Origin of the sequence: Streptomyces olindensis, from assembly GCF_040645895.1 — a bacterium.
In the GTDB taxonomy this organism is placed as follows: domain Bacteria; phylum Actinomycetota; class Actinomycetes; order Streptomycetales; family Streptomycetaceae; genus Streptomyces; species Streptomyces olindensis.
Genome location: NZ_JBEYZD010000008.1, coordinates 114030 through 170638, shown reverse-complemented (window position 1 = coordinate 170638; position 56609 = coordinate 114030). Strand labels below are relative to the sequence as shown.

Genomic DNA, 56609 nt, shown 5'->3' with positions numbered 1-56609 from the left:
CAGCAGCGGCTCGTGTCAGGGGCCCTCGTCGGTCGTGTCCAGGAGCGCCCCGGCGGGGAGGGACAGTCCGAGCGCACGGCCGCTCGGGTCCGCCGCCAGCGTCGGCAAGGGGTTCGGAAGTGTCGCCATGGGGGTGACTGTAGGGCCGGCCACTGACAGCGGACGACATCGAGCCGGCAGGGGACAGCCGTTGACCTAATTGCTCCCTACCGTCTCGCCATGACCACTTCCTGGGAGAAGACGGACCTGCTGGACGCGCTCGCGGAGCAGCGGGAGTTGCTGCTGATCACCGTGCGCGGAATCACCGACGAGCAGGCCGCGCGGCGCACGACCGTGAGCGAGCTGACCCTCGGCGGGATCGTGAAGCACCTCGCGCGAGGGGAGGAGGCGTGGACCCGGATCATGGTCGCGGCCGACGGCGAACTGCCCGACGGCATGCTGGACATGGAGCAGTACCGCATGGCCGGGGGCGACACGCTCCAAGGCCTCCTGGAGCGTTACGCGGCGGCCGCCCGGGCGACCGAGGACGCCGTGACCGGGCTGCCGGACCTCGATCGCGGCGTGCCCCTGCCGAGGACCCCCTGGTCACCGCCCGAGCCCGAGCACTGGTCGGCGCGCCGGATCCTGCTGCACCTGATCCGGGAGACCGCCCAGCACGCCGGGCACGCCGACATCGTCCGCGAGGCCCTGGACGGGGCGAACAGCACCGCCCAGCGCTGAACCGCCCGCGCCGGACGCGGGCATCGCTCCCGACGGCTGACCACGTCCGCCCCGGCCGTCCCCGTCAGCGGGAGCGCTCCGCCAGGGTCAGCAGCAGGTGCGCGGACTCCGGTCGCAGGAAGTCGGAGTGGGCGCCCGAGGGATGCAGCCGGGTGCGGCGGCTGCCGCGGTAGAGCCAGTCGGCGTCCACGTTCACCAGCCGGTGATCCAGCGTGGCCTGCTCGTAGACCTCGTCGGTCGGCAGCAGTTTGGTGGTGAACTGCGGAACCGGCGCCGCACCGGTGCCCGAGTGACCGATTCCGGGTGCCTTCTCGGCGCGCAGGTGCCAGAAGCCCGTGGCCCGGTCCCAGCGCGAGTGCGTCAGGACGAGGGGGCCGCGCAGCGGCGCGCCCGGATGGCCCGCGCGCGGGAACAACGCGCCGAAGTGCCGGACGAAGGCGTCGCGCGGGGCGGCCATCTGGAAGATCAGGGCGCTGTCCACGGTGAACGGGCGGCGGGGGTCGTGCGGTGTGCTCCAGCCGAGCACGGGAGGCCGCTCGGCGGCCCGCTGCACCGCCTCGCACAGGAACCGGCCGCCGAAGGAGTGCCCGACGAGGTGCAGGAACTGTCCGTTCTGGTTGGCCAGTACCGCCGGGCCCGTCGGGTCGGCGCGTTCGGCGTCCAGGTAGCCGAGCAGGTGGCCGAGGACGTACGGGGCGTGCCCGGTGCCCTCGGCGCTCATCGCGTGGGCACGGTCGCGGATCCTGCGGTACCCCCTGAGCGTCGGCGGGCTGGAGGACGGCCAGCGCACCACCACGCACCACGGGCGGTAGCCCGCCTTCAGCCCCGGATAGCGGCCGGGCGCCGCCTCGTACAGCTCCTGGGACTGCCGGACCAGGCGCAGGGCGGTCCGGGTGGCGCCGGCCGGCGCGGTCTGCCAGCCGTGCACGTACACGTGGATGTCCGTCGCCCAGCGGGGCACGGCCAGCCTCCGGGCCAGGTGCTCGGCGACGCGGTTCGCCGGCACGGGCGCGCCCCCGCCCGGCATCGTCAGCCTGCCCCGCTCGTCCAGGTCGATCTCGGCCGGCGCGGGCGACCGGGTGCCCGGGGCGGTCACGAGGCGAGCCTCAGCTTGCTGTCGATGCCGCAGTGCAGCGCGTAGGCCAGGGCGAGCGGGTTGCGGAACTCCGAGGCGAAGCGCCGCACCAGCAGCCGGCTTATCTCCCCCGCGGTGTAACGGCCGGTCAGGTACAGGTCGAGGAACGCGTACGCGTACTCCGTCGCGAAGTCCTGGGGCATGTCGATCTGAGGGGCGAGGACGCCGTCGGCACCCATGTCGATCAGCTCCTGCCCGAGGTGCTTGAGCCTGCCGGGGGCCGCCGCCCGTGCCGTGCCGCAGGCGTTCAGCAGCACGAACGGCTTGAACCTGGCGTGGGAGTCACGGCGGAAGCGGCGCCGTTTCCGGGACACCACCGGGCCGTCGATGTGTTCGTCGTCGGACAGCCGGATGGACAGGCCCGGGGTCGACGGGCCGCCGTGCACCATGCGGCCGTGGCACCAGAAGTACATGACGTCCTCGTTGAGCACGGGCGCCGCCAGCGCGTGCAGCAGGTCGCTGCCGTGGGAGCGGACGATCAGCCGCGAGCGCTCCTCCAGGAGCTTGTGCACCTCCCGGGCGCGGCCCACGAGGTCCAGGGCGTCGTCCTTGTTCAGGCTGGTCGTGGCCAGGTCCCGGTCGCCGAGCGGGGCGTGGTCCCAGGGATAGCCGGGAGTGGTCTGTTCGACCTGGTGCTGGTGCCCCAGGAAGGCCTCCCAGGGCGTGGCACACGTCGAGGGGTCCACGGCGAGCATGGGCCAGGGCAGATGCACCTCGGAGTCGAAGCTGACGCGCAGCGGTTCCTTGCCGCCGAGGGCGGTGAACAGGAACTCCCGGAAACGGCCGAGGTCGTAGCCGCTGCCGTGCAGCATCACGTCGAGCAGGTCGTAGCCCTCCTCGGCCAGCCGGGCCGTCACCGACTCGGCCCGGTCGGCGAGTTCGCTGAGGTCGGCGGCCTCCGCGAAGGGACGGCTGCCGACCCGCGTCCCGAGCTCGTCGCCCTCGCTCTGGTAGTACACCACCAGGTCGTGCCACCGGTTCCGCAGCCGGTCGGCCCGCTCCCGCAGGTCGTCGGGGGAGACCTCCAGCGGCGCCTCGTGCCAGCGCGGGGCGGGCAGGTCCGGGGCGCAGGCGAAGACGGTCAGCACCTTCTCGCTGGTGCGGTACAGCTTCACCCGCAGCTCCGCCGGGCGCTCCCCCTCCGGCGGACGCGGTGTGCTCCCGGGCTGCGGCGGTACCCCTGTGAAGCCGTGGGAGGGGTCCCGCACCACCTCCACGGCCATTTCCTGCGGCATCCGGGTCAGCCCTCCCTGGCACCCTGCACGTGGACAACGGTCTTCAGCTCCTGCAGCACGAACCCCGACGCGTGGTCGTACAGCGTGAAGCGGACGTCGTGGGCGCCCGGCTCGGAGGCCGTCAGGGTGAAGCGCGTGGGGGCACCGCCGGGGTCGTACTCGGCCGTGGCCGGGGCGACCGCGGCCGCCGTGGGGCAGCTGACGGCCACCATCAGCCGGGGCGGCGCGGTCGCCGCCGCACTCGCCGCCGCACTCTCCTCCCGCTCCAGCCGGACCTCGATCGTGACGGGACGGCCGGCGGTCACGTCGTCCGTGACCAGCGTCAGCCGGGCCCGCCAGGCCGGCCGTGCGGTGCGCAGCCGCCAGCGCAGCTCCGCCGTGTCGGGGTGGTCGGGGCCGAATGTCCGCTCCCAGCGCGCCAGCAGCTCCTCGTGGGACGGCGCCGAGTCCGGGTCGCCGGCCTCCAGACAGGCGAAGGCCAGCTCGGCGAGGCTCTCCAGCGTGTCCGGATGGTCCGGGCCGAACATCCGTGCGCGCCCGGCGTGCACGGCCTTCAGTACGGTCACCGCGGCGGTGGGGTCGCCTGCGTCGGAGAGGGCGTGGGCGAGTTGCGTCGCGAGGGTGGGGAGGAAGTCGCCGAAACGGACGGCGAACCTTTCGACGAGCACGCCCAGGCGGATGACCTCGTCGTCCTCCCTCTCCGCCGGTCCGCCGGTCGAGGCCGGTGCGCCTTCCCGCGCGGCTGCCTGGTGATGGACACGGACGACGTCGTCGACCGTTTCCGGATAGTCCAGTCGAGCCCGCAAGAGTGCCGTGCGGCGCAGCAGGTCCCGCAGCACCTCAAGCGCCTGCTCCGGCTCGTCCGCCTGTGCCAGTGCGTGCGCCAGCACCGGCAGCACGTCCAGGGTGCGCCGGTGGACCGGACCGAACAGCTCGGTGGCGTCGTCGACCAGGTTCCGTGCCCACTGCACAGCGTCGTCCGCCGGACCGGTGTCCGCCGTCAGCCACGCCAGGTTGCCGCGCACCCGGAACGTCGTCTCGTGTTCCTCGGGGAGGACCTCCTCGCACTGTTTCAGGAGTTCCTCGAAGACCGCGGCCGCGCGGTACGGATCGCCCGCCTCCCAGCAGGCGCGCCCCAGAAGATCGCGGCATCCGAGGGTCTCGGGGTGCTGCGGGCCCCGTATGCGGTTGCTGTCGTCCACCAGCGCCACGGCGTCCCGTACGCTCAGCACGCGCTGGCCGGCTCGGCGCCGTGCCGAGACCAGGTCTCGGCGCGCATCCAGGACCGCGCTGTGGTCGGGACCGTGTACTCGGGCGCAATCGTCCACGAGCGATGCCCGCAGCCGCAGCTCGTGAGCGACGTCACCCGCCTTGCTGTGCGCGGCGGCGAGGAAGGCGCGTGCGGTGAGCGTATTCGGGTGGTCCGGGCCGACGACCCGGGTGGAATCGGTGACCAGGCTCGCGGCGGTCGCGACGGCCCGGTCGGCGGTGGACGACCCCAGCCAGACCCAGGCGATGGAGCGCCGAAGGGCGAGGGTCTCGGGATGATCGGGACCGAGCAACCGCTCGTGGTCCCGCAGCAGTGCGTCCAGGTCCCGCAGCGCGCCCACCCGGTCCCCGGTGTACTCCCGCCAGCGGGCCAGCATGGTGCGGTCGTCGAAATCCCGCGGGCTGTCGGACCCATGGGCCCGAGCGAGATCGTTCACCAGGTCCTGGCCGAGCACGACCGCCCGTGCGTGATCGCCCTGCTCGTTGAAGGAGGCCGCCAGCAGGAACCTGGTTGTCAGCGTCTCGCCGTGGTCCGCTCCCTGTAAACGAGTCCGGTCTTCCACCAGCCCTTCGAACGCGACGATCGCCCGCCGATACGCCCCGGACGACATCCACGCGTACGCCAGCCACGTGTGTGCGTTCAGTGTGGTGACGTGGTCACGGCCTCGCACTCGAGCACAGTCGGCGACCAGCTGCTCGGCGAGGCGGGCGGCGTGGCAGTAGTCGCCCGACGCACAGTACGCACTGACCAGATCGAGGCGGACAGCGAGCACCTGCGGGTGGTCGACCCCGAGCAGACGCCTGCGCTCCTCGAGCACGAACTCCAGCGTGGCGAGCGACAACTGGTGCCGTCCGGCCGCCTTCTGCACCAGGCTCAGATCCCGCCGGGCGCGCAGCGTGCTTGGGTGAGCGGCACCCCTGATGCGGGTCCACGCCTCGACGGCTTCCTCGTACAGGGCGATGGCCCGGTCATGCCGCTCGGCGGCCGAGCAGGCGTCCGCCAGGTTCTCCAGCGTGAGCAGCGTGTCCGGGGCCTGGTCGCCGAGGAGCCGGTTGCGGTCGGCGAGCAGTTCGGTGAACCCCGCGATCGCGCCCTCGTGGTCGTCGGCGGCCAGCCGGGCCAGCGCCAGGCCGTTGCGGGCGTTCAGCGTCGCCTGTGCCTCTGCGCCCAGAACCCGGGCCCGGGCCTCGACCAGTTCCTCGTAGACCGAGATCGCGCGCTGAGGCTGTCCCGCCACACGGAAGGCCCAGGCGCGCCAGCTGCTGGTCTCCAGCGTGTCCGGGTGGTCCGCGCCCAGCACGCGGGCCCGGTCGGCCAGGAGCGCGTCGAGCACTTCGCCCGCCCGGCCGTACTCGCCGACCGAGTGGTAGGCAGCTCCCAGCCACAATCGCATGCCGAGCGTCAAGGGGTGATCGGGGCCGTAGACCCGCGCGTAGACCTCCACGAGCTCGCCGTACAGCTCCAGCGACCGCGCATGGCACTCCTCCTCGGTGAACACCTGGGCGAGGGAGTGGCGGATCGAGAGGACGCGCGGATGGTCCGGGTCCAGGAGCGGCTCCATGTCCCGGAGCAGCTGCTCAAGATCCGCGACCGCGCGCCGGTGGTCGCCCGTCCACTGACGGGTGCGGGCCAGGGCCTCGCGTGTGGCGAACACATCGGGGTGCTCGGGGCCGAGGACCCGGGTGCGGTCCCGCAGCAGCTCCTCGAACACCTCGATGGCGGCCGGGAGATCGGAGGCCTCCCGGAGGGCGAAGGCCAGATGGGCACGCGCGGTGAGGGTCGCCGGGTGATCACCGCCCTGTTCGCGGGTGCGGTCCGCGACGAGTGCCCGGCGCTCACGGACCGAGCGGCGGTGGTCCCCCATGAGCTGCCGGGTGAAGGCCAGCGCTTCCCGCGCGCGCAGCGTGTCCCGGTGGTAGGGACCCCGCACCCGCGCATAGTCGGCGATCACCGCCTCGTAATCCGCGACCGCCCGGACGTAGTCCGCCCGCTCTCGGTGAACCCCCGCGATGTCGTCACGGTAGTCGAGCGTCGCCGGATGGTCCGGCCCCTGGATCCGGGCGCTGTCCGCCGCCAGCGCCTCGAACTCCGGCAGGGCCGCGTCCGGCCCGTACGCCTCGGACAGCTCGTACGCCAGGTCCTTCCGGCTGCGCAGTGTGTCCGGGTGGTCCGGGCCCTGCACGCGCTCCCGGTCGGCGACCACCTCGCGGTACAGGGCCACCGCCCGCCGCGGATCACCCGCGGCGGAGTGCGCCGCGGCCAGCCAGCCACGGCTGGTGAGCGTGTCGGGGTGGTCGGGGCCGTGCTCCCGCCGCCGGTCCTCCACCGCCTGCTCGTAGAGGGCCAGCGCCGTGCGGTGGTCACCCGCCTCCCGGTACGCGTAGGCGAGGTTGGTGCGGCTGGCCAGCGTGTCCCGGTGCGCCTCGCCCAGCAGCCGCTCCCGGTCGGCGACGACCGCGGCGAACTCCTCGACAGCGGCCTGGAACCGGCCCGCGGTCTGCAGGGCGTAGGCCAGGTTGTTGCGGCTGCCGAGCGTGTCCGGGTGCTCCTCGCCCTGCGTCCGGCGACGGTCCGCGACCACGGCCGTGAGCTCCTCGACCGCCCGCATCACATCGCCCGCCTTGCGGTACGCGTACGCCAGCCGCTCCCGGGCGGCCAGGGTCTCCTGCGCGTCCGGGCCGCACCGCCGACGGCGGTCGAGGTACACGTTCTGGCACAGCCGGACCGCCCGCGCCGGATCGCCGGCCTTCGCATGCCACTCGGCCAGCCGGTCGCGATGGTCGAGCGTGGTGTCGTCGTCGACCCCGAACAGCGCCTCGCTGCCCTCGACGGCCCGCGTCATCAACGGGATCGCGAGCACGTGCTGCTCCCGCGCCGCCAGCTCGTCGGCGCCCCGCCGGTACATCAGAACCGCCTCGGCGCCCGGCTCCGCGGCCGGTCCCGTCTCCGCGAGCGCCTGGACGTGGACGAGCAGCCGTCGCACCGACTCGGCCGGGGCATCCGAGAGTTCCGCGGCCAGCGCCCGCTCGGCCGCGTCCCGCGCCCCGGGCACCTCCGGAGGGTCGGCGTGCCGCAGGGTCTGCTGGACCAGGCGGTGCAGCGCGAGGCCGTCGGGGCCGGACGTGATCAGGTGGTAGTCGCGCAGCGCGTCGAGCGCCTCCTCGATCTCGCGCTCGGGCCGGCCCAGGTGCCGCAGCACCCCGCGCGGCACCGCCTCCGGCGCGAACCAGGCCAGCGTGTACAGCAGCGGCACGGCCAGCGGGCGACGGGAGCGGATGGACTCCAGGCTGGTGCGCCAGATCTGGGCGATGGTGCGGCCCGAGCGGCCCGCCCCGTCGTTGAGCACCGCGTCGGGCACCCGGGCCAGCTTCGCCCGGTAGGCCGCGAAGCCGATGCCGGTCTCCCGGAGGTAGGCGCCCGCCTGCGTGAGAGCCAGCGGCAGGTGCCCGAGGTCCTCGGCGAGCCGGGCGGCCTGCGCGCGCTCGGCGGCGGAACGGTCCTCGCCCAGGCCGGCCGTCGCGCACAGCAGGTCGACGGCCTCCCCGTGGTCCAGCACGTCCAGGCTGACCAGGCGGGCCCCCTCGGGCCAGCCGGTGCGGCACCGGCTCGTGACCAACTGGTGGCCACGGTCGAGGAGCCGGCCCAGGAACGGGGTGAGGTGCTCGGGCCGCTCCACGTTGTCGTACACCAGCAGCCAGTCGGAGCGGTTCTCCAGCCAGGCCAGCGCCCACTCGGTGCGCTCCTTCGCGGTGGCCCGGCGGGCCCACTCCGGGTACAGCCGCAGGGCCAGCTCACCGAAGCCGGAGGCGATCCGCTCCTCGCTCTCGGCGGTGATCCACCACACGAGCCGGTACGTGGCGCTCCGGTGCGCGTAGTGCAGGGCCAGGGTGGTCTTGCCGATGCCGCCGAGACCGCTCAGCGCGGTCGTGGCCTTCTGGGTGACGACTCCACCGCCGGACAGCAGGGAGGTGCGTAACCGGTCCAGGTCGTCCGTGCGCCCGACGAAAGGGGCGGACGGCAGCGCGGGGAGGTTGTCCAGCCGGGCGGGCGGATCGATCGTCAGGGCGGCGGACTTGGCCGGCTCCGGCAGCACCGTCGTGTGCTCTTCGGTGTGCGGATTGCCGCCCGGCCGGAAACGGTCGCCGGCTTGCCCCGGCACGGCCAGACCACGCTCCGGGACGGCGGCCCCCGCAGCCCGCGACTCCTCAGAGATGATCATGACTCCCCCGTGTCGATCACCCGCACCAGACCGCGTCGTCCCGCCCGCGGTGCTGAAGGAATATGCAACTGTACGGGGACGAAACGGAGTTGTCACCGGGGTGCGGGGTGGCGGCGCGGTCCGCCGCCACCCCACACCGTCAGAGCCGCTCGGGCGTCCGGATCCCCAGCAGGGCCATGCCCTGGTGCAGGGTGCGGGCCGTGATGTCACAGAGGAACAGGCGGTTCTCCACCTGCTCCGGCGACTCGGCCTTCAGCACCGGGCACTTGTCGTAGAACGTCGTGTACAGCGACGCCAGCTGGTACAGGTACGCCGTCATCTTGTGCGGGGCGTACTCCGCCGCCGCCTCCGCCACCGTCGCCGCGAACGAGTCCACGTGCAGGCCCAGCGCGCGCTCCGCCGCGTGCAGCTCCAGCTCCGGATGCGCGACCGGGCGGGACTCGCCGGCCTTGCGCAGGATCGACCGGATACGGGCGTAGGCGTACTGCAGGTAGACGGACGTGTCGCCGTTCAGCGAGACCATCTGGTCCAGGTCGAACTTGTAGTCCCGGTTCGCCGACGTCGACAGGTCCGCGTACTTCACCGCGCCGATGCCCACCTGGGTGCCGCGCTCGGCGATCTCCTCCTCGGAGAGGTCCAGGGCCTTCTCCCGGACCACGGCCGACGCGCGGTCGATCGCCTCGTCGAGGAGGTCGACCAGACGGACCGTCTCGCCCTCACGGGTCTTGAACGGCTTGCCGTCCTTGCCGAGGACCGTGCCGAAGGCGAGCTGCACCGCGTGCACGTCCTCGTTCAGCCAGCCGGCGCGGCGGGCCGTCTCGAAGACCATCTTGAAGTGCAGCGACTGGCGGGCGTCCACCACGTACAGCAGCGTGTTCGCCTTCAGGTTGAAGACGCGGTCGCGGATCGCCGACAGGTCGGTCGCCGCGTAGCCGTAGCCGCCGTCCGACTTCTGCACGATCAGCGGCACCGGCTTGCCGTCCGGGCCCTTGATGTCGTCGAAGAACACGCACAGCGCGCCCTCCGAGCGGACCGCCACGCCCGACTCCTCCAGGAGGCGGCACGTCTCGGCCAGCATGTCGTTGTACCCGGACTCGCCGACGATGTCGGGGTCGCGGACCTCCATGTCCAGCTTCTCGAAGACGGAGAAGAAGTAGATCTTCGACTCGTCGACGAACTTCTGCCACATGGCGAGCGTCTGCGGGTCGCCCGCCTGGAGGTCGACCACCCGGCGCCGGGCCCGCGTCTTGAACTCCTCGTCGGAGTCGAAGACCTTGCGGGCGGCCTTGTAGAGGCGGTCCAGGTTCGACATCGCCTGCTCGCCGGAGGCCTGGAGGTCCTCGCCCTCCCGGTGGTCCAGCTCGTGCGGGTGCTCCTCCAGGTACTGGATGAGCATGCCGAACTGGGTGCCCCAGTCGCCGATGTGGTGGCGGCGGACCACCGACTCGCCCGTGAACTCCAGCAGTTGCACCACCGAGTCGCCGATCACCGCGGAGCGCAGGTGACCGACGTGCATCTCCTTCGCCACGTTCGGCTGGGCGTAGTCGACGACGGTGACGCCCGGCCGCTCGGCCGTGGGCACGCCGAGGCGGCCCGTGTCGTCCGCGTAGCGCGCGGCCAGGTTCTCCGTGATCGCCCGGTCGGTGACCGTGATGTTCAGGAAACCGGGCCCGGAGACCTCGACGTCCCGCAGCAGCTCACCCGACTCGACCCGGGAGACGACCTGCGTCGCCAGCTCCCGCGGGTTCGCCTTCTCCTTCTTCGCGAGGGCCAGGATCCCGTTGGCCTGGAAGTCGGCCCGGTCGCTTCGTCGCAGCAGCGGGTCCGCGGAGCCGGCCTGCGGCAGGGCCGCCGACAGGGCCGCCGCGAGGCGCTGGTGGACGGAGTCGCTGAGGGACGTGACCGAGGCCATAGGTAAGGGTGCCGTTCTCCTCGAGGGAATCGATAGACACGCCCAGTATCCCATGGGGGTAAAGCCGTTTTTCCGGGCGCGAGGGGGTCTGGGACAATGTTGCGGTCAGCCGTGCGACCGTACCGGCTGCCCGATGCAGAAAGAAGGACGTGCCGATCGTGGCTCAGAGCACCGAGACCACCGACTGGGTCTCCCGTTTCGCGGATGAGGTCATCGAGGAGTCGGAGCGCCGGGCCCCGGGCAAACCCGTCGTCGTCGCGTCCGGCCTCTCACCCTCCGGCCCCATCCACCTCGGGAACCTCCGCGAGGTCATGACCCCGCACCTGGTCGCCGACGAGATCCGCCGCCGGGGACACCAGGTGCGCCACCTGATCTCCTGGGACGACTACGACCGCTACCGCAAGGTGCCCAAGGGCATCGCCGGGGTCGACGAGGAGGCCTGGGCCGAGCACATCGGCAAGCCGCTGACGTCCGTCCCGGCACCCAAGGGCTCCGCGCACGCGAACTGGGCCGAGCACTTCAAGGCCGCGATGATCGAGTCGCTGGCCGAGCTGGGCGTGGAGTTCGACGGGATCAGCCAGACCGAGCAGTACACCTCCGGCGTGTACCGCGAGCAGATCCTGCACGCCATGAAGCACCGCGGCGACATCGACGCCATCCTCGACCAGTACCGCACCAAGAAGGCCCCGGCCAAGAAGCAGCAGGGCCAGAAGCCGGTCGACGAGGCCGAGCTGGAGGCCGCCGAGGGCTCCGGCGCGGCCGCGGAGGACGACGGCAGCTCCGGCTCCGCCGGCTACTTCCCGTACAAGCCGTACTGCGGCAACTGCGAGAAGGACCTCACCACCGTCACCTCCTACGACGACGACTCCACCGAGCTGACCTACGCCTGCACCGCGTGCGGCTTCTCCGAGACGGTCCGGCTGAACGAGTTCAACCGCGGCAAGCTGGTCTGGAAGGTCGACTGGCCGATGCGGTGGGCCTACGAGGGCGTGATCTTCGAGCCCTCCGGCGTCGACCACTCCTCGCCCGGCTCGTCGTTCCAGGTCGGCGGGCAGATCGTCGGCATCTTCGGCGGCAAGCAGCCCATCGGCCCGATGTACGCCTTCGTCGGCATCTCCGGCATGGCGAAGATGTCCTCCTCCAAGGGCGGCGTGCCCACCCCGGCCGACGCCCTGCAGATCATGGAGCCGCAGCTGCTGCGCTGGCTCTACGCCCGGCGCAGGCCCAACCAGTCCTTCAAGGTCGCCTTCGACCAGGAGATCCAGCGGCTCTACGACGAGTGGGACCGGCTCGACGCCAAGGTCGCCGACGGCAGCGCCCTGCCGGCCGACGCCGCCGCGCACTCCCGCGCGGTGCGCACGGCCGCCGGTGAGCTGCCGCGCACGGCCCGGCCGCTGCCCTACCGGACGCTGGCGTCCGTCGCGGACATCACCGCCGGGCACGAGGACCAGGCGCTGCGCATCCTCAGCGAGCTGGACCCGGAGCAGCCGCTGACCTCCCTCGACGAGGCCCGGCCCCGGTACGACAAGGCCGAGGCCTGGATCAACACGCACGTCCCCGCCGACCAGCGGACGATCGTGCGCGACGAGCCCGACGCCGAGCTGCTGAAGTCCCTCGACGAGCAGGGCCGCGAGTCGCTGCGGCTGCTGCTCGACGGGCTGGCCGAGCACTGGTCGCTCGACGGGCTGACCCACCTCGTCTACGGCGTGCCGAAGGTACAGGCCGGGTTCTCCGCCGACGCCACGCCGAAGGAGCTGCCGCCGGAGATCAAGACGGCCCAGCGGTCCTTCTTCGCGCTGCTGTACCACCTGCTGGTCGGGCGCGACACGGGGCCGCGGCTGCCCACGCTGCTGCTGGCGGTGGAGCAGGAGCGGGTCCGGCACCTGCTCGGGGAGTAAGCGGTGTCCGGGAAGGGGCCCTCGTTACCGGGGGCCCCTTCCCTTGTGCGGGTCAGGCGATGTGCTCGTCCGTCAGCTCCGCGTTGAGGCGGTTCGAGAAGCGGTTCACCATGCGCTTGGACTCGGCCTCGTCCAGGGCGACGCCGTACGTCGCCTCGACGTCGGCCATGAAGCCGCGCGGGGTGGGAGCTCCGTTCCCGCTCTTTATCGACTCGCGGAACACCTGGTAGTACGCCTCCTCGTCCGGCTCGGGGGCCGGCGGGGTGCCGCCGCCGTCACCCAGTTCCCGGGTGCGGTTCGGGCCCACCGGGATGGGGAAGCTGCCCGTGTCCTCCGGGGAGGGCTCCTCGTGCGGCTGGTCGAGGTACTGCTCGGCCTGCTGCTGCTCGGCGTACCACTGGGCGTACTGCTCGGGGTCGTACGCCGGGTCGTAGCCGCCCTGGTACTCGACCTCACGCGGGGCGTTGAACCAGGGGCTCTGGTCCGGCTCGGGCTCCGGTTGCCCGACGTCGTAGGCGCTCTCCAGCTCGGGGCGCTGTTCACCGGGAGGTGCCGCCCGCTGCGGGTCGGGCGCAGCCTCCGCGGTCCGACGGCCCGCCGTCACCTCGGCCTGCGGCGGAGGCGGCGGTATCAGCGCCGGCTCGATCCCCGCCGCCGCCAGCCCCGCCGGGGCCGTTTCCGCCAGGGGAACCCCGTAGCGCGCCAGCCGCAGCGGCATCAGGGACTCCACCGGGGCCTTCCGGCGCCAGGACCGTCCGAAGCGGGAGCGCAGCCGCGCCTGGTACACCAGACGTTCCTGCTCCAGCTTGATGACCTGGTCGTAGGAGCGCAGCTCCCAGAGCTTCATGCGGCGCCAGAGGAGGAACGTGGGCACGGGGGAGAGGAGCCAGCGGGTGAGGCGGACGCCCTCCATGTGCTTGTCGGCCGTGATGTCGGCGATCCGGCCGATCGCGTGGCGGGCCGCCTCGACCGCGACCACGAACAGGATCGGGATGACCGCGTGCATGCCGACGCCCAGCGGGTCCGGCCAGGCCGCCGCGCCGTTGAAGGCGATCGTCGCCGCCGTCAGCAGCCACGCCGTCTGGCGCAGCAGCGGGAACGGGATCCGGATCCAGGTGAGGAGCAGGTCCAGGGCCAGCAGGACGCAGATGCCCGCGTCGATGCCGATCGGGAAGACGTAGGAGAAGTTCCCGAAGCCCTTCTTCAGGGCCAACTCGCGGACGGCCGCGTACGAACCGGCGAAGCCGATTCCGGCGATGATCACGGCTCCGGCCACGACCACGCCGATGAGAACGCGGTGCATCCGAGTCAGCTGCAGTGGCGCGGCCACCCGTACTCCCCTCCCCTTGCGTGTTGTTGCGCGCAACAGGGTGGCACATGCGTACGGAGAACGGGTGGCCGGTTCCCGTCGGGCTTGTTCAGCTCTTCGACGCGGGCGTCTTCGACGGCGACGGCGACGCGTCCTTCGACGACTCGTCCGCGGCTTCCTTCGACGCCGACTGCGACGGGGACTTCGACGGGGACTTGGACGCCGGCTTCGACGGGGCGCCGCCCGCCTTGCCGCCGCCCGCGCCGTTGGCCTCGGACACCGCCGCCACCGCCTCCTTGGCGGCCTTCTTCGCGTCCTTCAGCAGATCGGCGGCGCTCGGCGTCTTGTCACCGGCCAGGCCCGCGCCGTTGTAGTCGAGCGTGACGACGACGTTCTCGACGCGCGCCACGATCGTCTGCTGCTTGAAGGTGCCTTCCTTCTTCTTCAGGTCGTACTGGACGGCCGTCGCCTGGTCGCCCGTCCCGGACACCGGCTCCGACTTGACGCCCTTGGCGCCCTCCGCGGCCTGCGCGTCCTGGACCTGCTTCTCGTAGTACTCCTGCGCCAGCTTGTCGGCCGGGCCGCGGGTGACGTCCGACTCGAAGCGCAGCATCGACACGTTCAGCCAGCGGAACTGCGAGCCCTTGACGCCGTTGTTGTCGAGGCTGTCCCAGGCACAGCCGGCACGCGTCGAAATGTCGTCCGACTTGCCCTCCTTGCCCGACTTGCTCTCCGGGACGAGGTCCTCCAGCGTCTTCTTCGACAGCGCCTTGCACGGCTCCGGGAGCTTGCCGTACGCCGCCGCCTCCACGGTCGGCGACGGGCTCGCGGACGCCGACGCGGCGGCCTTCGCGGCCTTGTCCGTGCTGTCGCCGGAGCCGGAGTCCGAGGAGCAGCCGGCTGCGACCAGCATCACGGGGACGGCGGCCGCGCAGACAAGGACGCGGTTCAGGCGCTTCGCTCGCTGGTGTCGCTCTTCTCGCTGTGCTCGTCGCTGCATGGTTCCTTCACTCATGACGCTCGTGGTTCCTGCGGTCGGAACGGGTCCGAGTGGTCACCGTACGCGGTGAGGCAGCGGTGTGTTCTTCCTTCGGGTGCTTTGCGGGTGCGCGTGAAGGGGGCGTGAAGGGGCCTCAGTCGCCCAGCGAATCGGCCAGCCGGGAGGCCAGTTTCTGGGCCCTGTCCTGCATTTCTTGACTGTCCGGGACGACGCCGATCGCCGCCGGCTGCTCGGCGTACTCGATGGTCACGATGACGTTGGACGTGCGGAACGCCACAGTCACCGTCCGCTGCTTGGCCGTCGAACCGGAACTGCTCAGCTCGTCGTCGAGGAACGCCTCGTCGCCCAGTTCCTCCAGGACGCGCGGCTGGAGCTCGGTCGGGGTGGCGGAGGCGGACGCCGGGGGCGAGGAGGAGCCGGACGGGGAGGGGGAGCCGCTCGGGGCGGCGGAGGCGCCGCCCGCCGGGGTGCTGCCGGCGGCGGGGGTCTCGGTGGCGGTCGGCTCGGGCAGGTGGGCCGCCGCCTCCTTCTCCGCGAAGAGCTGCTCGGCCTGGCTGTCGTCGCTGACGGCGTTGTCGTAGGAGACGACCCGTTCGAAGTCGATGAGGAGGTGGTCGGTGGCGTCCCGGGAGTCGACCTTCCAGCGGCAGCCGACCTTGCGGTCGGTGTCGTAGGTGAGCGTCGCCTCGCCCTCGTAGGCCGTCTCGCGCTGGTCGGCGTCGGTGATCTGCCGGATGCCGGGCAGGAGTTCGTCGAGCGTGCCGTGGCCGACCGCGGTGCAGGGCTCGGGCAGCGTGCGGTAGCGGCCCGGCTCGGCGGCGGCCGACGCCGTGCCCGCGTCGCCCGGGTTGGAGTCGTCCGTCGTGCCGCCGTCGCCCGAGCCGCCGGTGCAGCCGGCCAGCAGCGCCGCGAGGAGCGCGGCGATACCCGGTACGTACGCCTTCCGTTGCACGTGGGGGCTCCTCTCGACGCGGATATTGGCTTGCCGCCGCGGGGCGGCCGATGAACACAATGTGTATCGCACGCACAGCCGTGGACGCCGGTCCGATTTCCCTTTCGTCGACCTTGGCGCCGGTAAGTGCTCTTGAGGACTTCTGTTCGTTTACGGGGGATTGAGGACGCTATGTCGTATGTAGAGATGCCTGGTGCGAAGGTACCGATCCGGATGTGGACCGACCCGGCCTCCGTCGAGGACTCGGCGCTCCAGCAGCTCCGGAACGTCGCCACGCTGCCCTGGATCAAGGGCCTGGCCGTCATGCCCGACGTGCACTACGGCAAGGGGGCGACGGTCGGCTCGGTCATCGCGATGAAGGGCGCGGTGTGTCCGGCGGCGGTGGGTGTCGACATCGGCTGCGGAATGTCGGCGGTGAAGACGTCCCTGACGGCGAACGACCTCCCCGGCGACCTGTCACGGCTCCGCTCCCGGATCGAGCAGGTGATTCCGGTGGGGCGGGGGATGCATGCCGATCCCGTGGACCCGGGGCGGCTGCACGGGTTCGGTACGGCCGGGTGGGACGACTTCTGGGGGCGGTTCGACGGGGTGGCGGAAGCGGTCAAGTTCCGTTCGGAACGTGCCACCAAGCAGATGGGAACGCTCGGCGGCGGCAATCATTTTGTCGAAGTCTGCACAGATACGACCGGTTCTGTCTGGCTGATGCTCCACTCCGGTTCCCGGAACATCGGCAAGGAACTGGCCGAGCACCACATCGGCGTGGCCCAGAAGCTCCCGCACAACCAGGGGCTGGTCGACCGCGACCTCGCCGTGTTCGTCGCGGACACCCCGCAGATGGCGGCGTACCGCAACGACCTGTTCTGGGCGCAGGAGTACGCGAAGTACAACCGCTCGATCATGATGGCGCTCCTGAAGGACGTGATCCGCAAGGAGTTCAAGAAGGCCAAGCCGGTCTTCGAGCCGGAGATCAGCGCGCACCACAACTACGTCGCCGAGGAGCGCTACGACGGCATGGACCTGCTCGTGACCCGGAAGGGCGCGATCCGGGCGGGCTCGGGCGAGTACGGCATCATCCCGGGCTCCATGGGCACGGGTTCGTACATCGTGAAGGGCCTCGGCAACGACAAGTCCTTCAACTCCGCGTCGCACGGCGCGGGCCGGCGCATGAGCCGCAACGCGGCCAAGCGCCGGTTCTCGACGAAGGACCTGGAGGAGCAGACCCGGGGCGTGGAGTGCCGCAAGGACTCCGGCGTCGTGGACGAGATCCCGGGCGCCTACAAGCCGATCGAGCAGGTCATCGACCAGCAGCGCGATCTGGTGGAGGTCGTGGCGAAGCTGAAGCAGGTCGTCTGCGTCAAGGGCTGACCCGCCGGCTCTACGCCTCCCGGTGCACCTTCGTGTTCGATGCCTGGGCGCGGGGGCGGAGGATCAGGAGGTCCACGTTGACGTGGGCGGGGCGGGTGACCGCCCAGGTGATCGTGTCGGCGACGTCGGTGGCGGTGAGGGGCTCGGCGACGCCCTCGTAGACCTTGGCGGCCTTCTCCTCGTCGCCGCCGAAGCGGGTCAGGGCGAACTCGTCCGTCTTGACCATGCCGGGGGCGATCTCGATGACGCGGACCGGCTTGCCGACGATCTCCAGGCGGAGGGTCTCGGCGAGGACGTGGGCGCCGTGCTTGGCGGCGACGTAGCCCGCGCCGCCCTCGTAGGTGCCGTGGCCCGCGGTGGAGGAGACGACCACGACCGTGCCGTCGCCGCTCTCGATCAGCTTGGGCAGCAGGGCCTGGGTGAGGTTGAGCGTGCCGATGACGTTCGTCTCGTACATCTGCCGCCAGTCGGCCGGGTCGCCGGTCGCGACCGGGTCGGCGCCGAGCGCGCCGCCCGCGTTGTTGACCAGCACGCCGATCGTCTTGAAGGCCGTGGCGAACTCGTCGACCGCCGCGCGGTCGGTGACGTCGAGGGCGTAGGCCGTGGCCTGGTGGCCCGCCGCGTTGATCTCCTCCGCCAGCGCCTCGATGCGGTCCTTGCGGCGTGCCGTGAGGACCACGCGGTAGCCCTGCGCGGCGAGTTGCCGGGCCGTGGCGGCGCCGATCCCGCTGCTCGCACCCGTGACGACGGCGATGCGGGAGGCTGCGGACGGGGCGGCGGTGGCCATGGGAACTCCTCGGGCGTGGGTGCGGGCCGGCGTGTGCGGCCGGGCTCCCGCCAGGATAGGCGGGCCCCGCGGTGGGAGAATGAGGGCGGGTGATCCCCTGTTTCCCCCTGGAGGTGGATCATGGGCGAGGCACGCGAGGTCATGGACCGGCTCACGGACGCGGTCACCACGCACGCCGACCTGAAGGTGGTGGCCGATCTGTACGCCGAGGACGCGGTCGCCTTCACGCCGGACGAGGGCGAGCTCCGCGGGCGCGACGACATCGTCGAGTACTGGCGGACGATGACGGAGGCGCTCCCCGACGCGACGTTCCAGCCGTTGCACTCCTACGAGGTCGGCGACACGGCCATCGACGAGGGCATCTACAGCGGGCGCAACACGGGGCCGCTGGAGCTGCCGAACGGCGAGACGCTGCCCCCGACGCAGAAGGAGATCAGGATCCGCGGGGTGGACATCGCCACCGTGCGGGACGGCCGGATCGTCGACTACCGGCTGTACTTCGACGAGATGGAGTTCCTCGGTCAGCTGGGTCTGCTGCCCGACGAGCCGTTCTGAGGCCCCGAGGTGCCGGTCAGTCGCCGCGCGGGGCGTACATGATGACCGCCATGCCCGCGAGGCAGACGAGCGCGCCCGTGATGTCCCAGCGGTCCGGGCGGTAGCCGTCCGCGACGACGCCCCAGAGGATCGAACCGGCGACGAAGATCCCGCCGTACGCGGCGAGGACGCGGCCGAAGTGGGCGTCGGGCTGGAACGTCGCGACGAAGCCGTACGCGCCGAGCGCGAGGACGCCGCCGGCCGCCCAGAGCCAGCCCTTGTGCTCGCGTACGCCCTGCCAGACCAGCCACGCGCCGCCGATCTCGAACAGCGCGGCGAGGACGAAGAGGGCGGCGGAACGCAGGATCGACATGCGGGCAGCTTGGCATGCGTCACCTGATGGACGGCGCCTGTGGGGGGCTCGGCGTGGGATACATCGCAGTGCGAGTGCCATTGCGAGTGCGTGAATGTCCCGGCGGGCTGAGGAGTGGGCGGTATGCGCGGTGTGGGTGGAGTGTGGGGCCGGGTGGCGCGGGGTACGGCCGTGGCGGGGCTGGTGGTAGGTGTGGCGGTGCCGGCGGCGGATGCCGTCGAGGCCGGACCCGAGGCCGATCTCGCCTATCACGGGTCCGCCGTCATGTCCGCCGGGCTCGTCGACCTCGCGTTCACCCCGCGCAACCACGGCCCGGCCGCCGTTCCGGACGCGACCGTGCGGTTGCGGTGGTCGCGGCCGCTGACGGACCGGCAGGAGCTGCCGGAGGGGTGTGCGCGGTCGGGCCCGCGGGTGGTGCTGTGCCGGACGGGCGCGCTGCCCGCGGAGGGGGCGGGGGAGCGGATCGGCCTGCGCGTGCGGGTGCTGGGCGCGCCGTCGGAGGTGGTGGTGGAGCTGGAGACGGTGTGGGGCGGCGGGGCGGTGGACCGGCATCGGGGGAACGACCGGCAGCGGGTGCTCGTCCTGGACACCGGGGACCCGTACCACTTCTGAGGTGCCGTGCTCCGGACACCACTCCACTGTATGGTTGAACGGTAAACAACCTGGAGGGTGAGCGAGCATGCAGTTCGGGATCTTCAGCGTCGGCGACGTCACGCCCGACCCCACCACCGGCCGGACACCGACCGAGCGGGAGCGGATCAAGGCCATGGTCGCCATCGCGCTCAAGGCCGAGGAGGCCGGCCTCGACGTCTTCGCGACCGGCGAGCACCACAACCCGCCGTTCGTGCCCTCGTCCCCGACCACGATGCTCGGCTACGTCGCCGCCCGCACCGAGCGGCTGATCCTCTCCACGGCCACCACCCTCATCACCACCAGCGACCCCGTGAAGATCGCCGAGGACTTCGCGATGCTCCAGCACCTGGCCGACGGCCGGGTGGACCTCATGCTGGGGCGCGGCAACACCGCCCCCGTCTACCCCTGGTTCGGGCAGGACATCCGGCAGGGCATCCCGCTCGCGATCGAGAACTACGCCCTGCTGCACCGGCTGTGGCGCGAGGAGGGCGTCGACTGGGAGGGGAAGTTCCGGACGCCCCTGCAGGGCTTCACCGCCACGCCCCGCCCGCTGGACGGCGTACCGCCGTTCGTCTGGCACGGGTCGATCCGCTCGCCGGAGATCGCCGAGCAGGCCGCGTTCTACGGGGACGGCTTCTTCCACAACAACATCTTCTGGCCCGCCGACCACACCCGGCGCATGGTCGAGCTGTACCGGGAGCGGTACGCGCACTACGGCCACGGCACGCCCGAGCAGGCGATCGTCGGGCTCGGCGGGCACGTGTTCATGCGGAAGAACGCGCAGGACGCGGTGCGCGAGTTCCGGCCCTACTTCGACGTCGCGCCGGTGTACGGGCACGGGCCGTCGCTGGAGGACTTCATGGACCAGACGCCGCTGACCGTCGGCTCCCCGCAGCAGGTCATCGAGAAGACCCTGGCCTTCCGCGAGTACGCGGGCGACTACCAGCGGCAGCTGTTCCTGGTCGACCACGCCGGGCTGCCGCTGAAGACCGTGCTGGAGCAGATCGACCTGCTGGGCGAGGAGGTCGTGCCGGTGCTGCGCAAGGAGTTCGCCGTGGGCCGCCCGGCCGAGGTGCCCGAGGCCCCGACGCACGCGTCCCGCCTCGCGCGGGCCCGGGGGTGAGAGGACGGTAGGCACCCGGGCCGAGGTTGCGTGTCCCCTGGTGAGAGGGCAGTAAGAAGGACGCTCCGGCGCTGCCCGCCCCCTCCCGGGGGGCCGTCGGCTTGGCACACTGGACGCGTGTCCCAAACAGTGCTGCTCGCCGAAGACGACCGCGCCATCCGCAACGCCCTGGAGCGCGCCCTGACCCTGGAGGGCTACCAGGTCATGGCGGTCGCCGACGGTGTCGAGGCACTGGCGCAGGCCCACCGCAACCGCCCGGACGTCCTCGTCCTGGACGTGATGATGCCCGGCATCGACGGACTCCAGGTGTGCCGCGTGCTGCGCGCCGAGGGCGATCGGACGCCGATCCTGATGCTGACGGCCCTCGTGGAGACCGCCGACCGGATCGCCGGGCTCGACGCCGGCGCCGACGACTACGTGGTGAAACCCTTCGACGTCGAGGAGGTCTTCGCCCGGCTGCGCGCGCTGCTGCGCCGCACCAGCCCGGTGGGTGTCGGGAGCGCGCCGGTGGCCGAGGCGCCCCGGCCCGTGCCCGAGCGGTTCATCGAGGCCGCCGGCATCCGCATGGACCCGCAGGCGCGCCGGGCCTGGCGGGGCGCGCGCGAGCTGGAACTGACCCGCACCGAGTTCGAACTGCTGGAGCTGCTGGTCCGCAACACGGGCATCGTCCTCGACCACTCGACGATCTACGACCGCATCTGGGGCTACGACTTCGGGCCCGGCTCCAAGAACCTCGCCGTCTACGTCGGCTACCTGCGCCGCAAGCTCGACGAGCCGGGCGCGCCGCAGCTGATCCACACGGTCCGCGGGGTGGGTTACGTGCTGCGGGAGGACTGAGTGGGGCGCCTGCGGCGGCTGCTCGTCGGGCGGCGGCCGGGACTGGTCTCGCTGCGGACCACGTTCGCGGTGTCGTTCGCGGCGGTGACGGCGGCCGTGACGATCCTGGTCGGCATCCTGTCCTACAGCGCGGCGGCCCGGCTGGTGCGGGTGGACCAGCAGACGGTGTTCGACGAGGTCGTGCAGGACCTGCGCGACGAGGTCAGCCAGAACCGGATGACGCCGGGCGACTTCTCGTCCGCCGCGCCCGGCCACGACCTGGTGCGGCCCGCCCGGACTGACGTGCAGGTGCTCGGCCCGGACGGGCGGGTCGTCGACCGGGGCAGTCCGGGGCTGCCGGTCACCGGCGTCGACGTGCGGATCGCCGCCGCGGAGGTGTCCGGGACGGTGGCCGAGCACAAGGACGTCGACGTCGGCGACGACGTGTACCGCGTGGCGACCGTCTCCCTCGGCGGTGGACGGGGCGCGGTGCAGGTCGCGCAGGAGTTCAGCGACGTCGAGGACCTGCTGCGGGCGCTCCAGCAGCGGACGCTCGTGCTGATGGCCGCCGTCGTGATCGCCGCCGGGCTGTTCGGCTGGTGGCTGGCCCGGCGGATCACTCGCCGCCTGGTCGTGCTGACCGACGCCGCCGAGGACGTCGCCCGCACCCGGCGGCTCGGTATCCAGGTGCCCGTCGCCGGGCATGACGAGGTGGGTCGGCTGGGCCGGGCCTTCGACCGCATGCTGGGGCGGCTCGCCCAGTCCGAGGAGGACCAGCGGCGCCTGGTGCAGGACGCGGGCCACGAGCTGCGCACGCCGCTGACCTCGCTGCGGACGAACATCTCCCTGCTCCGCCGGATCGACGAGCTCCCGCCGGAGACCCGCGAGGAACTCGTCGCCGACCTGGGCCAGGAGGCCCGGGAGCTGACCGACCTGGTCAACGAGCTCGTCGACCTCGCGGCCGGGCAGTCCGACACCGAGCCGCCGCGGCGGGTGAACGTCGCCGACATCGCGGAGGAGGTGGCGGGCCTCGCCCGGCGCCGCAGCGGCCGGCGGATCGTGCTGCGCGCGAGCGGCGACACCACGACCGACGGGCGGCCCGGGATGCTGACCCGGGCGCTGTCCAACCTCGTCGAGAACGCCGTGAAGTTCGACCAGGCCGGCACGGCCCCCATCGAGATCGTCGTCGCCGGACCGGCCCGGCCCGGCGTGATCCGCGTCGAGGTCCTCGACCGGGGCCCCGGCATAGCCGAGAAGGACCTCGACCGCGTCTTCGACCGCTTCTACCGCGCGGCCGACGCCCGCTCCCTGCCGGGCTCCGGCCTGGGCCTGTCCATCGTCCGCGAGGTGGCCCTCGCGCACGGGGGAGCGCCGTTCGCGCTCCGGCGGGACGGGGGCGGGACGGTGATCGGGTTCACGGTGGGCGGCGGCATCGACTGACCCCCGGCCGCGTTCGGACCGCCTCGCCCCGTACGACCGGCCGTCCCCATGCCACCCCGCGTACGGACGGCCCGCGCTGAGCAGATATGCGAGCGGGGCCGCGACCGCCGCGTCCCGGCTGAGGGGAGGACCGGCAGCGTGCTGAGTGACGAGGAGGCCGCCGCCCTGGCGGAGATCGACGAGGCGGCCCTGGCCCGGACCTTGCAGGAGCTGATAGCCGTCCCGAGTGTGACCGGCAGCCCCGCCGAGTCGGAGCTCCAGCACCAGCTGGCGGGCCGGCTGGAGTGGCTGGGCCTGGAGACCGACCTGTGGTCCATGGACCTGGCCGCCCTGCGGGCCGACCCGGACTTCCCGGGCACGGAGGCGCCCCGCGACGAGGCGTGGGGCCTGGTCGGCACCACACCGGACGGCGGCGACGGGCCCACCCTGATCCTCCAGGGCCACGTCGACGTCGTACCGCCGGGCGACCTCACCGCCTGGGACGGCGATCCGTTCGTGCCCCGGGTGACCGGTGACGTCGTGCACGGGCGCGGCGCCTGCGACATGAAGGCCGGGCTCGCGGCGCACCTCGCCGCGCTGGCCGCGATCCGCGCGGCCGGGATCCGGCTGCGCGGCCGGATCGCCGTGCACTTCGTCGTCGGGGAGGAGGACGGCGGCCTCGGCGCCTTCGGCACCCTGCGACGGGGGTACGGCGGTGACGCCTGCGTCATCGCCGAGCCCACCGCGGGCACGCTGATCACGGCCAACGCCGGTGCCCTGACGTTCCGCATCACCGTGCCCGGCCGGGCCGCCCACGCCAGTTCCCGGGAGCGGGGCGTGAGCGCGATCGACGCCTACCTGCCCCTGCACCGGGCCCTGGCCCGCCTGGAGAGCGCGCGCAACACCGACCCCGGCCCGCTGCTGGCGGAGTACCCCATCCCGTACGCCCTGTCCGTCGGCACCCTGCGCTCCGGTGACTGGGCGAGCAGCGTGCCGGACCTGCTCGTCGCCGAGGGCCGGCTCGGCGTACGCCTGGACGAGGACCCGGCCGACGCCCGCCGCGCCCTGGAGGAGTGCGTGGCCGAGGCCGGTGCCGCCGACCCCTGGCTGCGCGCCCATCCGCCGACGGTGACCTGGCCCGGCGGCCAGTTCGCCCCCGGCCGCCTGCCCGACGGCCACCCCCTGCCGGGTGTCCTGCGCGGCGCCTGGTCCGACACGGCGGGCGGCCCCGCCCCGCGCGAACGCGGCGCGACGTACGGCAGCGACCTGCGGCTGTACGCCGGGGCCGGGATCCCGACGCTGCAGTTCGGGCCGGGGGACATCCAGGTCGCCCACAGCGCGGCGGAGCGGGTGTCGCTGCGGGAGGTGACGGCGGTGACGCGGGCGCTGGTGGTGGGCGCCCTGCGGATGGTGGGGACGAAGTGACCCGCACGCGGTGACGCCCTGGTGTCCGAGACGCTCGGTCACCCGGCGGGCGCCCACCGCAGCGCGTGCTGGAGACGGAACCGCCCACCGTGCGTGAGCCGCACCCCGGGTGTTCCGGAGAACAGCTCGTGCCCCTTGTCGTGGTCGCCCGCCTCGGCTGCCTCCTGGTGGGCCTCGGCGCTGGTCCACTCGGTGTAGAGCAGCACCCGGCTGCCGTCGACGCTGTGCAGGAAGTGGGCGGAGATCGCCCCGGGGTGGCCGCCGTCGCGCGGCTGGGCGGCGATCACCGCGTCGGTGAAGAAGCGCTGCCGCTCGGGCCCGTCGACGTCGAAGGCGGCGGTGATCAGGCAGCCCGGGACACGGCTCTCGTGGTCCTGGGCCAGGCTGTGGTCGAGTCGGTAGCGGGGCGGGCCGGCGAGCGGGACCGCCGTGTCGTCGTCCCACTGGGCGAGCGTCAGGACGGTCTCGCCGTCCGTGCTCAGGAACCAGCTGACGGCGGCGAGGCCCGGCGGCGGGGTTCCGAGCGCCGCCGACTCGGCCGCCACGAGCGCCTGTTGCCGGTCGGGGCCGTCGGCGTGCCGCGTGCCGATGGTCGGCGTGCCGGGGCGGGTGAGGTCCGGGAAGAGGGCGGTGGGCACAGGGGGCTCCTTCTCGTGCGGGCGGAGGACGGGGCCGAACCGAGATCGTGCCCGAGGGTGGCGGGGGGCGGTCAACCGCTTTACCGGCCCGCGAGGCGCGCGCGGCCGCTGCTACCGTCCGCTCATGCCACCAGCTCAGCGGCACCCCACCATGGCCGACGTCGCCGAACGGGCCGGCGTCTCCACCTCCACCGTCTCGCGCACCCTGCGCGGGCTGTCCACCGTCTCGCCGGAGGTCCGGGCCCGCGTCGAGGAGGCCGCGCGCGAGCTGAACTTCGCCGTGTCCCGGCAGGCCGCGAGCCTGGTCACGGGCCGGACCGGGACGATCGCGGTGCTGGTGCCCACGCTCGACGCGTGGTTCACGGGCTCCGTGCTGTCCGGCCTGGCCCCGCCGCTGCGCGCGGCGGGCCGGCAGCTGAGCGTCTACGAGATCCCCGACCTGGCCGCGCGCACCTCGTTCTTCCAGCACCTCCCGGCGCGCCGCAACGCCGACGCGCTCCTGGTGTGCTCCTTCGACCTCACCGACGAGGAGACCGCCCGGCTGGACGGCCTCGGCATGCCGGTGATCTACGTCAGCCAGCACGTCGACGGACGGCCCAGCGTCTACGTCGACGACGTGGCCGGCGCCCTGCACGGCACCCGGCACCTGCTCAACCTCGGCCACCGCCGGATCGCCTTCGTCCAGACCGTGGGCGAGCGCGGCTTCTCCTTCAGCTCCGAGGTACGGCTGCTGGGCTACCAGCAGGCGCTCACCGAGGCGGGCGTGCCGCTCGACGACGACCTGGTGGTGTCCGCGCGGGCCGGCGGCAAGCGCGCAGCGGCCGAGGTGCTCGGCACGCTGATGAGCCTGCGCGAGCCGCCCACCGCCGTCTTCGCCGAGCAGGACGAGGTCGCGGTCGCCCTGGTCTGGAACCTGCGCAGGACGCGGATCGCGGTGCCCGAGCGCGTGTCCGTCCTCGGTTTCGACGACCAGCCGCTGGCCGACTGGTTCGACCTGTCGACGGTCGCCCAGTCACCGTCGGCGATGGGACGGCTGGCCGGGGAGCTGGCGCTGGAGCTCGTCGACGGCCCCGAGGGCGAGCCCGGGCGGCACGTCGTCCTGCCGACGCACGTGATCCCCCGGGCCACGACGGCTCCGGTGGCCCGGGAGCGGGGCGAGGGGGAGCGGGGCGGGGAGCCGGGCGCGGGCGGCTGATCAGTCCATCGGCGGCCCGGTCCGGCGGGAGTCGGCGGCTGATCAGTCCTGCGGCGCCCGGTCCGGCGGGAGCCGGCGGCTGATCAGTCCTGCGGCGCCCGGTCCGGCGGGAGCCGACGGCTGATCAGTCCTGCGGCGCCCGGTCCGGCGGGAGCCGACGGCTGATCAGTCCTGCGGCGCCCGGTCCGGCGGGACCTGCGGCTCTCGCACCACGACCGGCGGGATGGGCCGCGAGCCGGGGATGTTGATCCGGATCCGTGTGGTGAGCGTCGTGGACGTACGGCGCTCCGGCTCCCGCGGCTTCGGCTCCCGGTGGGCCCGCGCGGTGGGGTCGAACCACGAGGACGTGCCGCCGTACCCCGCGGCGGCGACACGCAGGAAGCCGGCCTCCTCCCGCATCCCCACCTCCGCCAGCGCGGACACGGCCGCTTCCAGCTCCTTGGGCGGCCGGGCGCACACGCCGTGCAGGATCAGGACCGTGTCCGCCTCCCGGCCCCCTCTCAGCGGCGGCAGCACGAGGGGGAGCTTGTCCAGCGGGCGCAGCCGCCCGGCCGCCAGCAGCGCCTGCCCGGCGAAGTCGGAGAGACCGACCGCGCGCAGGCGCTCCACGGCGTGCAGGAAGGGCCGGGCCGGGCGGCCCGCCCCCATGGCCGCGATCACCGCGCGCACGTCGTCCCGGGGCAGCAGGGGCAGCGCGGAGACCAGGCCGTGTGTGGGACGCCGCTGCCCGAACTCCCGGAACACCCGGGCGACTTCGGGCCCCGCGCTCAGCCGGCGCAGCCGCTTCAGGGCGGCGAGCAGACGCCCGGCCGGCCAGTCGCGCCCGGCCAGGCACAGCAGGTCGATCAGGCCGTCGTCCTGCCCGCTGGCCTGCGCCCACCGGACCCGGTCGACGAGCTGGGCGACGGCGCGGTCGTCCGCGTAGTCCACGACGACGGAGATGTCCGACCCGTAGTCGGGCCGATTGTCGGGCCGATTGTCGGGCCGATTGTCCGGCCGGTTGTCCGGCCGGTTGTCCGCACGGGCGTCCCTGGTCACCGGGTTGTCCGGGCCGGACAACCCGGCCGACTCGCCCTGCAGTTCCTCCGCGAGCTGCTCCAGGCGTTCGGCGCCGTTGTCCAGGATGTGCGCGGCCTTCGTCAACGCGGCGTCGATGTCGTCCTGGACGAGGCCGGGCACCGGGGACGGCACCAGCGCGTCGGGCTCGGGCACGGCGTCCGCCCCGGCGGCGGACCCGTCGTCGCCCCGGCGCAGCCGCGCCACCTCCTCCGTCAGACGGCGCACCTGCTCGGCGGACTGCTCGGCCAGCCGGTCGGCTTTCTCGCGCTCGGCCCGGGCACGGCTCAGTTCCGTCTCGGCCTGGACGCGCTGCGCCTCACTGTGCCGCAGGCGGTCCTGGACCTCGTCGAGCATGACCACGCCCGTCAGCCGGGACACCGACCGGTCCCGTTCCGCGGTCAGCGTCGCGATGTCGCGGTGCAGTTTGTCGACGAGGGCGAGCAGGATCAGCACCATCTGGTTGGCGTCGTTGCGTGCCTTCTCCAGCTCGGCCGTGCGCTGCAGCGCCCGCAGCAACTGGTCGGAGAGCGCCAGCGAATGCTGCTGCGCGGCGACCAGTTCGGCCGTGGCCTCCGCACCGCCGGGCCCGGGGCCCGTGACCGGCTCGGGCGGGCCCTGCTGTCTGCCGCCGCGCCGCCCGGGCCCGGCCGGGGCCCGCCTGGCCCGCTCGGCGGCCTCGTACAGCGGGCGGGCCCGCTCGGTCAGCCGGTCGCGTTCGGCCTTGTCCCGGGAGCAGACGTCGGCCACCGCCTCGACGAAGTCCCACCGCGGGTTCACACCGGCCAGGCGGTCGGCGACCGTGCTGCGGCTCGGGATCGTCTGGCGTTCGAAGTGCTCGGCCTTGAGCTCGCGCAGCAGGTCGTCCAGCCGCAGGCCGGCGCGGTCCAGCCACTCGCGGAGCAGCCGGGCGAGGGCGTTGGCCTCGTCGGAGGCGCCCCGCAGCTCCGCCCAGGGGCGGGTGCGGCGCCCCCCGCTCGCTCCGGCACCCCGGCCCGCGTGTTCAGTTGGTCCACTCACCGTGTCGACGGCCCCGTACTTGTCCGGACTTGTACACGGGACCACCCGGACTAGTGGAGCCGAGGCCGTCCGGCCAGCAGGCTTGCCGCGTCACCGAGACGGGCCGGGCGGCCCGCCGACGACATCCCCACCCCATCCAAGGAGTCCCCCCATGCCGGACCAACTCAACCACGTACTGTCGCTCCTCGCACACGGACTGCTCACAGAGCTGCCCGCGCAGCTCGCGACGGCGGCGATCGTGGCCGCGACGGCGGGCGCCCACCGCTACGCCCGGCGCCGCCGCACCAGGAACCGGGACCGGCCGGACACCGACGACGTGTGAGCGGACGGCACGTGAGCGGACGGCACGGACGCCAACACCCGGACCGCCGTTCGAGATGCCATCCGTTCCCCTGAAATACGGCGACAGGCCGTGTGTCCGGCAGCCGGCTCGTCATTGTGTTGATCGGGTCTGTCCCAACTGCGAACGGAGACGCCCTGTGCGAATGTCTGACATCCAGCGCTGCGATGTCCGGCCTGGACGACTCGTCGAATGGACGCTCAGTCCGGCGACCGTCGCGACGGCGAAGGGCCTGCCGGAGGACTCCCGGCCGCCCGCCTACATCCAGGAGTCACACCTGCGGACCGCGCGGACCGTGCGCGACGACGGCCTGTTCGTGCCCACCTGGATCGGCGCGGCCTTCGACCTCCCCGGCCGGGCCGACCTCGACGCCCTGGGCGAGGCGCTGCGCGGCTGGACGCTGCGGCACGAGACGCTGCGCAGCGGCTTCCGCTGGACCGGCGGCTCCGGCGACGAGATCCGCCGCTTCACGCTCGACGCCGACGCCGTGTCCCTGCACCGCGAGGACGTCGGCGAGTTCACCGACCCCGTCGCCCTGGCCCGGCACCTCCAGAACCGCTTCGACACCACCGCGGACGCCCTGCGCTGGCCCAACCTCATCTACACGGCCGTCCTCCGCGACGACTGCACCAGCGTCTACATGGCCTTCGACCACAGCAACGTCGACGCGTTCTCGATCTACCGGATCCCGGCCGAGATCCACGAGCTGTACACCGCCCACCGCACCGGCCGCACCCCGGACCAGGCACCGGTCAGCAGCTACGTCGACTTCTGCGAGGCGGAGCGGGCGGACGCGGACCGGATCGACGCCGACCACGAGATCGTCGCCCGCTGGCGGGAGTTCATCCAGGGCTGCGACGGGCGGCTGCCGAGCTTCCCCGTCGACCTCGGGCTCGAGCCGGGCGGCGCGCTGCCCACCCAGAAGCTGATGCGGGAGATGCTCGTGGACGCGGACGCCGCCGCCGCGTTCGAGGCGTACTGCCGCCCCTGCGGCGGCACCCTGGTCGGTCTGCTGGCGGCGACCGCGCTGATCGTCCACGAGATCGGCGGCGAGTCCGTCTACCGCACCGTGGTGCCCTTCCACACCCGGGCGCGGTCGGCGTACTCGGACTCCGTGGGCTGGTACGTCGGCGGCGCGCCGATCGAGGTGCCGGTGGCCGGCGCGCCCGACTTCCCGGCCGCGCTGCGGACCGTGCGCAACGCGCTGCACGCGGCCCGGCCGCTGGCCCGCATGCCGCTCGCCCGGGTGCTGCGGCTGCTCGGCGCCGACTTCCGGCCGACCTCCCCGGACATGTACTCGATCGTGTCGTACACCGACACCCGGGGCATCCCGGACTCCACGAGCTGGACCGAGCGCAAGGCCTACGGCCTGATCCGGGTGTCCTACGGCGACCAGGTCTGCGCCTGGGTCACCCGGCTGCACGAGGGGCTGTGGTTCGCGGCCCGCCACCCGGACACCGACGTCGCCCACAAGAACCTGCGGCTGTACGCCGACCGGCTGCGCGACATCGTCCTGTCGGTCGCGGACCGCGCCCCCCACACCAGGCGGTGAGACGCCACCGATGCCCCGGGCTACACGCCCGCGTACGAGTGCTTGCCGGAGACGAAGATGTTCACGCCGTAGTAGTTGAACAGCCAGCAGCCGAAGGCCAGCAGGGCCAGGTAGGCGGCCTTGCGGCCCTTCCAGCCGGCGGTGGCGCGGGCGTGCAGGTAACCGGCGTAGGCGACCCAGGTGATGAAGGACCAGGTCTCCTTGGGGTCCCAGCCCCAGTAGCGGCCCCAGGCGTCGCCGGCCCAGATGGCGCCCGCGATGATCGTGAACGTCCACAGCGGGAAGACAGCGGCGTTGACGCGGTAGGAGAACTTGTCGAGGGAGGCGGCGGAGGGCAGCCGCTCCAGGACCGAGGTCGCGAAGGTGCCGGGCGTGCCGCCGCTCGCGAGCTTGTTCTCGTAGGAGTCCTTGAAGAGGTACAGGATCGTGCCGACCGCGCCCACGTAGAAGACGGCGCCGCAGAAGATCGCCGTGGAGACGTGGATGTACAGCCAGTACGAGTGCAGCGCCGGGACCAGCTGGTCGCTGGCGGTGTACAGGACCGTGACGGCGAGGCCCAGGTCGAGCAGGACCGTGGTGGTCAGGAACAGGCCGAGCCAGCGGACGTTCTTCTTCAGCGCCAGCAGGCCGAGGTACACGCCGACGGCGACCGTGGAGAACGTGATGTTGAACTCGTACATGTTGCCCCACGGCGCCCGCTCCACCGAGGCCGCGCGGGCGATGACGCCGCCCAGCTCGATGAGGAAGGCGAGCACGGTGAGGGAGATGGCGATCCGGCCGTAGAGGTCGCCCTGCTCGTCACCGCCGTGCGCCCCGGGCCCGTCCGGCACGTCGCGCTGACCGGCCGCGGCCCGCACGGTGACCTTCGGACGCTCCAGCACGGCCGTGCCGCCCGCCTGGCTGACCGTGACGGCGGGTGCCTTCTTGGCCTCGGACGTGGCCGTGAGCGCGGCGGCGGTGCGGGCGACCTTGCTGCGGCTGCCGAAGAGCCATTCGGCGATGTACGCGAAGAAGGCCAGGGTGTAGACGGCCATCGCGGAGTAGATCAGCGTGTTGCTGATGTTGGCGAGATGTTCGTTGGTGGCGGCGGCGAGAGTCACTGCTTCTCAGCCCCTTCGGCAGGTACGGGGATCGTGGTGCCCGGCTCCTGGTCGGGGTCGGGGGAATCTGCGGGGTCGGATGCCCCGGGCGCCTGGTCGTACAGGATCCCGGCGAGGTCGCCCAGTTCCTCGGGGACCTTGGCGGACTCGCTGCGGCCGAGGCCGGCCATCTCGACGACGGTGACGCCGTCGGCGCCCCGGACCGCGCGGACCCAGACGCGGCGCCGCTGGATGAACAGCGAGCCGGCCAGGCCGAAGATCGCGGCGACGGCGCCGCCCAGGGCCCAGCCGCTGGCCGGCTGCTGGGTGATCTGGAACTGCGCCCACTCCTTGATGTCCTTCTCGAACGTGATCGAGCCGGCGCCGTTCGGCAGCTGCATCGTCTGGCCGGGCTTGAGCAGCTTCTTCAGCAGCTTGCCCTGGGAGTCCTTGAACTCCTTCATGTTGCTCTTGTCGAGCTGGTACACGCTCTGCGGCAGGCCCGAGTCGACACCCAGGTCGCCGTGGTAGGCGTTCAGCGCGAGGACCGGGCTCATCAGCGCCGGGAACTGGGAGACCATCGCGCCGCCGTTGTAGGTGGGCACGAAGAACGCCTGGAAGCCGAGCTGTTCCTTCTGGCCCTTGGCGTTGCGGTAGCCGTCCATCACCTTGATGGCGCCGGAGGAGGTCGCGAAGCCGTCCAGTGGGAGCAGCGGCACGGCGTCGCGGTAGACGACGTTCCCCTTGCCGTCGCGGACGGTGACGACCGGGGCGTAGCCGTGGCTGGCGAGGTAGACCTTGGTGTCGCCGATGGTGAGCGGCTCGTTGACCTTGATGGTCTTGTGCTCGTCCTTGCCGTAGGCGCCCACGCTGTAGTCGACGGTCGCCTGGTAGGTGCGCGGGGTGCCCCGGTTGGGGCCGCTCATCTCGTAGGTGCCCGTGAAGTTCTTCAGGCGGAAGCTGAACGGGTTCAGGTCGTCCTGGGTGAAGAGGTTCCCGGACTTGAAGTCGTCGTACTGGGTGAGGGTGTTGGAGAAGCCGTCGCCCTCGACGACCAGTTTGAAGCCCTCGGCCTTGAACAGCTGGCCCCAGGCGAAGGCGACCAGCATCACGATCAGGGCGAGGTGGAAGACGAGGTTGCCGACCTCGCGGAGGTAGCCCTTCTCGGCGGCGACGGCGTCACCGGCGAGGTGGGCGCGAAAGTGGCGCTTCTTCAGCAGGGCGAGCGCGGCCTCGCGGACCTGCTCGGGCTCCGCCGTCGTACGCCACGTGGTGTGGGCGGGCAGCCGGCCCAGCCGCTTGGGCGCGCCCGGCGGGCGGCCGCGCAGCTGGCCGACGAACTGCCAGGTGCGGGGGACGATGCAGCCGATGAGGGAGACGAACAGCAGGATGTAGATCGCGGAGAACCACACCGAGCTGTAGACGTGGAACATCCCGAGCTTGTCGTAGACGTCGCCGAGGGTCGGGTTGTTCTTGCGGAACTCGGCGACCTTGGTGGCGTCGATGCCGGTCTGCGGGATGAGCGAGCCGGGGATCGCGCCGAGCGAGAGCAGCAGGAGCAGCAGCAGCGCGACCCGCATGGAGGTGAGCTGCCGCCAGAACCAGCGGGCCCAGCCGATGACGCCCAGCGAGGGCAGGTTGGGCGCGTCCTCCCTGGGGGCGGTGGACAGCTGGGATCCCGCGTCGCCGAGGTCCTGGTCCTCCGGGCCGCCGGCGGGGGCCGGGTCGGTGGTGCTGGTCTTGCTCATCGATCAGATCCCCACAGTGAAGCCGTTGGACCAGGTCTGCATCTCCTGCACGATGCGGTCCCAGGCGCCGGTCAGCAGCAGCAGACCGGTGATGATCATCATGCTGCCGCCGATGCGCATCACCCAGACGTAGTGGCGCTTGACCCAGTCGAAGGCGCCGAGGGCCTTGCGGAAGGCGACCGCGGCGAGGACGAAGGGCACCCCGAGACCGAGGCAGTAGGCCACCGTCAGTATGGCGCCACGGCCCGCGCTGCCCTGGCTGGAGGAGAGCGCCAGCACGGAGGCGAGCGTCGGCCCGATGCACGGCGTCCAGCCGATGCCGAACAGCGCGCCCAGCAGCGGCGCCCCGACCAGGCCGGTCACCGGCCGCTTGTGGAAGCGGAACTCGCGCTGGGTCATCCAGGGCATCAGCCCCATGAAGAACACGCCCATGAGGATCATGAGCCCGCCGAGCACCTTGGACAGCACGCCCCGGTTCGCCTGGAGGGTGTCGCCGAAGAAGCCGAACAGCGCCCCGGAGGAGACGAACACGGCGGTGAAGCCGAGCACGAACAGGGAGGCACCGGCGACCATCCGGCCGCGCCGGGCCTCGGCCAGGTCGGTGCCGGTGACGCCGGTCACATAGGACAGATAGCCGGGGACGAGCGGCAGGACGCAGGGGGAGAAGAAGGAGACGAGACCGCCGAGGAGCGCGATGGGCAGGGCCACCAGCAGGGCGCCGTTGAGCACCGTGCCGTTGTAGCCCGTCGCCGCGAGCGTGGTGACTGCGGAGGTCACGTCACTTCTCCGCGAGGACCGGGGCGATCATCTTGCGCAGCTTCTCCTCGCTCAGCGCCTGGAGCGAGCGGGCGGCGATCTTGCCCTCCCGGTCGAAGACGAGGGTGGAGGGGATCGCCTGGGGGTTGAGGGTGCCGCGTTCGAAGCGGAGCATCAGCTTGCCCGTCGGGTCGTACAGGCTCGGGTACGTCACCCCGTACGCCTTCTCGAAGGCGAGGGCCGGGCCGGTGCTGGTGTCGCGGGTGTTGATGCCGACGAACTGGACGCCCTTGCCCTTGAGGTCCTTCCAGGTCTTCTCGAAGCCCGGCGCCTCGGCGCGGCAGGGCGGGCACCAGGAGCCCCAGACGTTGACGACGACGACCTTGCCCTTGTAGTCGGCGACGTCGAGCTGCTTGCCGTCGACGGTCTTGCCGGACAGGTCCGGGGCGTCCGCGCGCTCGCCCTTGTCCGCGGTGGCGATGCCGTCCTTGCCCAGGACGAAGTTGGTGTCACCGCCCCCGCTGGACGTGCCGCCCGAGCTGCACGCGGACAGGGTCAGCGCCGCCGCCGCGGCACCGGCGGCGAGCAGGGCGGCGCGGCTACGGGTGCGGTTCGAGCACTGGGGGGCGCGGCTGGCGGCACTCATGTGAAAAGTTTCGCATGTCCGTTCCGGGACTCTCGCCCACCCCCCTTGTGGTCGGAAAACCGCATTTCAGGCGGCGTTTGAGGAGGGTGTCCCGGAGCCGGGAGCGGCCTTGAGGAACTCCCGCCAGCCGCCCGCCGGCTGCTGTCCGACGTCGAGGGTGCGCAGCCTGGCGAGGACCTCGGGCCGCTGCGCGTCCATCCAGTCGACGTACTGCCGGAAAGAGACGAGACGCACATCGGCGCCCTTCTCCTTCTCGCGCGCGATGTGCTTGAAGGCCTCCTCGACGGCGTCCATGTAGATGCCGCCGTTCCACTGCTCGAAGTGGTTGCCGATGAAGAACGGCGCCCGGTTTGTCTCGTATGCCCGCTTGAATCCCTGGATGTACGCCTGGGCCGACTGCTCGCGCCAGCCCGGGTAGTTGTGCGCGGGCGCCTTGGTGGAGTTCAGCGACTGGTTCGCCAGCATGTTGTAGTCCATCGAGAGGACCTCGAAGCCCCGGCCGGGGAAAGGTATCTGCTGCAGCGGCAGGTCCCAGATGCCCTGCCGCCGCACGGGCCACACCTGGCGGCCGCCCGGGGAGGAGGCGTCGTAGCGCCAGCCCAGCTCGCGGGCGGTGGGCAGCAGGTTGTCCTGGCCGAGCAGGCAGGGCGTCCGGCCGCCGACGAGTTCCTTGTCGTAGTCGAACGGCAGCGGCGGCAGGTCGGTCCAGCCGGTGTTGGTGCGCCACTCCTTGACGAAGGACTTCGCCTGGTCGATCTCGCTGCGCCACTGCTGCGGCGTCCAGTTCTTGACCGAGCCGTGGGCCTCGCCGCAGAAGTGCCCGTTGAAGTGGGTGCCGATCTCGTGGCCCTCCAGCCAGGCGCGGCGGACGTTCTTCAGCGTGTCCTTGATGTGCGCGTCGGTGAGGTAGCCGATGTCGGAGGCGCCGCGCGGGTTGTTCGGCGGGTCGTAGAGGCGCTTCTTCGACTCGGGCAGCAGGTACAGCCCGGACAGGAAGAAGGTCATGCTCGCGCCGTGCTCCTTGGCGAGGTCCAGGAAGCGCGGGAAGAGGCCGTTGCCGACCTCGCCGGCGCCGTCCCAGGAGAACACGACGAACTGCGGCGGGGTCTGACCCGGCTCCAGCGGCTCGGGCTTCGCGGGCTGGTGGGGCTGCTTGCCGGTGTAGGCGGTGGAGCCGTCGCCGATGGGCCGGGCGGCGGGCTTCGGCCTGGACCCGCCCTGGGCCCTGTCGCCGCCGGAACCGTCCGCGTGGCCGGACTCGTCCGAGCCCGTGAGGCCACCGCAGCCGGCGAGCGAGACGGCGGCGGCGGCTCCCGCGCCGATTCCGAGCATTCCCCTGCGGGTGAGAGCGCGCATGGCATCCCCGATTCATCACATCGTGCTGGTCACCCAGTCAGAGGATGTGATGAACGGGGAGGTTCCGCCGAAATTTGCAGATTCCGTAACGGAGGCGTCAGAAGGGAACAGAAAGGGCTTACGCGCCGAACGCCTTGCTCTTTCCCTTCACCGGCTTGGCACCGGCCAGCAGATGCGCCGGTACGAGATCGCGGGCCGGCTCGGTGTAGCCGACGGAGACGATCCGGTCGCCCCGGTACGTGAAGGTCGTCAGCGAGGCGAGCGTGCACTGCCGCTTGCGCGGGTCGTGCCACAGCCGCCGCCGCTCGACGTACGACCGCACGATCCAGATCGGCAGCTGGTGGCTGACCACGACCGCCTCGTGCCCGCGCGCCTTGTCCTTCGCGGCGCTCAGCGCGCTCATCATCCGCACGACCTGGTCGACGTAGGGCTCGCCCCAGGACGGCCGGAACGGGTTGACCAGGTGCCGCCAGTTGCCGGGCTTGCGCAGCGCCCCGTCCCCGACGCCGAACGTCTTGCCCTGGAAGATGTTGTCGGCCTCGATCAGCCGCTCGTCCGTCGCGAGGTCCAGGCCGTGCGCCTTGGCGATCGGCTCGGCCGTCTCCTGCGCGCGCTCCAGCGGCGAGGCGACGACGTGCGTCACATCGCGCGCCGCCAGGTGCTCGGCGACCCGGTCGGCCATGCGGCGGCCGAGCTCGGAGAGGTGGTAGCCGGGCAGCCGCCCGTAGAGGATGCCGTCCGGGTTGGCGACCTCGCCGTGCCGCATGAGGTGGACGACGGTGATGTCGTCGTTGGCGCCCTGGGTGGTCATGCCGTGGCCTCCGCGGCAGCTCGGGCCGCCGCCGGGAGGGCGTCGGCGATCCGCTGCACGGCCCGCTCGTCGTGCGCGGTGGACACGAACCAGGACTCGAAGGACGACGGCGGCAGGTAGACGCCGGCTCCGAGCAGCGAGTGGAAGAACGCGGTGAAGCGGAACGACTCCTGCGCCTTGGCGTCCTCGTAGTTCCGCACGGGCCGGTCGGTGAAGAACACGGAGAACATGTTGGAGGCGCTCTGCAGCCGGTGCGCGACGCCCTCCTTGGTCAGGGCGTCGGTGACGAGGCCCTGGATCTCCTTCGACACGGCGTCGACCTTCTCGTAGGCCGCGTCGTCGAGGAGCCGGAGCTGCGCGAGACCGGCGGCGGTGGCGACGGGGTTCCCGGAGAGGGTGCCGGCCTGGTAGACGGGCCCGGCCGGGGCGAGGTGGGCCATCACGTCCGCGCGCCCGCCGAAGGCCGCGGCCGGGAAGCCGCCGCCCATGACCTTGCCGAAGGTCATCAGGTCCGGGACCACGCCGTCGACGCCGAACCACCCGGCGCGGCTGGTCCGGAAGCCGGTCATGACCTCGTCGGAGATGTAGAGGGCGCCGTTCTCGGAGCAGATGTCCTTCAGCCCCTGGTTGAACCCCTCGGCGGGCGGGACGACGCCCATGTTGCCCGGGGACGCCTCGGTGATCACACAGGCGATCTCGCCCGGGTGCGCCCGGAAGGCCTCGCGGACGGCGTCGAGGTCGTTGTAGGGCAGCACGATGGTGTCGCCGGCCTGGGCGCCGGTGACGCCCGGGGTGTCGGGCAGCGCGAAGGTGGCGACGCCGCTGCCGGCCGCGGCGAGCAGCGAGTCGACGTGCCCGTGGTAGCAACCCGCGAACTTGACCACCTTCGTCCGCTGCGTGAACCCGCGCGCGAGCCGGATCGCGGACATGGTCGCCTCGGTGCCGCTGGACACCAGCCGCACCTGCTCCAGCGGCGCGACCCGGGCGACCATCTCCTCGGCGAGCGCGACCTCGCCCTCGCCGGGCGTGCCGAAGGACGTGCCGCGGGCGACGGCGTCCTGGACGGCGGCGATGACCTCGGGGTGCGCGTGCCCGAGGATCATGGGCCCCCAGGAGCAGACGAGGTCGACGTACTCCCGACCGTCGGCGTCCGTCAGGTACGGGCCGGTCCCGGACACCATGAACCGCGGGGTGCCGCCGACGGCGCGGAAGGCCCGGACCGGGGAGTTCACACCGCCCGGTGTGACGGCCGCCGCGCGGTCGAACAGAGCCTGCGAGGCCGGTGCTTCATACGGATATGCCAGTTCGCTCATGACCTGCGACTTCTCCGACCTTCTCCGACGTTGTCGGGCTCCGGGTGCCAGTGACCTGTTCAGGGTAGGCCAGGGGGTGGAAGGAAGGGGCCCGGGACAACCGGCCCCCGGGCCGCCGTCGTCTGCGAGACTGGGACCTGATACACACAGCTCAAACGGCCCGGCGTGGTCAGAGGCTGCGAAGATCCTGCGGACAGATGTTTCAGCGCACGTTTCGGCGAGCGGCCGTGGGGGAGGTCACTGACACGATGATCGGGTTGCGCGGCGGGGGCGACGCGTCCTAGAAAAAGCAGTCGGGTGGAGATATGCATCGCGGTGGCGGACTGGGCGAGGGGACTGATGACCTGGGTCCTCGACGTGCCCGGCGGGGAAGGCACCGGCGCGAGGCGGAGGACACGCAGGAAACACGTCAGGCACAGGTGCCCGGTGAACCGGAGCGGCTCGACGGACGTACTGAACGCCGAGTGGACGATCTTCGGACGGGAAGCAGGAATGGTGGTCGGGTGGGGGTGACGTACAAGTACTTCGGTGCGCCCGACGGCGCGACCGCGGCCCGCGTTCCGATCTCGATGCGCCCCGAGGAACTCGGCGGCGACGAGCTGGGCATGAACGGCATGTTCACGAAGATCAAGCCGGAGACGATGGCGGCGATGGTCCTCACGGGCATCGAGGGCGTCCCCCTGCACAAGGTCCCGCCCCTGGAGCTGGTCGTCCTGCACCCCGACTACGCGGTCGTGAAGCTCCCCATGACGGTCGTCGACCCCCTGCGCGGGATCGGCGAGGAGGCGGTGGGCGCGGCGGCGTTCATCTGGTCGACGGTCCCGGACCGCGGCGGCCCCCGGGACGCGTTCAACGTGTACCAACTGCTGCACGAATGGCAGGACTTCAGTCATCGGCTGCACGAGGCGGGGCATCAGCCGTACTGCCTGGTGTGGCCGTAAGCCGGTCCAAGCACGCGTCGAGGTAGGCGTGCAGTGCCCCCGCCCCCTCGATCATGCCCCGCGTCCGGGTCGTCAGGGACTGGCCCCGGGTTGTGATCGCCGTGCGGAGGGCCTCGGTGCTGCCCTCCCGGCGCAGGTCCTCCAGGACCGGTCTGATCTGGTCGAACAGGTAGTGGCTGCGGCGCAGGGTGTGGACCAGGCGGGCGTCGCGGACGTCGGCCGGGGTGTAGGTCCGGTAGCCCGTGCCGCGCTCGCGGGACGGGGTGAGCAGTCCGGCGGTCTCCCACACGCGTAGGGCTGATGTGCGCACGCCCAGCAGCGCGGCCACCTCCCCGATGCGCAGGCCGCCGGAGCGGGGGAGCGGGGCCGGGGGTTCCAGCGCCAGGAGTTCCAGCGCCTCGCTCGCCGCCCGCAGGGAGACCCGCTCCTCGTGCAGCGCGGCGTGCGCGGCGTCGACCAGGGCGAGGGCGCCCGCGGTGTCCCCGCCGTGCAGGGTCCGCATGATCCGCGTCGCCGTCACCGGGCCGTACCCGCGCAGCATCGTCCGGTACGCGAGCAGCGCCCGGCGGTGCACGTCCCCGAAGGCGCGGTAGCCGGACGCGGTCCGCGCGGCCGGCGGGAGCACCCCGGCGTCCTCGTAGTTGCGGATCTGCTGCGTCGAGACACCGGCCAGGCGGGCCAGGTCGACGGGGCGCAGACGGCGGTCGTCTTTCGTCATCGATTTGAAGGTTACGGCAGGAGAAGCGGCCGAGGAACGGCCTCAACAGGCTTCAACAGGCTCTCAAGTCTCAATGTCGGACTTCAATGGAACACTTGAAGGAATGGACTCCTGTATTCATGTCACCGGTGCGCGCCTGCACAACCTGCGGAACGTCTCCCTCTCCCTGCCGAAGAACAAGCTGGTCGTGCTGACCGGCCTGTCCGGCTCCGGCAAGTCCACCCTCGCCTTCGACACCCTCCACCGGGAGGGCCAGCGGCAGTACCTGGAGTCGCTGGGCATGGTCACCGGCCTCGTCAGCAAACCCGCCGTCGACTCGATCACCGGACTGTCCCCGTCCATCAGCGTCGACCAGCACCACACCAACCGCAGCCCGCGCTCCACGGTCGGCACGGTCACCGAGGTGTTCACGTACCTGCGCCTGCTGTGGTCCCGCATCGGGGTACGGCCCTGCCCGGGCTGCGGACAGGACATCCCGCCCTCGTACGCCGACGGCACCGAACCCGACGAGGACGCCGAGGCCGAGCAGCGGCCCTGCCCGCACTGCGGCACCCTCGTGCCCGAACTCGTCATGGGCTCCTTCTCCTTCAACAAGCCCGCCGGCGCCTGCCCGTCCTGCACCGGCCTCGGCGAGGTGATCCGGCCCGACGTCCAGCGCCTGGTCGACGGCGCCCGGTCGGTCGCGGGCGGGGCGGTACGGGGCTGGAACGCGAAGTACACCGAGTGGGCCCTGCCCGTGCTGCGCGCCGCGGCCGCCCACTACGGCCTCCCCTTCGACGCGGACCAGCCGGTCGACGACCTGGACGCCAGGCAGCGGGACTTGCTGCTGCACGGCGTCGAAAGCCCGGAGTTCCGGCGGCACTTCCCGGACACCGACCCGCCGGCGACGGTGTCGGCGGGCCGTTTCGAAGGGGTCGCGACGGCGCTGCTGCGCCGCTACAACGACCGCGCCGACGACCCCGACTACCGCGAACGGGCCGAACAGCAGGGCCTGGTGAAGCAGCCCTGCACGGACTGCGGCGGCACCCGGCTGCGGCCGGAGAGCCGCGCGGTGACCGTGCACGGCCTCACCATCGTCGAGGCGGCACAGCTCCCGCTGACGGACCTCGACACCTGGCTCGCCGGCCTGCGCGAGCGGTCCGCCGGGGACGAGTGGCTGCTCGTCGAGCCGGTCGTCGCCGACCTGGAGGAGCGGGTCCGGCGCCTCGTGGACGTCGGCGTCGGCTACCTCACCCTCGGCCAGGCCACCCCCAGCCTCTCCGCCGGGGAGACGCAGCGCCTGCGCCTGGCCGCCCTGCTCGGCTCCGGACTGACCGGCGTGCTCTACGTCCTCGACGAGCCGACCATCGGCCTGCACCCCTCCGACACCGCCCGCCTGATCGACGTCCTGCGCCGCCTGCGCGACCTCGGCAACACCGTGCTCGTCATCGAGCACGACCTGGACGTGCTGCGCGCCGCGGACTACGTGGTCGACGTCGGCCCGGGCGCCGGGCGCGACGGCGGCCGGATCGTCGCGGCGGGCACGCCCGAGGAGGTCGCCCGCACCGAGGGCTCGGTGACCGGCGCGTACCTGTCGGGCCGGCTCGCCACGCCCCGCTCCCGCGCGCGCGGCGACGGCGACACGGCCGTCGTCATCCGCGGAGCCCGCGCCCACAACCTCAAGGACCTGACGGTACGGATACCGCTGCGCCGCCTGGTGACGGTCACGGGCCCGTCCGGCTCCGGCAAGTCGACCCTGCTGCTCGACATCCTCGGCCGGGCCGCCCGCCGGCACTTCCACCGGGCCGGGGAACTGCCCGCCGAGCACGACGGCATCGACGGCTGGGAGCACCTGTCCAAGGCCGTCCTCATCGACCAGGAGCCCATCAGCCGCCTCCCGCGCTCCAACGCGGCGACCTACTCGGACGTCTTCACCCCGATCCGGGAGGTCTTCGCGGAGCGCAGCGAGGGCCGCCTGCCGGCGGGCCACTTCTCCTTCAACGTCCCGGGCGGACGCTGCGAACGCTGCGAGGGCGCGGGCGTGCTCACCGTCCGTATGCACTTCCTCCCGGCGGTGGAGGTCCGCTGCCCGGGCTGCAAGGGCCGCCGCTTCCGGCCCGAGGTGCTCTCCGTCCGCCACGAGGGCCTGGACATCGCCGAGGTCCTCCAGGCGACGGTGGACGAGGCGCTGACCGTCTTCAAGGACGTCCCGCCGGTCGCCACGCGGCTGCGGCGGATGGCGGACGTCGGCCTCGGCTACCTGCCCCTCGGCCAGCCCGCCACCACCCTCTCCGGCGGCGAGGCCCAGCGCCTCAAACTCGCCAAGGAACTGGGCCGGCGGACGACCGGACGCGCCCTGTACCTCCTCGACGAACCGACGACGGGCCTGCACTCCGCCGACACCGCCCGCCTCCTCGACGTCCTCCAGCGCCTCGTCGACGCCGGGCACTCGGTCGTCACCATCGAGCACAACCTCGACGTCGTCCGGGCCTCCGACTGGCTGATCGACCTGGGCCCGCAGGGCGGCGCGGGCGGCGGACGGCTGATCGCCCAGGGAGCGCCCGGACACTGAACCGACCAGGGCCGCCGCACGTCTTCGTCACGTATCACCCAGCCGGAGCCCAGGCTCCAGAAGGAGGCGTACCGATGAAGGCGTCACTCCCGCGCACGGGCCGCGGCCCCGCCTGGGCGCTGCTGGCCGCGGCCCTCGCCCCGCTCTCCGCGGGCTGCACGTCGACGCCGTCGGGCGACGACGCGCGGCCCGAGGCGTCCTGCGCCTACGTCGTCGAGTACGACAGCCGCACCTACCTCGGGCGAGAGGAGACGGACGTCCCCGTCGGGAAGTCCCTCGGCGCCGCCACCCGCGCGGGCTGCGACGACACACCCGGCGACGGCGACGACGGAGAGGCCCCGGCCCTCATGACCGCGTTCGCCCTGCCGGGGGTCGACCCCGCGGTCGCCATCGCGGTGGCCGAGGACACCGACGCCTACCGTCTCGTCGTCGCCGACACCGTGAAGGAACTCCCGCCCGAGCTGCGGAAGCTGACCGACCGCTCCTGACACCCGGCCGCGCGCCTCAGCCCTGCCGCTCCAGCACCGCGTAGTCGGCGAAACTGCGGCGGTAGCGCAGGTGCCGCGTCTCCTGCGTGTGCCTGCGCTGCCACTCCTCCACCTCGGCCGGCGCCTGGCACGGCCCCGAACTCGCCCCGCAGTCCGCGTCCTCCCCCGAGACGCAGTACGCCTGGTACTCGGGCAGCGCCGACGCGTCCTGCACGATCGTGTACGGCACGTATCGGAACACCCTGCGGCCGCCCGCCGGTTCCCCGCCGTGCTCCTTGCGCTGGTGCTGGCGCAGCAGCACGTTCGCGTCCGTCACGGCACTCCCGTCGAACGCGGCCCGTGCCCGGTCCCGCCGGACGGCCAGCTCCTCACACGCCGCACACCCCGGCACGGGCGCCGGGGGCCGGGTCGGATCGGCCAACAGACCTTCCCTGGACCGCTCGTTGAGCGCGCGGACGCCCGCGCTGAGCCGTTCGTCCAGCGTCGCCACCCTGATCTCGGCCGCGTCCGCCTGCCACTCCCGGCCGCCGCCGACCGGGCGCAGCGTCACGTGCGGGCCGGATCTGTCCTGGTACTCGCCGACCCTGCGCGCGTGCTGGTCGTAGACGAGCGTTCCCGGTTCCATTTTCGTGCACCTCCGTCACTCTCGGTGTACTGAGCGTTGCGCAGGGGAATGGTCCGGTTCAATGCTTTGCGTGTGACACCGGTGCACTGTCACGGAGGGGGAAGCCCTGAGCCGACGGAACGGCGGGGCGGAGTCGGGGGCGAGTACGGCGGCGGTGTTCGGGGAGGTGCTGCGGCACTTCCGCGAGGCGGCGCTGCTGACGCAGGAGGGGTTGGCGCGGCAGATTCCGTGCGACCGGTCGCATGTGGCGCGGGTGGAGGCGGGCACGAGGGTTCCGCAGGACTCGTTCGCCAAGACGTGTGACGAACTTCTGGGTACGGGTGGGGTGTTGCTTCGGCTGTGGGGCCGGATCGACTGGTATCCGCAGGTGGAGCATCCCGACTGGTTCCGGCGGCGAGCTGAGATGGACGAGGAGGCCGTGACCCTCCGGGAGTACCAGGAGCGCGTGATGCCGGGTTTGTTGCAGACCTCGGCGTACGCCCGGGCGCTGTCCTCGCGTTACGTGAGCGGTCTGGAGCTGGAGGAACGTGTGCGGGCTCGACTGAGTCGACAGCAGCGCTTCCTCGCCGATGGCGGACCGCTGTACGTCGTCGTTCTCGACGAGAGCTGCCTGCGCAACGTGGTGGGCGGTCCGGCTGTCATGCGAGAGCAGTGCGCGCACGTGCTGAGCCTCGGGCGGCGTCCCAACATCCGGATCCAGGTCGCCCCCGCAGGGCCCGTCGAAATCGTCCGCCCCAGTGGTTCCATGTCCCTGATCACGCTGCCCGAAGGGCGCCACTGGCTGTATTCGGAGTCGCTCGACCGCGGCCATTTCACGAACGATCCAGCCCTCTACGAGCGCTATAACCAGTTCTATGATGTGCTCAGGGCGGACGCCCTGTCAGCTCCCCAGTCCGCCGCTCTGATCCACGAGACGATGGAGAGGTACGAGCATCATGGGCCGGAACGAGCTCGGCGCGATCACCTGGGTCAAGAGCAGCTACAGCGACGGCAACGGCGGCAACTGCATCGAAATAGCCCCCGGTTTCCCCGAAACCGTCCCCATCCGCGACAGCAAGAACCCTGACGGACCGGTCCTGGTCGTCACCCGGTCCGCCTGGTCCGCGTTCACAGGCGCTCTCTGAGGGCGCTGGGCATCGGCAGGCCGGGCATCTGCGGGTGCCGCAGATGTTGTCCGCCGCCGTACACGTGCAGCGTGAAGGTCTCCGGGCCCGGGGCCCCGGCCGCGTCGTAGGCGTCCAGGACGCGTTCGATCCGCTCCCACAGGTTCACCGGCCCGCCTTCGCGCACGTCCCAGCCGTCCCCGTCGGGCGTGAGGGTGGCGGCGGAACCGGTGGCCACGTCGATCAGGTGCACCACCTTGCCCACCGTGGTCATTTGCGCGTCGGGGACGGCACTCTGAGCGAGGAACCGCAGGTGGAACGCCTCCTCGGTCGCGGCGGTGATCCGCTCGGGGCTGTGTCGCGTGGTCCGGGCCTTCTCCGGCAGGCCCGCAGCCCAGTGAGCGGGATTGCCGAACGCCGGCGCCGCGTGCGTACGGGCCGACATGAACGACACGGTGCCGGGCAGCAGCGAGCCCTCGGCAGTGCCGTCCTCGGCGACGGTCAGCAGCACGCGGGCGTATCCGTAAAGCCAGCCTGACAGGGTGAGCAGGATCTTCCCGCCCGGCCGGGCCTGCGCGACGAGGGCCGGGGGCACAGCGCGGAACGAGCACGCTGCCACGATCCGATCGAAGGACGCCTCGGGCCAGTAGCCGAACAGCCCGTCGGCTACTGCCAGGGTCGGCGTGTAGCCGCAGCCGTACAGCGCGCTCGCCGCCTGGTCGAGCCGGTGGGGGTCGACCTCGATCGACGTGACGTCGGCGGAGCCGAGCCGTTCGCAGGCCAGTGCGGTCGAGTAGCCGGTTCCGGTGCCGATCTCCAGCACCGTGTGCCCCTCGGCGACTTCCGCATCCGCCCACATCCGTACGACGAGCGACGGCAGCGTGGACGACGAGGTCGGGGCCCCGCCGTGCCGTACGGCCGGGTTCTTCCAGTCCGGTTCCTCGCCGTCGAACTGCGTGATGAGCGTGGTGTCGGAGTACGCAGCGGCCAGCCACCGGCGATGGTCGCGCTCAGCGGTGACCGGCTCCCACACCGTCAGCCCCTGCCCGTCGCGATCCTCGGCGGGCAGGTAGAAGCCCGGCACGAACCGGTGCCGCGGCACGGTCTCGACCGCCTGCCGCCAGGCCGGATCGGCGAGCACGCCGTCCTCGGCGAGGGCCTTCGACATCGCCTCCCGCAGTCGTACGGCGTCTGTCTCAAGGTCGGCGGGCATCGTCATGGCCTGCCGCCTCCTTCCGTGCTCAGGATGTCGGCGAACGCGGTCGTGATGGCCGGCGCGTCAGGGAGCCAGCCCCACTGGCCGTTGGGATTGCACTCGATCGCGGTCCAGTGCTCCGGGGCGTCCCCGTCGCCGGTCAGGGCGAAGTCGAAGCAGCCGAAGACCAGGCCGAACGAGGCCAGATAGCTGTGCAGGGCTGCCTCGATGGAGGCCGGGACGGCGATCGGGGCGTGGATCAGTTCCTCCCAGTCGCCTCGGCGCCAGTCCAGCGCGCCGTCCGGGGCGGCGACCTGCTGGGCGAACGCCTTCCGACCGACCACGGTCACCCGCACGTCACCGGTCTTGGGGACCTCGGCCTGGAACAGGTGCGCGGTCACCGCGAGCGAGTCGTCGAAGGACTCCGCATCGACGCGCTGGGCCCAGATCGCCCCGGTGTGCCCGTCCTCGGAGCGGGGCAGCCCGCGGAAGGTCTTGTAGATGACACGCTCGTGGTCGGCGGCGAACTTGCGGGCCGCCTCGACGTCGTTGGTGACGAGCGTCGGCGGGATGTGAAGGCCCAGCTCGGCGAACCGCTTCAGCTGGGCGGGCTTGAAGTCCGCGGCCGTCACCGCGGAGGGATGGTTGACGTACAGCGCGCCGTGCAGATGGTTCAGGACGCCGCCGAGCCCGTGTCTCGCCTCGGCGGCGGCGAACTCGCGCTGTTGCTGGGGCAAGTGCTCGAACCGGGCGGGGTACGGGGTGGGGCGGCGGTAGTACACCGCCGCCACCTCCCCCACCTCCACCTCCCGGCTCGCCGTACGCAGCCGCCCGCCCCACGCCGGGCTGTCCGCACCGATGCGGAACCCGAAGGTCAGGGTGGGCCCGATGTCGGCGGGATCGACGCGTACGACGGGCACCTCACGCTCGTTCAGCGCAGCGATGACCCAGTCCGCGGTGACGTCCTCCAGCGCTGTAACGACCAGGACGGTGGAGGCCATTGGTCAGTCCGACTCGTAGTCGGTGGTGTGGTCGTCCTGCGTCTGCGGCTGCGGGTTCTGCCCGTCGCCGCCGCCGGACATCGACGCGGTGCCGGTCGTCTTCGACGTGCCGTGCTTGCCCATCTCGACGACCTGGCCGGCGGTGTCGGTGTAGCGGGCCGTCTGCGTCAGCGCGTCGAGCATCACCGTCGCGTACGACGGCGGGCCCACGGGCAGCCGGTCGGTGACCAGCCGCATCGCCCACGGAGCCTCGGGTGCAAGAGTCGCCATGCGTTGTCCCTTCCCCTGTACCTGGCGGTCAGCCGTGCGACTGCCGCCTGAGCAGAATCGGTGCCCGCACACGGTCCTGACCAGTACCGTAAGGGTTGCGAATGGTGGCGGAAATGTCACGCTCCGTATACAGAGCGCGGGGACGGTGAGGCGTCGGTGGCCAGCAGATCCGGTAACCCGCATCTGGCGCTGTGGATCGCTGCGTCCAGCCTGTCCCACGGCGAGATCGCCCGGCGGATCGCCGGGGCGGGCAAAGCCCGAGGCCATAGGCAGATCGCGCCGGACACGACCCGCATCCGCCGCTGGATCGACGGGGAGAGGCCCCGTCCGCCCGTCCCGGTTCTGCTCGCCGAAGTGCTGTCCGAAGCGGTCGGCCAGCCGCTCACGCCCGGTGATCTCGGCCTTACGGGTACCGGTTTGGTGCTGGATAGCATTCAACTCCCGCTGCTGACCGAGGCAGCCGCCCGGGCCCTGGCCGGATGGACGCAGATGGACCTGTTCATGAACCGCCGCGACACCCTCAAGCTCGCCCTCGGTGCTCCGCTGATCCTCGCCGCCGAGCGGATGCTCAGCGGTGGTGCCCGCGCGCTGAACAGCGACACGAAGGGCTTCGACGCGGACACCGTCACCGCGCTGGAGGAGGTGACCGGCTTCTTCACGAAGGCGGACGCCTCCAAGGGCGGCGGCCTGTACCGATCGGCGATCGTCGCCCAGCTCAGCGAGGTCGCCCGTCGCATCCAGGACGGCGTCCCGCCATCGCTGAAGGCCCGGGTCTTCGCAGCGACCGCCGACCTCGCGGCGCTGGCCGGGTGGGTCAGCCACGACTGCGGCCGGTACCCGCAGGCCCAGCGGTACTGGAGTTACGGCACGTACGCGGCCGGGGAGGCCGGGCAGCCGGACCGTGGGGTGGAGATCGTCACCCGCATGTCGCACCAGATGATCTACCTCGGGCACCCGCAGGATGCTCTCGGCCTCCTCGGCGTTGCCGCCAAGAAGGCAACCCTGGCCGTCACGAAGGCGCTGGTCGCCTCGCAGACCGGGCGGGTACACGCGGCCCTCGGCGACGAGCGCCAGGCCGAGACGCACCTCGGCGCCGCCGACGAGCTCCTGGCGGACGGGCTCGGCGCCGACGTCCCCGAGTGGGTGGGTTACTTCGATGTCGCCGAGCACGCCGGCGCCCGCGCGGTCTCCACCCGCGACCTCGCCGGGATCGGCAGCGTTCGCAGGTCCGCGAGCGTCCACTTCGAGGACGCGCTCAGGCTGCGCAAGCCCGGGTTCGACCGGGTGAAGGTCATGGACCGGGTCGGGCTGGCCGCCGCGCTGTTCGATGAGGGCGAAGTGGAGCAGGGTGCCGCCGCGGCCCACCAGGCGCTCGACGACGCAGGCCGCGTCGACTCCACGCTCGTAGCGTCCCGCCTCAACACGCTGCTGGTCGCGGCACGTCCGTACAAAACCGCCTCGGTCGAGGACGTACGCAGCAAGGCAAGGGAACTCGCCGCCGCTCGCCCGACCACGATCACGGCCTGAGACCATCGAGCGCATGGGCAAGCACCGCCGACCAGGACCCCCGAACCAGCCGTCGCGTGCCGTCCCGCGCGTGGACGCCGACGACCCGCTCGCCGCGTACAGCAAGCGGCGCCGCCCGCCGATGGATCAGTGCCGCCGTCACCGCCCGGTGCACGGCGGCGCCGCCCACCTCCGCCCCGACGAGCCGCGGGTCTTGGAGGAGTGGACCGGGTTCGCGTACGAGGTGGCGGGCACCGCACCCGACCTCGCCGCGGCCCAGGAGTGGGTGAACGAGCTCCAGAGCGAAGACGACTCGGCCTGATCAGCCTTGGCCAAGGCAGGACTCGTCAGGGCTCATCCCGCTTGGGATCCTCGTCGCGCTTCTCCTCGTCGAGGGACTTCAAGAAGTCGGGGTTGTCATCCGGCGCCACCCACTGCCGGGGCCGCCCCGCCGCCGGCGTCCTCTTCTTCCCGGCGATGAGCCAGGAGATCGACCCGACGAGCGGAAACAGCAGCACCAGCAGAGCCCAAAGCGGCTTGGGCATGTGACGGATCTCGTCGTCCTTCGTGCTGATGCAGTCGATGAACGCGTACACGCTCAGCGCCAGCGGTACGAGGAACATCAGTACCCGGAGCATGCGCGGCCTCTCAGCGAAAGCGGTGGGCGGTTCCAGGCCAGGGTAGCGGCTCGGGGATACTGGACCCCATGGCTTACGACGATCTTCGCTCCCTGCTCAGGGCACTGGAGCGCGAGGGAGACCTCAAGCGCATCAAGGCCGAGGTCGACCCGCATCTGGAGGTCGGGGAGATCGTCGACCGGGTGCAGAAGGCCGGCGGCCCCGCGCTCCTCTTCGAGAACGTACGCGGGTCGCGCATGCCGCTCGCGATGAACGTGTACGGCACCGACCGGCGGCTGCTGAAGGCCCTGGGCCTGAAGTCGTACGCGGAGATCTCGGAGCGGATCGGCGGGCTGCTGAAGCCCGAGCTGCCGCACGGGTTCGTCGGCGTCCGCGAGGCCTTCGGGAAGCTCGGCGCGATGACGCACGTGCCGCCGAAGAAGGTGAAGGACGGCCCCGTCCAGGAGATCGTGCTGACCGGGGACGACGTGGACCTGGACCAGCTCCCGGCGCTGTTCACCTGGCCCAAGGACGGCGGGTCGTTCTTCAACCTGGGGCTGACCCACACCAAGGACCCCGAGACGGGCATCCGCAACCTCGGGCTGTACCGCCTCCAGCGCCACGACAAGCGCACGATCGGCATGCACTGGCAGATCCACAAGGACAGCCGGAACCACTACCAGGTGGCCGCGCGCCGCGGCGAGCGGCTGCCCGTCGCGATCGCCTTCGGCTGCCCGCCCGCCGTGACGTACGCCTCCACGGCCCCCCTCCCCGGGGACATCGACGAGTACCTGTTCGCCGGGTTCCTCGCGGGCAAGCGGATCGAGATGGTCGACTGCAAGACCGTGCCGCTCCAGGTCCCCGCGCAGGCGGAGGTCGTCATCGAGGGCTGGCTGGAGCCGGGCGAGATGCTGCCCGAGGGGCCGTTCGGCGACCACACCGGCTTCTACACGCCGCAGGAGCCGTTCCCCGCGCTGAAGATCGACTGCGTGACCATGCGGAAGCGGCCGCTGCTCCAGTCGATCGTCGTGGGCAGGCCGCCGACGGAGGACGGACCCCTGGGCCGCGCGACGGAGCGCTTCTTCCTGCCGCTGCTGAAGATCATCGTGCCGGACATCGTGGACTACCACCTGCCGGAGGCGGGCGGCTTCCACAACTGCGCGATCGTCTCGATCGACAAGAAGTACCCGAAGCACGCGCAGAAGGTCATGCACGCCATCTGGGGCGCGCACATGATGTCGCTGACCAAGCTGATCGTGGTCGTCGACTCCGACTGCGATGTGCACGACCTGCACGAGGTGGCCTGGCGGGCGCTGGGCAACACGGACTACGCCCGGGACCTCAGCATCGTCGAGGGCCCCGTCGACCACCTCGACCACGCCTCCTACCAGCAGTTCTGGGGCGGCAAGGCCGGGATCGACGCGACGAAGAAGTGGCCCGAGGAGGGCTACACGCGCGACGGCGGCTGGCCCGACATGGTGGAGTCCGATCCGGAGACGGCGGCGAAGGTGGACCGCCGCTGGAAGGAGTACGGCCTTTGACTGCTTCCCTCTCTAAGGGGGAGGGAATTCCTGGTTCAGGCTGCCACCGGGAGCGGCGCTCCAGGAGGTCCTATGCCCTCGACACCAGCCGGGTTCAGACCAGCCCGGACGAGCATCACGCGCGCGGAGTTCTTGTCCCTTGGAGAGACGGCTCCGCAGGCGGTACAGGTGTACGTACGTTCCGACAGAGGAAGTGCGTGCTTGGTTCTCGCTCCGCACGATGCGCAGTCCTTGGTGGTGTGCGCGGGATGCACCAGGCGGACGTCCCGCCGGTGCTTACGGCCCATCTCGATCAGAGCTTGCTTGGTGGCCCCGATGGCGGCGTCGGCGGCCTTGCGAGCCATGGTCGTCCTGGCGAGGAACTTCGGACGGAAGTCCTCGACAGCGATCGCGTCGTGGTCGGTGACTACACGCTTGGCCCACTTGCGAGCCGTGTCCTGCCGCTGCCTGGCGACCTTCTGGTACGTCTTCGCCCGCAGCTTTTTGGCCTCGCGGTAACCCTTGGACGCCGGCTGTCCCCTGGATGGCTTGCGGCGCGCCATCATCCGGTCGTATCGGGTCAGTCTCGCCCTGGCCTTCCCGCCGTGCTCGGCGTGGGGGAGGTCGTACATGTCGCTGGTGGTTGTCGCTGTCACGCGTACTCCCCAGTCCACGCCGATCACCGCGCCTGTGGCAGGGAGGGGCTGGGCCTCGGAGGGAACGACGAAGGAGGCATACCAGTGTCCGAGACGGTCCCGGTATACGCGCACACTGGATGGATCGGCCGACAGGTCCCGCGACCACACCACGGTCAGGACGATGCCACCCGCGAGATGCAGGAGACCGCCCTGCACCCGGAAGCCGCGCCGCGTGTAGTTGAGGGAGAGGGCGGCATCGTGCTTCTTCTTGTGCTTCGGCATACCGGCCCGCTGCCGCTGCGGCAGACGGTTCTTGATGTCCTTCAGCGCCTTCGCTCGGGATGCGCCGAAGTCACGGATCGCCTGTTGTTGAGGCACCGAGGAACCCTTGGCCAGCCATGGTGTACTGGCGCGGGCCGAGGTCAGCATCTTGTCCAGCAGGGCGGGGCCGCACTTCTCCCCGTCGCGGTAGGCCTTCCTGGAGCGGGCTACGCACTCGTTCCAGATCCATCGGCAGCGATCCCACTCGGCGAGCAGCGCCGCCCGGGCCGTGGACGACACGCGAAGCCGGTAGGTGTACCGGGCATGCTCGGCGCGCTGCGCCACTCGTGGTGTCGTCATGACACCAAGCTACCACTAGGGTACGGAGCGTGAACGATGAAGTGCGCATCACCCTCCGACTCCCCACTGACCTCCACGCATGGCTGGTCGAGCAGGCCAAGTCCGCCCGCCGGTCCCTCAACTCCGAGATCGTGTACCGCTTGGACGGTCAGCGCTCAGCCACCGCACCGCAAGACGGTTCGGCATGACAGCGGTTCACCTTTTCCAGCCCTGCACTGTCAGGGCCTGATATCTCACCGGTCTGAAGGCCGAGGCATTCCCGGAGGTTTCCAGTGAGTTCCGCTTCCGCAGCGATCCCGCAGCCGGGCCGCACCAAGGCCTTCCTCCGGCTGGTGATGATCGAGCACTCGGTCTTCGCGCTGCCCTTCGCCTACATCGCCGCGCTCACGGCGATGTACCAGTGGGACAAGAACATCCACTGGGGGCGGCTGCTGCTCGTCACCGTCTGCATGGTGGGGCTGCGGACGTTCGCCATGGCGGTCAACCGGATCATCGACCGGGAGATCGACGCGCGGAACCCGCGCACGGCGCAGCGCGAGCTGGTGACCGGCGCGATGTCGGTGAAGCACGCATGGACGGGCGCGCTGATCGCCCTGGCGGTCTTCCTGGGCGCGGCGGCCCTGCTCAACCCGCTCTGCCTGGCCCTCGCCCCCATCGCCGTGATCCCGATGGTGGTCTACCCGTACGGCAAGCGGTTCACGAACTTCCCGCAGGCCATCCTCGGCCTCGCCCAGGCGATGGGCCCGGTCGGCGGCTGGCTGGCCATCACCGGCTCCTGGTCCTGGGACGCCGTGATCCTCGGCCTAGCCGTGGGCATCTGGATCGGCGGCTTCGACCTGATCTACGCCTGCCAGGACGTGGAGACCGACCGCGAGATCGGCGTCATGTCCGTCCCCGCGCGCTTCGGCATCCCGGCGGCCATCTGGGGCGCGCGGGTCTGCCACGCCCTCACCACGGCCCTGTTCGTCTGGTACGCCCTGGCCACCGACGCGGGCGCCTTCTTCTGGCTGGGCCTGCTGATCGTCGCCGCCGCGTTCCTCTACGAGCACACGATCGTCCGCCCCCACGACCTCTCCCGCGTCAACCGCGCCTTCTTCAGCGTCAACGGCTTCATCGGCATCGCCCTGTTCGTGTGCGCGCTGCTGGATCTCTTGGTGCGCGGCCTGAGCGTGTAGCTACGGTGCGGCCCATGCACCGCCTCCGCGCTCAGCTTGTTCCCCTTCGACGGCGCCCATGAGCTCTGCCCCGACCTCGCTGTCATCCCGGCCGCGGCGGTGGCCGAGAACCGCATCGCATACCCGGCCGATCTGATCGAGTGGGTCGTCGAGGTGGTGTCCCCGGAGAGTGTGCGCAGCGACTACGAGGTCAAGGACCGTCGAGGGCAGGATCGGGCGCTTCACCGTAGAGACCAGTCGGCTCCCGCTGATCCTTGAGTCGCCCGGCGGCGGAACGCGAACGCCGCCGCCACCCCCGCCAGCAGGCCCAGCAGGTGGCCCTGCCAGCTGACGCCCGTCTGCGTGGGCGCCAGGCCCGTGAGGATGGAGCCGCCCCAGATCGCGGCGATGAGGACGCCGGCCAGGATGCCCAGCGGGCGGCGCTCGACGAAGCCGGTGACCAGGAGGAAGCCGAAGAGGCCGAAGATCAGGCCCGAAGCGCCCGCCGTGTTCGTGTGCGCCGGGGATATCAGCCAGACGCCCAGGCCGTCGACGAGGACGATCAGCGCGCAGACCAGCAGGAAACGGCGCAGGCCCGCGAGCGCGGCCAGGAAGCCCAGGACCAGCAGCGGCAGTGTGTTCGCCGCCAGATGGGCGAAGCCGAAGTGGATGAACGCCGACGGGACCACGTCGACCAGCTCCGACGGATCGCGGGGCGTGACGCCGAAGCCGTCCAGCGCGTGACCCGTCGCCACGTCCACCACTTCCAGCAGCCACAGCAGCGCGACCCAGGCCAGCATCAGCTTGCCCGCGGCCAGCGCGCGGTCTCCCCGGGACCACCCGGCTCCCGTGTTCGACATGGCGACCCCCAGTGCTCGCACGTCTCCTCCGGGGAACGCCCGGCCCCCCTTGGCCGGTTCCCACCCTGCGACGCCGGATAGGCTCGGTGTCGTGAACCCAGTCAAGCCAGGCGAGACGCCGCGTACGCCTTGGATCGTAGGGGTGTCCGGGGCCTCCGGCACCCCGTACGCCGCTGCCGTGCTGAGGGCCCTCCTCGCCGCCGGCGAGAGCGTCGACCTCGTGGTGTCCCGGGCCTCCCGGCTCACCCTGCTGGACGAGACCGGGATCTCCTACCGGGACGCCCACTGGCAGGACGATCTGCGGGAATGGCTGTCCCGGGGCGCCGACGGCAAGCCGGACACCTTCGCCGTCGACCTCGGCGCCGTACGGCACTGGAGCGCCGGCGACCTGGCCGCCGGCCCGTCCTCGGGGTCGTACCCCACCAAGGGCATGCTCATCGTGCCCGCCTCGACGGCGAGCGTGGCCGGGGTCGCGCTCGGGCTGTCGAAGGACCTGTTGCAGCGGGCGGCGAGCGTGACCCTGAAGGAGGGCCGCCCCCTCGTCGTGGCCGTGCGCGAGACCCCGCTGAACGGCCAGACCCTGCGGCACCTGGTCACCCTCGACGACGCGGGCGCGACGGTCGTACCCGCCTCACCCGCCTTCTACGCGGGCGCGACGCACATCCAGGACCTGGTGGACTTCGTCGCCGGACGCGTACTCGACGCGGCGGGCGTGCCGCACACGCTCTACCGCCGTTGGCAAGGTGAGCTCGGCGGCGGATCACACCGCGCCGGCTGAGCACACCCGAACGTCATCGGACTCAACTACAACTTCAGCGGAAGGCTTCGATCGCAATGGACGCGGTGGACAGGCAGCTCATCCAGGCCCTGAGGGAGAACGGCCGGGCCTCCTACGCGGAGCTGGGACGCCTCGTCGGACTGTCGGGACCCAGTGTCACCGACCGCATCAACCGGCTGGAGGCGGCCGGGGTCATCACCGGCTACCGGGCCACCGTCGACGCCGCCTCGCTCGGCCTCGGCGTCACCGCCCTGATCGGCATCTCGCTCTCCGACGCCACGGACCACGAGGACGTGGCGCAGCGGCTGCGGGACCTCTCGGAGATCGAGGACTGCTGGTTCATCGCGGGCGACGACTCGTACATGCTCAAGGTGCGGGCGGCGGACGTGGACGGCCTGGAGAAGATCATCCGGCGGCTCAGCGGGACCAAGGGCGTCTCCCGCACCCGTACGACCATCGTGCTCTCCACGAAGTGGGAGAACCGGGTCGGGGAACTGCCCGAGGAAGAGTAGTCGTACGGTTGGGGACGTCGTCGGAGAAAGGTGTGGGCATGGATCTCGGGCTCAAGCGCGAGCTGGAGGAGAAGGTCAGGGCCGGTGAGCGTCTGACCCGTGAGGACGGCATCGCGCTGTACGAGTCGGACGACCTGGCCTGGCTCGGCGGCCTCGCGCACGAGGTGCGCACCCGCAAGAACGGCGACGTCGTGCACTTCAACGTCAACCGTCACCTCAACATGACGAACGTGTGCACGGCCTCCTGCGCGTACTGCTCCTTCCAGCGCAAGCCGGGGGAGAAGGACGCGTACACGATGCGCATCGAGGAGGCCGTCAAGCTCGCGAAGGCGATGGAGTCGGAGAACCTCACCGAGCTGCACATCGTCAACGGGCTGCACCCGAACCTGCCGTGGCGGTACTACCCGCGGTCGCTGCGCGAGCTGAAGGCCGCGCTGCCGGACGTGTCGCTGAAGGCCTTCACGGCGACCGAGATCCACCACTTCGAGACGATCTCCGGGATGAGCGCGTCCGAGATCCTGGACGAGCTGATCGACGCCGGTCTGGAGTCCCTCACCGGCGGTGGCGCGGAGATCTTCGACTGGGAGGTCCGGCAGCACATCGTGGACCACCGCACCCACTGGGAGGACTGGTCCCGGATCCACCGGCTCGCGCACGAGAAGGGTCTGAAGACGCCGTGCACGATGCTGTACGGGCACATCGAGGAGCCCCGGCACCGGGTGGACCACGTGCTGCGGCTGCGTGAGCTGCAGGACGAGACCGGCGGATTCCAGGTCTTCATCCCGCTGCGGTACCAGCACGACTTCGTCGACATGCAGGACGGCAAGGTCCGTAATCGCCTTCAGGCGCGGACGCAGATGGCGACGGGGGCGGAGGCGCTGAAGACCTTCGCGGTGTCGCGGTTGCTGTTCGACAACGTGCCGCACGTGAAGGTGTTCTGGGTCATGCACGGGGTGCAGACCGCGCAGCTGGCGTTGCAGCACGGGGCGGACGACATGGACGGGTCGGTCGTCGAGTACAAGATCACACATGACGCGGACAACTATGGGACGCCGAACAAGTTGACGCGTGAGGATCTGCTGGATCTGATTCGCGATGCGGGGTTCCGGCCCGTGGAGCGGAATACGCGGTACGAGATCATTCGGGAGTACGAGGGGCCCGACCCGGAGCGTCGTGAATCGCCGCAGCCCATGAGGGTTTGATCGTTCTCTGCGGGTGTGTGGGGGCTGGTCGCGCCCCGCGGCGGAGCCGCTGATCGACAGAGTCCCGCGCCCCTGAGGTGGGTACCCGGAGGGCATGGTTGGCACCAAGGCACCTGAGGACGCCTATACCGCTGAACCCTTCGTTCCCGAGCGGGGTGGGCTTGCCGCTCTGCGGAAGGCCGCTGCCGACTGCCGGGGGTGTCCGTTGCACCGGGACGCCACCCAGACCGTGTTCGGGGAAGGCGGCAAGGATGCCCGGGTCATGCTCGTGGGGGAGCAGCCCGGGGATCAGGAGGACCGGCAGGGGAAGCCGTTCGTCGGGCCGGCCGGGCGGCTGCTGGACCGGGCCCTGGAGGAGGCGGGGATCGACCCCTCCGAGGCCTACGTCACCAATGCCGTGAAGCACTTCAAGTTCACCCAGGCCGAGCCCCGCAAGCGGCGGATCCACAAGGCGCCGAACCTGCGCGAGATGACCGCCTGCGGGCCCTGGCTGGCCGCGGAGCTGGCGGTCGTCGAGCCGGAGCTGATCGTCGTGCTGGGGGCCACCGCCGGGAAGGCGCTGCTCGGCTCCTCGTTCCGGGTCACGCAGGTGCGCGGCACCGTGCTGGAGGAGGAGATCCACGGGCGGCCCGAGCGGCTGGTGCCGACCGTGCATCCGTCCTCCGTGCTGCGGG

Annotated in this window: 52 protein-coding genes and 1 pseudogene (2 of these 53 cut by a window edge); 26 read left to right on the top strand and 27 right to left on the bottom strand. The window is 71.7% G+C overall.

Annotated features, from left to right (window positions below):
• Window positions 1-129, bottom strand: a pseudogene (locus tag ABZ948_RS07320) (DUF4253 domain-containing protein); it reaches 723 nt to the left of the window's first position.
• 90 nt (window positions 130-219) lie between these two features.
• Here ABZ948_RS07320 and ABZ948_RS07315 point away from each other — a divergent pair.
• Window positions 220-720: a DinB family protein gene (locus ABZ948_RS07315; protein ID WP_359757966.1), complete on the top strand. Its 501-nt coding sequence runs from the start codon at window positions 220-222 to the stop codon at window positions 718-720.
• Between the two features lie 64 nt (window positions 721-784).
• Here ABZ948_RS07315 and ABZ948_RS07310 read toward each other — a convergent pair whose 3' ends face one another.
• The 4 genes from ABZ948_RS07310 to argS form a co-directional block, all read right to left on the bottom strand.
• Window positions 785-1816 carry a hypothetical protein gene (locus ABZ948_RS07310; RefSeq protein ID WP_359757965.1) on the bottom strand — a complete coding sequence of 344 codons (1032 nt, stop codon included), beginning with the start codon at window positions 1814-1816 and terminating at the stop codon, window positions 785-787.
• A complete protein-coding gene (locus ABZ948_RS07305; RefSeq protein ID WP_359757964.1) occupies window positions 1813-3090 on the bottom strand; it encodes a hypothetical protein in 1278 nt (425 codons plus the stop codon). Before ABZ948_RS07305 ends, ABZ948_RS07310 begins: the two co-directional genes overlap by 4 nt.
• Window positions 3091-3095: 5 nt before the next feature.
• A complete protein-coding gene (gene fxsT, locus ABZ948_RS07300; RefSeq protein WP_359757963.1) occupies window positions 3096-8579 on the bottom strand; it encodes an FxSxx-COOH system tetratricopeptide repeat protein in 5484 nt (1827 codons plus the stop codon).
• A 139-nt stretch (window positions 8580-8718) separates the two neighbouring features.
• Entirely contained in the window at window positions 8719-10491 is a 1773-nt protein-coding gene (gene argS, locus ABZ948_RS07295; RefSeq protein ID WP_359757962.1) for an arginine--tRNA ligase, read from the bottom strand.
• A gap of 149 nt (window positions 10492-10640) precedes the next feature.
• Here argS and lysS point away from each other — a divergent pair, with 149 nt between their 5' ends.
• A complete protein-coding gene (lysS, locus tag ABZ948_RS07290; protein WP_359757961.1) occupies window positions 10641-12389 on the top strand; it encodes a lysine--tRNA ligase in 1749 nt (582 codons plus the stop codon).
• Window positions 12390-12441: 52 nt separating this feature from the next.
• On the opposite strand, the gene ABZ948_RS07285 is transcribed toward lysS, so the two are convergent.
• The 3 genes from ABZ948_RS07285 to ABZ948_RS07275 all read right to left on the bottom strand — a co-directional run bounded on the left by ABZ948_RS07285 (window position 12442) and on the right by ABZ948_RS07275 (window position 15650).
• Window positions 12442-13719, bottom strand: a complete 1278-nt coding sequence (locus ABZ948_RS07285; RefSeq protein WP_359757960.1) for a DUF2637 domain-containing protein — start codon at window positions 13717-13719, stop codon at window positions 12442-12444.
• 88 nt (window positions 13720-13807) lie between these two features.
• The gene (locus tag ABZ948_RS07280; RefSeq protein WP_359757959.1) at window positions 13808-14713 is read right to left on the bottom strand and encodes a DUF3558 family protein; all 906 of its coding nucleotides are present in this window, start codon (window positions 14711-14713) and stop codon (window positions 13808-13810) included.
• Between the two features lie 118 nt (window positions 14714-14831).
• Window positions 14832-15650, bottom strand: a complete 819-nt coding sequence (locus tag ABZ948_RS07275; protein WP_359757958.1) for a DUF3558 domain-containing protein — start codon at window positions 15648-15650, stop codon at window positions 14832-14834.
• A gap of 171 nt (window positions 15651-15821) precedes the next feature.
• Here ABZ948_RS07275 and ABZ948_RS07270 point away from each other — a divergent pair, with 171 nt between their 5' ends.
• Complete coding sequence (locus ABZ948_RS07270) at window positions 15822-17015, top strand: RtcB family protein (RefSeq protein WP_359757957.1); 1194 nt, start codon at window positions 15822-15824, stop codon at window positions 17013-17015.
• Window positions 17016-17025: 10 nt separating this feature from the next.
• Here the strand turns inward: ABZ948_RS07270 and ABZ948_RS07265 are convergent, their stop codons facing one another.
• Window positions 17026-17802 carry an SDR family NAD(P)-dependent oxidoreductase gene (locus tag ABZ948_RS07265; protein ID WP_359757956.1) on the bottom strand — a complete coding sequence of 259 codons (777 nt, stop codon included), beginning with the start codon at window positions 17800-17802 and terminating at the stop codon, window positions 17026-17028.
• 120 nt (window positions 17803-17922) lie between these two features.
• On the opposite strand from ABZ948_RS07265, the gene ABZ948_RS07260 reads away from it, so the two are divergent.
• Window positions 17923-18357, top strand: a complete 435-nt coding sequence (locus ABZ948_RS07260; RefSeq protein ID WP_359757955.1) for an ester cyclase — start codon at window positions 17923-17925, stop codon at window positions 18355-18357.
• A gap of 16 nt (window positions 18358-18373) precedes the next feature.
• Here ABZ948_RS07260 and ABZ948_RS07255 read toward each other — a convergent pair whose 3' ends face one another.
• Entirely contained in the window at window positions 18374-18709 is a 336-nt protein-coding gene (locus ABZ948_RS07255) for a YnfA family protein (RefSeq protein ID WP_359757954.1), read from the bottom strand.
• Window positions 18710-18832: 123 nt separating this feature from the next.
• On the opposite strand from ABZ948_RS07255, the gene ABZ948_RS07250 reads away from it, so the two are divergent.
• The 5 genes from ABZ948_RS07250 (at window position 18833) to ABZ948_RS07230 (ending at window position 24125) form a co-directional block, all read left to right on the top strand.
• A complete protein-coding gene (locus tag ABZ948_RS07250) occupies window positions 18833-19321 on the top strand; it encodes a hypothetical protein (protein WP_359757953.1) in 489 nt (162 codons plus the stop codon).
• A gap of 67 nt (window positions 19322-19388) precedes the next feature.
• On the top strand, window positions 19389-20465 hold the full coding sequence (locus tag ABZ948_RS07245; protein ID WP_359757952.1) for an LLM class flavin-dependent oxidoreductase: 1077 nt from the start codon (window positions 19389-19391) through the stop codon (window positions 20463-20465).
• A 117-nt stretch (window positions 20466-20582) separates the two neighbouring features.
• Entirely contained in the window at window positions 20583-21302 is a 720-nt protein-coding gene (locus ABZ948_RS07240; protein WP_078650874.1) for a response regulator transcription factor, read from the top strand.
• The gene (locus tag ABZ948_RS07235) at window positions 21303-22721 is read left to right on the top strand and encodes a HAMP domain-containing sensor histidine kinase (protein WP_359757951.1); all 1419 of its coding nucleotides are present in this window, start codon (window positions 21303-21305) and stop codon (window positions 22719-22721) included.
• Window positions 22722-22859: 138 nt separating this feature from the next.
• Complete coding sequence (locus tag ABZ948_RS07230; protein ID WP_359757950.1) at window positions 22860-24125, top strand: ArgE/DapE family deacylase; 1266 nt, start codon at window positions 22860-22862, stop codon at window positions 24123-24125.
• A gap of 38 nt (window positions 24126-24163) precedes the next feature.
• Here the strand turns inward: ABZ948_RS07230 and ABZ948_RS07225 are convergent, their stop codons facing one another.
• Window positions 24164-24763, bottom strand: coding sequence for a hypothetical protein (locus ABZ948_RS07225; RefSeq protein WP_359757949.1), 600 nt, complete (start codon window positions 24761-24763; stop codon window positions 24164-24166).
• Between the two features lie 124 nt (window positions 24764-24887).
• On the opposite strand from ABZ948_RS07225, the gene ABZ948_RS07220 reads away from it, so the two are divergent.
• Window positions 24888-25958 (top strand): LacI family DNA-binding transcriptional regulator, encoded by a 1071-nt coding sequence (locus ABZ948_RS07220; protein ID WP_435857465.1) that lies wholly within the window; start codon window positions 24888-24890, stop codon window positions 25956-25958.
• Between the two features lie 165 nt (window positions 25959-26123).
• Here the strand turns inward: ABZ948_RS07220 and ABZ948_RS07215 are convergent, their stop codons facing one another.
• Window positions 26124-28034, bottom strand: a complete 1911-nt coding sequence (locus ABZ948_RS07215; RefSeq protein ID WP_359757948.1) for a hypothetical protein — start codon at window positions 28032-28034, stop codon at window positions 26124-26126.
• 151 nt (window positions 28035-28185) lie between these two features.
• On the opposite strand from ABZ948_RS07215, the gene ABZ948_RS07210 reads away from it, so the two are divergent.
• Window positions 28186-28356 (top strand): hypothetical protein, encoded by a 171-nt coding sequence (locus ABZ948_RS07210; protein ID WP_359757947.1) that lies wholly within the window; start codon window positions 28186-28188, stop codon window positions 28354-28356.
• Between the two features lie 157 nt (window positions 28357-28513).
• Complete coding sequence (locus ABZ948_RS07205; protein WP_359757946.1) at window positions 28514-29926, top strand: condensation domain-containing protein; 1413 nt, start codon at window positions 28514-28516, stop codon at window positions 29924-29926.
• Window positions 29927-29946: 20 nt separating this feature from the next.
• Here ABZ948_RS07205 and ccsB read toward each other — a convergent pair whose 3' ends face one another.
• The 7 genes from ccsB to hemL all read right to left on the bottom strand — a co-directional run bounded on the left by ccsB (window position 29947) and on the right by hemL (window position 37635).
• Entirely contained in the window at window positions 29947-31026 is a 1080-nt protein-coding gene (gene ccsB, locus ABZ948_RS07200; RefSeq protein ID WP_359757945.1) for a c-type cytochrome biogenesis protein CcsB, read from the bottom strand.
• On the bottom strand, window positions 31023-32753 hold the full coding sequence (gene resB, locus ABZ948_RS07195; RefSeq protein ID WP_359757944.1) for a cytochrome c biogenesis protein ResB: 1731 nt from the start codon (window positions 32751-32753) through the stop codon (window positions 31023-31025). Before resB ends, ccsB begins: the two co-directional genes overlap by 4 nt.
• A gap of 3 nt (window positions 32754-32756) precedes the next feature.
• Window positions 32757-33530 carry a cytochrome c biogenesis CcdA family protein gene (locus ABZ948_RS07190; RefSeq protein WP_359757943.1) on the bottom strand — a complete coding sequence of 258 codons (774 nt, stop codon included), beginning with the start codon at window positions 33528-33530 and terminating at the stop codon, window positions 32757-32759.
• A 1-nt stretch (window position 33531) separates the two neighbouring features.
• The gene (locus ABZ948_RS07185) at window positions 33532-34155 is read right to left on the bottom strand and encodes a TlpA family protein disulfide reductase (protein ID WP_359757942.1); all 624 of its coding nucleotides are present in this window, start codon (window positions 34153-34155) and stop codon (window positions 33532-33534) included.
• A 66-nt stretch (window positions 34156-34221) separates the two neighbouring features.
• Window positions 34222-35511 carry a polysaccharide deacetylase family protein gene (locus tag ABZ948_RS07180; protein ID WP_359757941.1) on the bottom strand — a complete coding sequence of 430 codons (1290 nt, stop codon included), beginning with the start codon at window positions 35509-35511 and terminating at the stop codon, window positions 34222-34224.
• Between the two features lie 118 nt (window positions 35512-35629).
• A complete protein-coding gene (locus ABZ948_RS07175; protein ID WP_359757940.1) occupies window positions 35630-36322 on the bottom strand; it encodes a histidine phosphatase family protein in 693 nt (230 codons plus the stop codon).
• Window positions 36319-37635 carry a glutamate-1-semialdehyde 2,1-aminomutase gene (hemL, locus tag ABZ948_RS07170; protein WP_359757939.1) on the bottom strand — a complete coding sequence of 439 codons (1317 nt, stop codon included), beginning with the start codon at window positions 37633-37635 and terminating at the stop codon, window positions 36319-36321. Before hemL ends, ABZ948_RS07175 begins: the two co-directional genes overlap by 4 nt.
• Window positions 37636-38138: 503 nt before the next feature.
• Between hemL and ABZ948_RS07165 the strand changes: the two genes are divergently transcribed.
• The gene (locus ABZ948_RS07165; protein WP_003974483.1) at window positions 38139-38576 is read left to right on the top strand and encodes a hypothetical protein; all 438 of its coding nucleotides are present in this window, start codon (window positions 38139-38141) and stop codon (window positions 38574-38576) included.
• On the opposite strand, the gene ABZ948_RS07160 is transcribed toward ABZ948_RS07165, so the two are convergent.
• Window positions 38521-39294: a MerR family transcriptional regulator gene (locus ABZ948_RS07160; protein ID WP_359757938.1), complete on the bottom strand. Its 774-nt coding sequence runs from the start codon at window positions 39292-39294 to the stop codon at window positions 38521-38523. The genes ABZ948_RS07165 and ABZ948_RS07160 overlap by 56 nt on opposite strands.
• A 103-nt stretch (window positions 39295-39397) precedes the next feature.
• Here ABZ948_RS07160 and uvrA point away from each other — a divergent pair, with 103 nt between their 5' ends.
• Window positions 39398-41845 carry an excinuclease ABC subunit UvrA gene (gene uvrA, locus ABZ948_RS07155; RefSeq protein ID WP_359757937.1) on the top strand — a complete coding sequence of 816 codons (2448 nt, stop codon included), beginning with the start codon at window positions 39398-39400 and terminating at the stop codon, window positions 41843-41845.
• Between the two features lie 74 nt (window positions 41846-41919).
• Window positions 41920-42333 (top strand): DUF6281 family protein, encoded by a 414-nt coding sequence (locus ABZ948_RS07150; RefSeq protein ID WP_359757936.1) that lies wholly within the window; start codon window positions 41920-41922, stop codon window positions 42331-42333.
• 16 nt (window positions 42334-42349) lie between these two features.
• Here ABZ948_RS07150 and ABZ948_RS07145 read toward each other — a convergent pair whose 3' ends face one another.
• Window positions 42350-42958 (bottom strand): DUF7848 domain-containing protein, encoded by a 609-nt coding sequence (locus tag ABZ948_RS07145; protein WP_359757935.1) that lies wholly within the window; start codon window positions 42956-42958, stop codon window positions 42350-42352.
• A 154-nt stretch (window positions 42959-43112) separates the two neighbouring features.
• Between ABZ948_RS07145 and ABZ948_RS07140 the strand changes: the two genes are divergently transcribed.
• Complete coding sequence (locus tag ABZ948_RS07140) at window positions 43113-44024, top strand: helix-turn-helix domain-containing protein (protein ID WP_359757934.1); 912 nt, start codon at window positions 43113-43115, stop codon at window positions 44022-44024.
• A complete protein-coding gene (locus tag ABZ948_RS07135; RefSeq protein WP_359757974.1) occupies window positions 43972-44082 on the top strand; it encodes a DUF397 domain-containing protein in 111 nt (36 codons plus the stop codon). The genes ABZ948_RS07140 and ABZ948_RS07135 overlap by 53 nt, the downstream gene beginning before the upstream one ends.
• Here the strand turns inward: ABZ948_RS07135 and tgmC are convergent.
• From tgmC to ABZ948_RS07120, 3 genes are read right to left on the bottom strand one after another with little or no spacing between them, the layout of a single operon-like run.
• The gene (gene tgmC, locus ABZ948_RS07130; RefSeq protein ID WP_359757933.1) at window positions 44066-45280 is read right to left on the bottom strand and encodes an ATP-grasp peptide maturase system methyltransferase; all 1215 of its coding nucleotides are present in this window, start codon (window positions 45278-45280) and stop codon (window positions 44066-44068) included. The two genes, ABZ948_RS07135 and tgmC, sit on opposite strands and share 17 nt — an antisense overlap.
• The gene (gene tgmB, locus ABZ948_RS07125; protein ID WP_359757932.1) at window positions 45277-46257 is read right to left on the bottom strand and encodes an ATP-grasp ribosomal peptide maturase; all 981 of its coding nucleotides are present in this window, start codon (window positions 46255-46257) and stop codon (window positions 45277-45279) included. Before tgmB ends, tgmC begins: the two co-directional genes overlap by 4 nt.
• A gap of 3 nt (window positions 46258-46260) precedes the next feature.
• Window positions 46261-46527: a putative ATP-grasp-modified RiPP gene (locus ABZ948_RS07120; protein WP_359757931.1), complete on the bottom strand. Its 267-nt coding sequence runs from the start codon at window positions 46525-46527 to the stop codon at window positions 46261-46263.
• Between the two features lie 156 nt (window positions 46528-46683).
• Between ABZ948_RS07120 and ABZ948_RS07115 the strand changes: the two genes are divergently transcribed.
• Together ABZ948_RS07115 and ABZ948_RS07110 are read left to right on the top strand one after the other, a co-directional pair.
• On the top strand, window positions 46684-48054 hold the full coding sequence (locus ABZ948_RS07115; RefSeq protein ID WP_359757930.1) for an NsdA family TPR-like regulatory protein: 1371 nt from the start codon (window positions 46684-46686) through the stop codon (window positions 48052-48054).
• 13 nt (window positions 48055-48067) lie between these two features.
• On the top strand, window positions 48068-48355 hold the full coding sequence (locus ABZ948_RS07110) for a DUF6087 family protein (RefSeq protein WP_359757929.1): 288 nt from the start codon (window positions 48068-48070) through the stop codon (window positions 48353-48355).
• Window positions 48356-48380: 25 nt separating this feature from the next.
• On the opposite strand, the gene ABZ948_RS07105 is transcribed toward ABZ948_RS07110, so the two are convergent.
• Window positions 48381-48671: a PLD nuclease N-terminal domain-containing protein gene (locus ABZ948_RS07105; RefSeq protein ID WP_359757928.1), complete on the bottom strand. Its 291-nt coding sequence runs from the start codon at window positions 48669-48671 to the stop codon at window positions 48381-48383.
• A gap of 68 nt (window positions 48672-48739) precedes the next feature.
• On the opposite strand from ABZ948_RS07105, the gene ABZ948_RS07100 reads away from it, so the two are divergent.
• Window positions 48740-50191: a menaquinone biosynthesis decarboxylase gene (locus tag ABZ948_RS07100; RefSeq protein ID WP_359757927.1), complete on the top strand. Its 1452-nt coding sequence runs from the start codon at window positions 48740-48742 to the stop codon at window positions 50189-50191.
• A gap of 35 nt (window positions 50192-50226) precedes the next feature.
• Here the strand turns inward: ABZ948_RS07100 and ABZ948_RS07095 are convergent, their stop codons facing one another.
• A complete protein-coding gene (locus ABZ948_RS07095; RefSeq protein WP_359757926.1) occupies window positions 50227-51429 on the bottom strand; it encodes an RNA-guided endonuclease InsQ/TnpB family protein in 1203 nt (400 codons plus the stop codon).
• A gap of 29 nt (window positions 51430-51458) precedes the next feature.
• On the opposite strand from ABZ948_RS07095, the gene ABZ948_RS07090 reads away from it, so the two are divergent.
• Together ABZ948_RS07090 and mqnP are read left to right on the top strand one after the other, a co-directional pair.
• On the top strand, window positions 51459-51617 hold the full coding sequence (locus tag ABZ948_RS07090; RefSeq protein WP_359757925.1) for an Arc family DNA-binding protein: 159 nt from the start codon (window positions 51459-51461) through the stop codon (window positions 51615-51617).
• Between the two features lie 84 nt (window positions 51618-51701).
• Window positions 51702-52604, top strand: a complete 903-nt coding sequence (gene mqnP / locus ABZ948_RS07085) for a menaquinone biosynthesis prenyltransferase MqnP (RefSeq protein WP_359757924.1) — start codon at window positions 51702-51704, stop codon at window positions 52602-52604.
• A gap of 221 nt (window positions 52605-52825) precedes the next feature.
• On the opposite strand, the gene ABZ948_RS07080 is transcribed toward mqnP, so the two are convergent.
• Window positions 52826-53443 (bottom strand): rhomboid family intramembrane serine protease, encoded by a 618-nt coding sequence (locus ABZ948_RS07080; protein ID WP_359757973.1) that lies wholly within the window; start codon window positions 53441-53443, stop codon window positions 52826-52828.
• Between the two features lie 91 nt (window positions 53444-53534).
• Here ABZ948_RS07080 and ABZ948_RS07075 point away from each other — a divergent pair, with 91 nt between their 5' ends.
• The 4 genes from ABZ948_RS07075 to ABZ948_RS07060 form a co-directional block, all read left to right on the top strand.
• Window positions 53535-54221 carry a UbiX family flavin prenyltransferase gene (locus ABZ948_RS07075; RefSeq protein ID WP_359757923.1) on the top strand — a complete coding sequence of 229 codons (687 nt, stop codon included), beginning with the start codon at window positions 53535-53537 and terminating at the stop codon, window positions 54219-54221.
• A 56-nt stretch (window positions 54222-54277) separates the two neighbouring features.
• Window positions 54278-54733 carry an Lrp/AsnC family transcriptional regulator gene (locus tag ABZ948_RS07070; protein WP_359757922.1) on the top strand — a complete coding sequence of 152 codons (456 nt, stop codon included), beginning with the start codon at window positions 54278-54280 and terminating at the stop codon, window positions 54731-54733.
• A 38-nt stretch (window positions 54734-54771) separates the two neighbouring features.
• On the top strand, window positions 54772-55935 hold the full coding sequence (gene mqnE, locus ABZ948_RS07065) for an aminofutalosine synthase MqnE (protein ID WP_033314056.1): 1164 nt from the start codon (window positions 54772-54774) through the stop codon (window positions 55933-55935).
• A gap of 94 nt (window positions 55936-56029) precedes the next feature.
• Window positions 56030-56609: the 5' portion of a UdgX family uracil-DNA binding protein gene (locus ABZ948_RS07060; protein WP_359757921.1), read on the top strand. 71 nt of this gene lie beyond the right edge of the window; the window shows 580 of its 651 coding nt (coding positions 1-580); it begins with the start codon at window positions 56030-56032; its stop codon lies beyond the right edge, outside the window.

Bases quoted from the DNA above. Each gene is read 5' to 3' on its own strand.
- ABZ948_RS07315 (WP_359757966.1), top strand. From the start codon at position 220: ATGACCACTTCCTGGGAGAAGACGGACCTGCTGGACGCGCTCGCGGAG.
- ABZ948_RS07305 (WP_359757964.1), bottom strand. From the start codon at position 3,090: ATGCCGCAGGAAATGGCCGTGGAGGTGGTGCGGGACCCCTCCCACGGC.
- fxsT (WP_359757963.1), bottom strand. From the start codon at position 8,579: ATGATCATCTCTGAGGAGTCGCGGGCTGCGGGGGCCGCCGTCCCGGAG.
- argS (WP_359757962.1), bottom strand. From the start codon at position 10,491: ATGGCCTCGGTCACGTCCCTCAGCGACTCCGTCCACCAGCGCCTCGCG.
- ABZ948_RS07280 (WP_359757959.1), bottom strand. From the start codon at position 14,713: ATGAGTGAAGGAACCATGCAGCGACGAGCACAGCGAGAAGAGCGACAC.
- ABZ948_RS07270 (WP_359757957.1), top strand. From the start codon at position 15,822: ATGTCGTATGTAGAGATGCCTGGTGCGAAGGTACCGATCCGGATGTGG.
- ABZ948_RS07265 (WP_359757956.1), bottom strand. From the start codon at position 17,802: ATGGCCACCGCCGCCCCGTCCGCAGCCTCCCGCATCGCCGTCGTCACG.
- ABZ948_RS07260 (WP_359757955.1), top strand. From the start codon at position 17,923: ATGGGCGAGGCACGCGAGGTCATGGACCGGCTCACGGACGCGGTCACC.
- ABZ948_RS07255 (WP_359757954.1), bottom strand. From the start codon at position 18,709: ATGTCGATCCTGCGTTCCGCCGCCCTCTTCGTCCTCGCCGCGCTGTTC.
- ABZ948_RS07250 (WP_359757953.1), top strand. From the start codon at position 18,833: ATGCGCGGTGTGGGTGGAGTGTGGGGCCGGGTGGCGCGGGGTACGGCC.
- ABZ948_RS07245 (WP_359757952.1), top strand. From the start codon at position 19,389: ATGCAGTTCGGGATCTTCAGCGTCGGCGACGTCACGCCCGACCCCACC.
- ABZ948_RS07220 (WP_435857465.1), top strand. From the start codon at position 24,888: ATGCCACCAGCTCAGCGGCACCCCACCATGGCCGACGTCGCCGAACGG.
- ABZ948_RS07210 (WP_359757947.1), top strand. From the start codon at position 28,186: ATGCCGGACCAACTCAACCACGTACTGTCGCTCCTCGCACACGGACTG.
- resB (WP_359757944.1), bottom strand. From the start codon at position 32,753: ATGAGCAAGACCAGCACCACCGACCCGGCCCCCGCCGGCGGCCCGGAG.
- ABZ948_RS07185 (WP_359757942.1), bottom strand. From the start codon at position 34,155: ATGAGTGCCGCCAGCCGCGCCCCCCAGTGCTCGAACCGCACCCGTAGC.
- ABZ948_RS07180 (WP_359757941.1), bottom strand. From the start codon at position 35,511: ATGCGCGCTCTCACCCGCAGGGGAATGCTCGGAATCGGCGCGGGAGCC.
- ABZ948_RS07175 (WP_359757940.1), bottom strand. From the start codon at position 36,322: ATGACCACCCAGGGCGCCAACGACGACATCACCGTCGTCCACCTCATG.
- hemL (WP_359757939.1), bottom strand. From the start codon at position 37,635: ATGAGCGAACTGGCATATCCGTATGAAGCACCGGCCTCGCAGGCTCTG.
- ABZ948_RS07160 (WP_359757938.1), bottom strand. From the start codon at position 39,294: ATGACGAAAGACGACCGCCGTCTGCGCCCCGTCGACCTGGCCCGCCTG.
- uvrA (WP_359757937.1), top strand. From the start codon at position 39,398: ATGGACTCCTGTATTCATGTCACCGGTGCGCGCCTGCACAACCTGCGG.
- ABZ948_RS07150 (WP_359757936.1), top strand. From the start codon at position 41,920: ATGAAGGCGTCACTCCCGCGCACGGGCCGCGGCCCCGCCTGGGCGCTG.
- ABZ948_RS07145 (WP_359757935.1), bottom strand. From the start codon at position 42,958: ATGGAACCGGGAACGCTCGTCTACGACCAGCACGCGCGCAGGGTCGGC.
- tgmC (WP_359757933.1), bottom strand. From the start codon at position 45,280: ATGACGATGCCCGCCGACCTTGAGACAGACGCCGTACGACTGCGGGAG.
- tgmB (WP_359757932.1), bottom strand. From the start codon at position 46,257: ATGGCCTCCACCGTCCTGGTCGTTACAGCGCTGGAGGACGTCACCGCG.
- ABZ948_RS07120 (WP_359757931.1), bottom strand. From the start codon at position 46,527: ATGGCGACTCTTGCACCCGAGGCTCCGTGGGCGATGCGGCTGGTCACC.
- ABZ948_RS07110 (WP_359757929.1), top strand. From the start codon at position 48,068: ATGGGCAAGCACCGCCGACCAGGACCCCCGAACCAGCCGTCGCGTGCC.
- ABZ948_RS07105 (WP_359757928.1), bottom strand. From the start codon at position 48,671: ATGCTCCGGGTACTGATGTTCCTCGTACCGCTGGCGCTGAGCGTGTAC.
- ABZ948_RS07100 (WP_359757927.1), top strand. From the start codon at position 48,740: ATGGCTTACGACGATCTTCGCTCCCTGCTCAGGGCACTGGAGCGCGAG.
- ABZ948_RS07095 (WP_359757926.1), bottom strand. From the start codon at position 51,429: ATGACGACACCACGAGTGGCGCAGCGCGCCGAGCATGCCCGGTACACC.
- ABZ948_RS07080 (WP_359757973.1), bottom strand. From the start codon at position 53,443: ATGTCGAACACGGGAGCCGGGTGGTCCCGGGGAGACCGCGCGCTGGCC.
- ABZ948_RS07070 (WP_359757922.1), top strand. From the start codon at position 54,278: ATGGACGCGGTGGACAGGCAGCTCATCCAGGCCCTGAGGGAGAACGGC.
- mqnE (WP_033314056.1), top strand. From the start codon at position 54,772: ATGGATCTCGGGCTCAAGCGCGAGCTGGAGGAGAAGGTCAGGGCCGGT.